General features: G+C 70.1%; 46 protein-coding genes and 1 pseudogene (1 of these 47 running past the window's edge). 21 read left to right on the forward strand and 26 right to left on the reverse strand.

Going from position 1 to position 57,671, the window contains the following annotated elements:
- Positions 1 to 319: 319 nt before the first annotated feature.
- The 4 genes from ACLF6P_RS17480 to ACLF6P_RS17495 form a co-directional block, all read right to left on the reverse strand.
- Positions 320 to 2,005: a ribonuclease J gene (locus tag ACLF6P_RS17480; RefSeq protein WP_415951337.1), complete on the reverse strand. Its 1,686-nt coding sequence runs from the start codon at positions 2,003 to 2,005 to the stop codon at positions 320 to 322.
- A 194-nt stretch (positions 2,006 to 2,199) separates the two neighbouring features.
- Positions 2,200 to 3,099: a 4-hydroxy-tetrahydrodipicolinate synthase gene (gene dapA / locus ACLF6P_RS17485; RefSeq protein ID WP_415951339.1), complete on the reverse strand. Its 900-nt coding sequence runs from the start codon at positions 3,097 to 3,099 to the stop codon at positions 2,200 to 2,202.
- Between the two features lie 255 nt (positions 3,100 to 3,354).
- Complete coding sequence (gene thyX, locus ACLF6P_RS17490) at positions 3,355 to 4,110, reverse strand: FAD-dependent thymidylate synthase (RefSeq protein WP_415951340.1); 756 nt, start codon at positions 4,108 to 4,110, stop codon at positions 3,355 to 3,357.
- A gap of 83 nt (positions 4,111 to 4,193) precedes the next feature.
- The gene (locus ACLF6P_RS17495) at positions 4,194 to 4,430 is read right to left on the reverse strand and encodes a hypothetical protein (RefSeq protein WP_415951342.1); all 237 of its coding nucleotides are present in this window, start codon (positions 4,428 to 4,430) and stop codon (positions 4,194 to 4,196) included.
- 215 nt (positions 4,431 to 4,645) lie between these two features.
- Between ACLF6P_RS17495 and ACLF6P_RS17500 the strand changes: the two genes are divergently transcribed.
- Positions 4,646 to 5,203 carry a hypothetical protein gene (locus tag ACLF6P_RS17500; RefSeq protein WP_415951343.1) on the forward strand — a complete coding sequence of 186 codons (558 nt, stop codon included), beginning with the start codon at positions 4,646 to 4,648 and terminating at the stop codon, positions 5,201 to 5,203.
- 61 nt (positions 5,204 to 5,264) lie between these two features.
- Here the strand turns inward: ACLF6P_RS17500 and ACLF6P_RS17505 are convergent, their stop codons facing one another.
- The 6 genes from ACLF6P_RS17505 to eccD form a co-directional block, all read right to left on the reverse strand.
- Positions 5,265 to 5,711: a hypothetical protein gene (locus ACLF6P_RS17505; protein WP_415951344.1), complete on the reverse strand. Its 447-nt coding sequence runs from the start codon at positions 5,709 to 5,711 to the stop codon at positions 5,265 to 5,267.
- A 7-nt stretch (positions 5,712 to 5,718) separates the two neighbouring features.
- Complete coding sequence (gene dapB, locus ACLF6P_RS17510; RefSeq protein WP_415951345.1) at positions 5,719 to 6,474, reverse strand: 4-hydroxy-tetrahydrodipicolinate reductase; 756 nt, start codon at positions 6,472 to 6,474, stop codon at positions 5,719 to 5,721.
- Between the two features lie 76 nt (positions 6,475 to 6,550).
- Positions 6,551 to 7,930 (reverse strand): M16 family metallopeptidase, encoded by a 1,380-nt coding sequence (locus tag ACLF6P_RS17515; RefSeq protein WP_415951346.1) that lies wholly within the window; start codon positions 7,928 to 7,930, stop codon positions 6,551 to 6,553.
- Positions 7,927 to 10,149, reverse strand: a complete 2,223-nt coding sequence (locus tag ACLF6P_RS17520; RefSeq protein ID WP_415951347.1) for a polyribonucleotide nucleotidyltransferase — start codon at positions 10,147 to 10,149, stop codon at positions 7,927 to 7,929. The genes ACLF6P_RS17515 and ACLF6P_RS17520 overlap by 4 nt, the downstream gene beginning before the upstream one ends.
- Positions 10,150 to 10,422: 273 nt before the next feature.
- Positions 10,423 to 10,713 (reverse strand): 30S ribosomal protein S15, encoded by a 291-nt coding sequence (rpsO, locus tag ACLF6P_RS17525; RefSeq protein ID WP_415951348.1) that lies wholly within the window; start codon positions 10,711 to 10,713, stop codon positions 10,423 to 10,425.
- 274 nt (positions 10,714 to 10,987) lie between these two features.
- A complete protein-coding gene (gene eccD / locus ACLF6P_RS17530) occupies positions 10,988 to 12,403 on the reverse strand; it encodes a type VII secretion integral membrane protein EccD (protein ID WP_415951544.1) in 1,416 nt (471 codons plus the stop codon).
- A 499-nt stretch (positions 12,404 to 12,902) separates the two neighbouring features.
- Here eccD and eccCa point away from each other — a divergent pair, with 499 nt between their 5' ends.
- The 4 genes from eccCa (at position 12,903) to ACLF6P_RS17550 (ending at position 20,305) form a co-directional block, all read left to right on the forward strand.
- Entirely contained in the window at positions 12,903 to 16,868 is a 3,966-nt protein-coding gene (gene eccCa / locus ACLF6P_RS17535) for a type VII secretion protein EccCa (RefSeq protein ID WP_415951349.1), read from the forward strand.
- A gap of 31 nt (positions 16,869 to 16,899) precedes the next feature.
- Positions 16,900 to 17,370, forward strand: a complete 471-nt coding sequence (locus ACLF6P_RS17540; protein WP_415951350.1) for a hypothetical protein — start codon at positions 16,900 to 16,902, stop codon at positions 17,368 to 17,370.
- Positions 17,370 to 19,724 (forward strand): DUF6571 family protein, encoded by a 2,355-nt coding sequence (locus ACLF6P_RS17545; protein ID WP_415951351.1) that lies wholly within the window; start codon positions 17,370 to 17,372, stop codon positions 19,722 to 19,724. The genes ACLF6P_RS17540 and ACLF6P_RS17545 overlap by 1 nt, the downstream gene beginning before the upstream one ends.
- 110 nt (positions 19,725 to 19,834) lie before the next feature.
- Positions 19,835 to 20,305 carry a hypothetical protein gene (locus ACLF6P_RS17550; RefSeq protein WP_415951353.1) on the forward strand — a complete coding sequence of 157 codons (471 nt, stop codon included), beginning with the start codon at positions 19,835 to 19,837 and terminating at the stop codon, positions 20,303 to 20,305.
- A 34-nt stretch (positions 20,306 to 20,339) separates the two neighbouring features.
- Here ACLF6P_RS17550 and ACLF6P_RS17555 read toward each other — a convergent pair whose 3' ends face one another.
- From ACLF6P_RS17555 to eccE, 6 genes and pseudogenes are all read right to left on the reverse strand, one after another.
- Complete coding sequence (locus ACLF6P_RS17555; RefSeq protein ID WP_415951354.1) at positions 20,340 to 20,441, reverse strand: DUF397 domain-containing protein; 102 nt, start codon at positions 20,439 to 20,441, stop codon at positions 20,340 to 20,342.
- An 8-nt stretch (positions 20,442 to 20,449) separates the two neighbouring features.
- A pseudogene (locus ACLF6P_RS17560) lies at positions 20,450 to 20,929 on the reverse strand (DUF5753 domain-containing protein); the annotation flags it as partial.
- A gap of 208 nt (positions 20,930 to 21,137) precedes the next feature.
- Positions 21,138 to 21,752 (reverse strand): YdcF family protein, encoded by a 615-nt coding sequence (locus ACLF6P_RS17565; RefSeq protein ID WP_415951545.1) that lies wholly within the window; start codon positions 21,750 to 21,752, stop codon positions 21,138 to 21,140.
- Between the two features lie 50 nt (positions 21,753 to 21,802).
- On the reverse strand, positions 21,803 to 22,036 hold the full coding sequence (locus tag ACLF6P_RS17570; protein ID WP_415951355.1) for a DUF397 domain-containing protein: 234 nt from the start codon (positions 22,034 to 22,036) through the stop codon (positions 21,803 to 21,805).
- A gap of 97 nt (positions 22,037 to 22,133) precedes the next feature.
- Positions 22,134 to 22,784, reverse strand: a complete 651-nt coding sequence (locus tag ACLF6P_RS17575) for a hypothetical protein (protein WP_415951546.1) — start codon at positions 22,782 to 22,784, stop codon at positions 22,134 to 22,136.
- Positions 22,785 to 22,984: 200 nt separating this feature from the next.
- Positions 22,985 to 24,349: a type VII secretion protein EccE gene (gene eccE / locus ACLF6P_RS17580; RefSeq protein ID WP_415951356.1), complete on the reverse strand. Its 1,365-nt coding sequence runs from the start codon at positions 24,347 to 24,349 to the stop codon at positions 22,985 to 22,987.
- Positions 24,350 to 24,524: 175 nt separating this feature from the next.
- On the opposite strand from eccE, the gene eccB reads away from it, so the two are divergent.
- The 7 genes from eccB to ACLF6P_RS17615 all read left to right on the forward strand — a co-directional run bounded on the left by eccB (position 24,525) and on the right by ACLF6P_RS17615 (position 31,826).
- Entirely contained in the window at positions 24,525 to 26,045 is a 1,521-nt protein-coding gene (gene eccB, locus ACLF6P_RS17585) for a type VII secretion protein EccB (RefSeq protein ID WP_415951357.1), read from the forward strand.
- 44 nt (positions 26,046 to 26,089) lie between these two features.
- Entirely contained in the window at positions 26,090 to 27,361 is a 1,272-nt protein-coding gene (gene mycP, locus ACLF6P_RS17590; protein ID WP_415951359.1) for a type VII secretion-associated serine protease mycosin, read from the forward strand.
- Between the two features lie 201 nt (positions 27,362 to 27,562).
- Complete coding sequence (locus ACLF6P_RS17595) at positions 27,563 to 28,051, forward strand: hypothetical protein (RefSeq protein ID WP_415951547.1); 489 nt, start codon at positions 27,563 to 27,565, stop codon at positions 28,049 to 28,051.
- Positions 28,048 to 29,805, forward strand: coding sequence for a hypothetical protein (locus ACLF6P_RS17600; RefSeq protein ID WP_415951360.1), 1,758 nt, complete (start codon positions 28,048 to 28,050; stop codon positions 29,803 to 29,805). Before ACLF6P_RS17595 ends, ACLF6P_RS17600 begins: the two co-directional genes overlap by 4 nt.
- A 43-nt stretch (positions 29,806 to 29,848) precedes the next feature.
- Positions 29,849 to 31,093, forward strand: coding sequence for a S8 family serine peptidase (locus ACLF6P_RS17605; protein WP_415951361.1), 1,245 nt, complete (start codon positions 29,849 to 29,851; stop codon positions 31,091 to 31,093).
- A gap of 54 nt (positions 31,094 to 31,147) precedes the next feature.
- On the forward strand, positions 31,148 to 31,489 hold the full coding sequence (locus ACLF6P_RS17610) for a WXG100 family type VII secretion target (protein ID WP_415951362.1): 342 nt from the start codon (positions 31,148 to 31,150) through the stop codon (positions 31,487 to 31,489).
- Between the two features lie 31 nt (positions 31,490 to 31,520).
- Positions 31,521 to 31,826, forward strand: coding sequence for a WXG100 family type VII secretion target (locus tag ACLF6P_RS17615; RefSeq protein WP_415951363.1), 306 nt, complete (start codon positions 31,521 to 31,523; stop codon positions 31,824 to 31,826).
- Positions 31,827 to 31,886: 60 nt separating this feature from the next.
- Here ACLF6P_RS17615 and ACLF6P_RS17620 read toward each other — a convergent pair whose 3' ends face one another.
- Positions 31,887 to 33,422: an outer membrane protein assembly factor BamB family protein gene (locus tag ACLF6P_RS17620; protein WP_415951364.1), complete on the reverse strand. Its 1,536-nt coding sequence runs from the start codon at positions 33,420 to 33,422 to the stop codon at positions 31,887 to 31,889.
- A gap of 432 nt (positions 33,423 to 33,854) precedes the next feature.
- On the opposite strand from ACLF6P_RS17620, the gene ACLF6P_RS17625 reads away from it, so the two are divergent.
- The 6 genes from ACLF6P_RS17625 to ACLF6P_RS17650 all read left to right on the forward strand — a co-directional run bounded on the left by ACLF6P_RS17625 (position 33,855) and on the right by ACLF6P_RS17650 (position 43,460).
- Positions 33,855 to 37,160 (forward strand): SCO5717 family growth-regulating ATPase, encoded by a 3,306-nt coding sequence (locus ACLF6P_RS17625; RefSeq protein ID WP_415951365.1) that lies wholly within the window; start codon positions 33,855 to 33,857, stop codon positions 37,158 to 37,160.
- A gap of 301 nt (positions 37,161 to 37,461) precedes the next feature.
- Entirely contained in the window at positions 37,462 to 39,375 is a 1,914-nt protein-coding gene (locus ACLF6P_RS17630) for an ABC transporter substrate-binding protein (protein ID WP_415951366.1), read from the forward strand.
- Between the two features lie 29 nt (positions 39,376 to 39,404).
- A complete protein-coding gene (locus tag ACLF6P_RS17635; protein ID WP_415951367.1) occupies positions 39,405 to 40,481 on the forward strand; it encodes an ABC transporter permease in 1,077 nt (358 codons plus the stop codon).
- Positions 40,478 to 41,458, forward strand: coding sequence for an ABC transporter permease (locus ACLF6P_RS17640; protein ID WP_415951368.1), 981 nt, complete (start codon positions 40,478 to 40,480; stop codon positions 41,456 to 41,458). Before ACLF6P_RS17635 ends, ACLF6P_RS17640 begins: the two co-directional genes overlap by 4 nt.
- On the forward strand, positions 41,455 to 42,483 hold the full coding sequence (locus ACLF6P_RS17645; protein ID WP_415951369.1) for an ABC transporter ATP-binding protein: 1,029 nt from the start codon (positions 41,455 to 41,457) through the stop codon (positions 42,481 to 42,483). The genes ACLF6P_RS17640 and ACLF6P_RS17645 overlap by 4 nt, the downstream gene beginning before the upstream one ends.
- A complete protein-coding gene (locus ACLF6P_RS17650) occupies positions 42,480 to 43,460 on the forward strand; it encodes an ABC transporter ATP-binding protein (protein WP_415951370.1) in 981 nt (326 codons plus the stop codon). Before ACLF6P_RS17645 ends, ACLF6P_RS17650 begins: the two co-directional genes overlap by 4 nt.
- A 118-nt stretch (positions 43,461 to 43,578) precedes the next feature.
- Here the strand turns inward: ACLF6P_RS17650 and ACLF6P_RS17655 are convergent, their stop codons facing one another.
- The 9 genes from ACLF6P_RS17655 to rimP all read right to left on the reverse strand — a co-directional run bounded on the left by ACLF6P_RS17655 (position 43,579) and on the right by rimP (position 56,176).
- Complete coding sequence (locus tag ACLF6P_RS17655; protein WP_415951372.1) at positions 43,579 to 44,517, reverse strand: bifunctional riboflavin kinase/FAD synthetase; 939 nt, start codon at positions 44,515 to 44,517, stop codon at positions 43,579 to 43,581.
- Between the two features lie 264 nt (positions 44,518 to 44,781).
- Positions 44,782 to 48,624, reverse strand: coding sequence for a trypsin-like peptidase domain-containing protein (locus ACLF6P_RS17660; protein ID WP_415951373.1), 3,843 nt, complete (start codon positions 48,622 to 48,624; stop codon positions 44,782 to 44,784).
- Positions 48,625 to 49,074: 450 nt separating this feature from the next.
- Complete coding sequence (gene truB / locus ACLF6P_RS17665; RefSeq protein WP_415951375.1) at positions 49,075 to 49,986, reverse strand: tRNA pseudouridine(55) synthase TruB; 912 nt, start codon at positions 49,984 to 49,986, stop codon at positions 49,075 to 49,077.
- Complete coding sequence (gene rbfA, locus ACLF6P_RS17670) at positions 49,983 to 50,435, reverse strand: 30S ribosome-binding factor RbfA (RefSeq protein WP_415951377.1); 453 nt, start codon at positions 50,433 to 50,435, stop codon at positions 49,983 to 49,985. Before rbfA ends, truB begins: the two co-directional genes overlap by 4 nt.
- Before the next feature lie 70 nt (positions 50,436 to 50,505).
- Positions 50,506 to 50,799 carry a DUF503 domain-containing protein gene (locus tag ACLF6P_RS17675; RefSeq protein WP_415951378.1) on the reverse strand — a complete coding sequence of 98 codons (294 nt, stop codon included), beginning with the start codon at positions 50,797 to 50,799 and terminating at the stop codon, positions 50,506 to 50,508.
- Between the two features lie 154 nt (positions 50,800 to 50,953).
- On the reverse strand, positions 50,954 to 54,007 hold the full coding sequence (infB, locus tag ACLF6P_RS17680) for a translation initiation factor IF-2 (RefSeq protein WP_415951380.1): 3,054 nt from the start codon (positions 54,005 to 54,007) through the stop codon (positions 50,954 to 50,956).
- 155 nt (positions 54,008 to 54,162) lie between these two features.
- Entirely contained in the window at positions 54,163 to 54,441 is a 279-nt protein-coding gene (locus tag ACLF6P_RS17685; RefSeq protein WP_415951381.1) for a YlxR family protein, read from the reverse strand.
- 191 nt (positions 54,442 to 54,632) lie between these two features.
- On the reverse strand, positions 54,633 to 55,634 hold the full coding sequence (nusA, locus tag ACLF6P_RS17690) for a transcription termination factor NusA (protein WP_415951382.1): 1,002 nt from the start codon (positions 55,632 to 55,634) through the stop codon (positions 54,633 to 54,635).
- A gap of 2 nt (positions 55,635 to 55,636) precedes the next feature.
- The gene (gene rimP, locus ACLF6P_RS17695) at positions 55,637 to 56,176 is read right to left on the reverse strand and encodes a ribosome maturation factor RimP (protein ID WP_415951384.1); all 540 of its coding nucleotides are present in this window, start codon (positions 56,174 to 56,176) and stop codon (positions 55,637 to 55,639) included.
- Between the two features lie 326 nt (positions 56,177 to 56,502).
- Here rimP and ACLF6P_RS17700 point away from each other — a divergent pair, with 326 nt between their 5' ends.
- The 3 genes from ACLF6P_RS17700 to ACLF6P_RS17710 form a co-directional block, all read left to right on the forward strand.
- Complete coding sequence (locus ACLF6P_RS17700; RefSeq protein WP_415951385.1) at positions 56,503 to 56,967, forward strand: hypothetical protein; 465 nt, start codon at positions 56,503 to 56,505, stop codon at positions 56,965 to 56,967.
- 95 nt (positions 56,968 to 57,062) lie between these two features.
- Positions 57,063 to 57,554 carry a ferritin-like domain-containing protein gene (locus tag ACLF6P_RS17705; protein ID WP_415951548.1) on the forward strand — a complete coding sequence of 164 codons (492 nt, stop codon included), beginning with the start codon at positions 57,063 to 57,065 and terminating at the stop codon, positions 57,552 to 57,554.
- 85 nt (positions 57,555 to 57,639) lie between these two features.
- Positions 57,640 to 57,671, forward strand: partial view of an aminoglycoside phosphotransferase family protein gene (locus ACLF6P_RS17710; protein ID WP_415951386.1) — the start only. It continues 871 nt past the right edge of the window; the window shows 32 of its 903 coding nt (coding positions 1-32); its start codon is at positions 57,640 to 57,642; the stop codon falls past the right edge of the window.

The following is a 57,671-nucleotide window of genomic DNA, read 5'->3' on the forward strand; positions in this document are numbered from 1 at the left end:
TCCTTTGTACTCACCCAGTCTCCTGGGCTTTCCTCCGGGCTTCCCTTCGGTGTTTCCGACTCTATCAGACTCTTTCGAGTTCCGATTTCCTCGGTGCTTTCCAGGTCCTCCGCTTTTCGGCGGTTTCCCTTTCCGGCGAGACCCGACTTTATCAGAGATTCTGAGTCGGATTTTCCACCCGGCCCGAGGTTCTCCGGGCGCGGCAGCGCCCGGTGTTTCCCGGCCTGGCGGAGCCGTAAACGTACTGGAGCGGGGCGCCCCGATGCAAATCGAGGCGCCCCGCTCCCAGTTGTGCTGCGTCTGCGCTGCTCAGACGGCGTCAGACCTCGACGACGACCGGCAGGATCATCGGGCGTCGCCGGTAGTTGTCGGAGACCCACTTGCCCAGAGTGCGGCGGACGAGCTGCTGCAGCTGGTGGGGTTCGACGACACCGTCCTGCGCCGACTTCTCCAGGACCTCGCTGATCTTCGGCATGACGCCGGTGAAGTCGGAGTCGCCGATGCCGGAGCCACGGGCGTGGATGTGCGGACCCCCCGTGATCTTGCCGGTGGTGGAGTCCACGACCACGAAGACCGAGATGATGCCCTCGTCGCCGAGGATGCGCCGGTCCTTCAGGGAGGACTCGGTGACGTCGCCGACCGAGAGGCCGTCCACGTACACGTACCCGGCCTGGACCTTGCCGACGATCTTGGCCTTGCCCTGGACGAGGTCGACGGCCACGCCGTCCTCGGCGATGACGATCCGGTCGTGCGGGACGCCGGTCATGGCGCCGAGCTCGGCGTTGGCGCGCAGGTGGCGCCATTCGCCGTGGACGGGCATCAGGTTGCGCGGCTTGCAGATGTTGTAGAAGTACAGGAGCTCGCCGGCCGAGGCGTGGCCGGAGACGTGCACCTTGGCGTTGCCCTTGTGGACGACGTTGGCGCCCCAGCGGGTCAGGCCGTTGATCACGCGGTAGACCGCGTTCTCGTTGCCGGGGATCAGGGACGAGGCCAGGATGACGGTGTCGCCCTGGACGATCCGGATCTGGTGGTCCCGGTTGGCCATCCGGGACAGTGCGGCCATCGGCTCGCCCTGGGATCCCGTACAGACGAGGACGACCTGGTCCTCGGGCAGGTCGTCCAGCGTCTTGACGTCCACGACGAGGCCGGCGGGGACGCGCAGGTAGCCCAGGTCACGGGCGATGCCCATGTTGCGGACCATGGAGCGGCCGACGAAGGCGACCTTCCTGCCGTATTCGTGGGCCGCGTCGAGGATCTGCTGGATGCGGTGCACGTGGCTGGCGAAGCTCGCGACGATGATGCGCTTGCGGGCTCCGGCGAAGACGGACCGTACGACATTGGAGATGTCGCGCTCCGGCGGGACGAAGCCCGGGACCTCGGCGTTCGTCGAGTCGGCGAGGAGGAGGTCGATGCCCTCCTCGCTGAGCCGTGCGAAGGAGTGCAGGTCGGTGAGCCTGCCGTCGAGCGGCAGCTGGTCCATCTTGAAGTCGCCGGTGTGCACGACCAGGCCCGCGGGGGTGCGGATGGCGACGGCAAGGGCGTCCGGGATGGAGTGGTTGACGGCGATGAACTCGCAGTCGAAGGCGCCGATGCGCTCGCGCTGTCCCTCCTTCACCTCGAGGGTGTACGGACGGATGCGGTGCTCCTGGAGCTTCGCCTCGATCAGGGCGAGCGTCAGCTTGGAGCCGATCAGCGGAATGTCCGGCTTCTCGCGCAGCAGGAAGGGGACGGCGCCGATGTGGTCCTCGTGCCCGTGGGTGAGCACGATGCCCTCGATGTCGTCGAGGCGGTCCCGGATGCTGGTGAAGTCCGGCAGGATCAGGTCGATGCCGGGCTGCTCCTCCTCGGGGAAGAGCACGCCGCAGTCGACGATGAGCAGGCGACCGTCATATTCGAAGACGGTCATGTTGCGGCCGATCTCGCCCAGGCCGCCGAGCGGGGTGACGCGCAGGCCACCCTCGGGAAGCTTCGGCGGGGCGCCGAGCTCGGGGTGCGGATGACTCAAAGGACTCTCCTACCCATGCGCGCCACGTCCTCGTCGAAGGCACATGGCGCGCATGATGTCGTGCGATGCAGTTGTCGCGTTCAGATCGTGCGTTCGTTCGTCGTGCGTGTGTCGTGCGTGTGTCCTGCGTCTTCAGTTGTGAAGTCGGTGCGCCGCCTCGGTTCCGGGCGGGTGCTCCGCTGTGAAATCCGTGCTCAGAGCTGTACGCCGCCCGCGGCGAGGTCGATCCTGAGCTGCTCGGTCTCCGGGGCGGAAAGCTCCACGAGCGGCAGGCGCAGGGGGCCGGCGGGCAGGCCCTGGAGGGCGAGTGCGGCCTTGGAGGTGATGACGCCCTGCGTGCGGAACATGCCGGTGAAGACGGGGAGCAACTGCTGGTGGATCTCGGTGGCCTTGCGGACATCGCCCGAGGTGTAGGCCTCGAGGAGTGCGCGCAGCTCCGGTGCGACGACGTGACCGACGACCGAGACGAAACCGCAGGCGCCGACCGAGAGGAGCGGCAGGTTGAGCATGTCGTCGCCGGAGTACCAGGCCAGGCCGGAGCGGGCGATGGCCCAGCTCGCGCGGCCGAGGTCGCCCTTGGCGTCCTTGTTGGCGACGATCCGCGGGTGCTCGGCGAGCCGGACGATCGTCTCGGTCGAGATCGGGACACCGCTGCGGCCCGGGATGTCGTAGAGCATCACCGGTAGCCCAGTGCTGTCGGCGATGGCCGTGAAGTGCCTCAGGAGGCCTTCCTGCGGCGGCTTGTTGTAGTACGGCGTGACGGTGAGCAAGCCGTGGGCGCCGGTCTTCTCGGCGGCGCGGGCCAGCTCGATGCTGTGCCGGGTGTCGTTGGTGCCGACGCCGGCGACGACATGGGCGCGGTCGCCGACCGCCTCCAGGACGGCTCGTACGAGCTCGGCTTTCTCCGCGTTGCTGGTGGTCGGGGACTCGCCGGTGGTGCCGTTGATGACCAGGCCGTCGTTGCCTGCGTCCACCAGATGGGCGGCGAGTCGCTGTGCGCCGTCGAGGTCGAGAGCGCCGTCCGCCGTGAAGGGCGTGACCATGGCGGTGAGGACCCGCCCGAAGGGGGTCTGCGGAGTCGAGATCGGAGCCATGGGTAACACGCTACTCGCTGCTCAGTGCGCGGTCGCCCCTCGGGGGCGGCGCGGGGGCCGCTCCTGGGGCGTGACAAGGCCTGAGAGGGTGCGGCAGACGGAGCCCGGCACTGCCTGCTCGGGGGTTCAAGCAGTGCCGGGTCCGTTTGATCAGGCTAGATGAACTTCGCGAAATGCCGCAATACGGACACTTCGCAAGGTGGTTCGAGACGGGGTGTTCGGGCCCGTCTCGAACGGTGGACAGGGCGGTCGTTCTCAGGGAGCGACCCGGCCGTTCTTGTTGAAGGCCGCGTACGTGAGCGGCATGAGCTTCGCCCACTCCGCCTCCATCCGCTCGCCCACCATCTCGATCTCCCGCTGCGGGAAGGACGGGACCTTGGCGAGCTCGTGCTGGGTGCGCAGGCCGAGGAAGTGCATCAGCGAGCGCGCATTGCACGTGGCGTACATCGAGGAGAAAAGTCCGACCGGCAGGACCGAGCGGGCGACCTCACGGGCGACGCCGGCGGCGAGCATCTCCTGGTACGCCTCGTAGGCCTGGCGGTAGGAGTCCTCCATCACCCGGCCGGTCAGCTCCTGCTGGGCCTGGGTGCCCTCGACGAAGACGTATTTGCCCGGGCGGCCCTCCTGGACCAGCTTGCGGGACTCGTCCGGCACGTAGAAGACGGGCTGGAGCTCCCGGTAGCGGCCCGATTCCTCGTTGTACGACCAGCCCACGCGATGCCGCATGAACTCGCGGAAGACGAAGATCGGGGCGCTGACGAAGAACGTCATCGAGTTGTGCTCGAAGGGGCTGCCGTGGCGGTCCCGCATCAGGTAGTTGATCAGGCCCTTGGAGCGCTCGGGGTCCTTGGTGAGCTCGTCGAGAGACTGCTCGCCGGCCGTCGAGACGCGCGCCGCCCACAGCACATCGCTGTCGGCCGCGCTGTGCTTGACCAGTTCGACGGTCACCTCGCTGCGGAAGCTGGGCTTCAGGTCTTCTTCGGCGGGGGTGTTCGCAGACGTCTCGCTCACCGGCGGGGTCCTTCCAGTTGCATCGCTCGGGCGGCGCCCACTCTACGGCTCACCGCGCACGACTCCGTCCATCGCGGGCGGGGTCAGCGCTCGGCGGCCTCCGAGTGCTGGGTCTTCGCCGGGGTGGTGTCCGGCGAGAGTGCGGGCGTGCCGAGCAGCAGGGCTCCCACCAGCGCGCCGACGACGGATATCCCGACCAGCGCGCGGCCGGCCAGCCGGCCCGCACTGGGGCGCTGCCTGGGCGGCGGGGTGACATTGCTGCGGAAGGTGTCGGCTTCGGCTATGAAGGCGAACGGGACGGGCTCTCGCCGACGGAACATGATGGGCGCTTCTCCTCGGCCACTCGTGGCTTGCGTTGTCTCGTACCTGTACAGACGCACAGAAGCGCACAAAGGTGCCCCGAAATCGGAAATTTCATCGAAGTAGCCTGAACGGTGCGGCGCGGCCGCGCTCGGACCCCCGGGACTGGTCGCTCATCGGATGCCTCGGTAGCCTCACCAGGCACACCTGAGTGGTTCTGAGTGAGGATGACGTCGTGCCCCTAGCCTTTCTGACGGCTGACCGCGCTTTCGACCAGGCGGACGACGTCGCGCTTCCGCACGACGACCGCGACCAGTGGCGCCGCCCCTACCGGCCCGGCCCCTGGCGGGTCGGCGCGGCCGCGCTGCTGCTTCTGCTTGCCTCGTACATGCTGCTCGCGGCGGTGATCATCGCTCTGGCCGACGCACCTTCCGCGGGCGCGGCCTGTGCGGGCGGCGCGCTGCTCATCATCGTGGCCGCGCTGCGGCTGCTGCGGATGGGTACATGGGTGAGCGCCCGTGGCGTGCGCCGGGTCGGCTTCTTCGCGACGCGGACCCTGAAGTGGGGCGAGGTGGCCTCCGTAAGGACCACGCAGCAGCCGGTGCGCTGGCTCGGCCTGCCACGGACCGTGCAGGGGCAGGCGGTGGTGCTCGTACCGGGCGGGCGTCGGCCGGCGCCCGGCGAGCCGTTGATGACCTCGCACGGCGCGGACTTCCTGGGGCGGCCCGAGGCCTTCGACCGGGCGGCGGACACGGTGGAGGCGTGGGCGTACGAGTACCAGCCGCGTCGCTGATCCCGGTAACGACAAGAACCCCGCCCGGCTCAGGCCCGGCGGGGTTCTCCTGTTTCTCTGCTCAGGCCGCTTCGTGACCGTGCAGGGCGATCGCCCGCTGCATCGCCTTGCGGGCACGCGGGGTGTCGCGTGCATCGTGGTAGGCGACCGCGAGACGGAACCAGCAACGCCAGTCGTCCGGCGCGTCCTCGGTCTCCGCGCGGCGGCGGGCGAAGACCTCGTCGGCCGAGTCACGGTCGATACGGCCGCTCGGCAGCCGCTTCAGTTCGTCCACCGGAAGCCCGCCCTCGGCTTCCAGCTCGGCGGCCAGCCTGCCCGCCTTGCGGGCGAACTGCGTGGTCTGCCACAGGAACCACACACCGATGAGCGGAAGCACGAGGACCGCCGCGCCGAACGTGACCGTGAGCGGTGTGCCCTGCTCGATGAGCAGGACGCCACGGCTGCCGACCAGGACGAAATAGGCGACCAGGGCGCCGGCGAGGGCGAAGTACGTGAGCTTTGCGCGCATCGGCTCGTCAGTTACCCAGGTCGAGGAAGTGTTCGAGCCCGAAGGTCAGGCCCGGCGTGTCCACCACGCGGCGCACACCGAGCAGAATGCCCGGCATGAACGACTTGTGGTGCAGCGAGTCGTGGCGAATCGTGAGCGTCTCGCCCTCGCCGCCGAGCAGCACCTCCTGGTGGGCGAGCAGCCCCCGCAGCCGAACCGAGTGCACCGGCACACCGTCGACGTCCGCGCCGCGGGCACCGTCGAGGGCCGTGGAAGTGGCGTCGGGCTGCGGTGCGCAGCCTGCCTTCTCCCGGGCCGCCGCGATCAGCTGGGCGGTGCGGTGGGCCGTGCCCGAGGGCGCGTCGGCCTTGTTCGGGTGGTGCAGCTCGATGACCTCGACCGATTCGAAGAAACGGGCCGCCTGCTGGGCGAACTGCATGGTGAGGACCGCGCCGATGGAGAAGTTCGGGGCGATCAGGATGCCCGTCGCCGGCGACTTCGCCAGCCAGTCGCGGACCTGCGCGAGACGCTCGTCGGTCCAGCCGGTGGTGCCGACGACGGCGTGGATGCCCTGCGCCGCGCAGTACTCGAGGTTGCCCATCACCGCATCGGGGTGGGTCAGGTCGACGGCGACCTGGGCGCCCGCGGCGGCGAGCGTCCCGAGGGCATCGTCGCGGTCGAGGGCCGCGACGAGCTCCATGTCCTCGGCGGCTTCCACGGCACGTACTGCCTCGGAGCCGATGCGGCCCTTCGCGCCGAGGACCGCCACACGCAGCTTGCTCATGTGCTTGATTCCTTACGGGAGTTGTCCGGGAAGTATCCCGTGCTCATGCGACGGTGCCGGGGCGGGCGCCCCGGGCTCACGCGACCACTTCGCCCAGGCGCGCCGCCTGGCGGCTCTTCAGCGGGCCGATCACCGACAGCGAGGGCCGCTGTCCCAGGATCTCGCGGGCCACATCCCGTACGTCGTCGGGGGTGACCGCGGCTATCCGGGCCAGCATGTCGTCCACCGACATATGCGTGCCCCAGCACAGTTCGCTCTTGCCGATCCGGTTCATGAGCGCGCCGGTGTCCTCGAGGCCGAGGACGGTGGAGCCGGAGAGCTGGCCGATGGCGCGGCCGATCTCCTCGTCGCTCAGGCCGTGCTGCGCGACCTGGTCCAGCTCGTCGCGGCAGATCTTCAGGACGTCGTGAACCTGGTTGGGGCGGCAGCCCGCGTACACGCCGAACAGGCCGCAGTCGGCGAAGCCCGAGGTGTACGAGTAGACCGTGTAGGCGAGTCCGCGCTTCTCCCGTACCTCCTGGAAGAGACGCGAGGACATTCCGCCGCCGAGCGCCGTGTTGAGCACGCTGAGCGCCCAGCGCCGCTCGTCGCTGCGGGCGAGGCCCGGCATGCCGAGCATCACATGGGCCTGCTCGGTGGCGCGTTCGACCAGGTCGACCTTGCCGGCCGCGCGCAGCCGGCGCAGTCCGTCGCGCGGGGCGATCGGGGTGGCGTCGGTGGCCTTCAGGGCGCCGGCCTTCTCGAAGGCGGCACGGACCTGGCGTACGACCTTGGCGTGGTCCACGTTTCCGGCGGCGGCGACCACCAGGTGGCGCGGATCGTAGTGCTTCTTGTAGAAGCGGCGGATCCGGCTCGCGTCCAGCGCGTTGACCGTGTCGACCGTGCCGAGGACCGGGCGGCCGAGCGGGGTGTCGCCGAGCATCGTGTGCGCGAACAGGTCGTGCACACAGTCGCCCGCGTCGTCCTCGGTCATCGCGATCTCTTCGAGGATCACATTGCGCTCGGCGTCCACATCGGCCTGCTCGATGAGCGAGCCGGTGAGCATGTCGCAGACGACGTCGATGGCGAGCGGCAGGTCCGTGTCGAGCACCCGCGCGTAGTAGCAGGTGTACTCCTTGGCCGTGAACGCGTTCATCTCGCCGCCGACCGCGTCGATCGCGGCGGAGATGTCGAGTGCGGTGCGGCGCTTGGTGCCCTTGAACAGGAGGTGTTCGAGGTAGTGCGTCGCGCCGTTCAGCGACGGAGTCTCGTCGCGGGAGCCGACGTGCGCCCAGATGCCGAAGGTCGCGGAGCGTACGGAGGGCAGCGTCTCGGTGACCACACGCAGACCGCCCGGCAGGACGGTGCGGCGGACGGTACCGATGCCGTTCTCACCCTTGAGAAGCGTTTGGGTACGGGCGACGGCCCGCACCTCCGAGGAGGTGCGGGCCGTCGCCGCGGTGCTACGGGACGTCACTTGTCGGCGTCGTCCTTCTTGTCGTCGGCGTTCTCGTCCTCGCCCTCGATCACGGGGATCAGGGAGAGCTTGCCGCGGGAGTCGATCTCGGCGATCTCGACCTGGACCTTCTGGCCCACACCGAGCACGTCCTCGACGTTCTCCACGCGCTTGCCGCCGGCGAGCTTGCGGATCTGCGAGATGTGCAGCAGACCGTCCTTGCCGGGCAGCAGCGAGACGAAGGCGCCGAAGGTCGTCGTCTTCACGACGGTGCCCAGGTAGCGCTCGCCGACCTCGGGCATCGTCGGGTTGGCGATGCCGTTGATCGTGGCGCGGGCGGCCTCGGCGGAGGGGCCGTCCACGGCACCGATGTAGATGGTGCCGTCGTCCTCGATCGTGATGTCGGCGCCGGTGTCCTCCTGGATCTGGTTGATCATCTTGCCCTTGGGGCCGATGACCTCACCGATCTTGTCCACCGGGATCTTGACGGTGATGATGCGCGGCGCGTTCGGGGACATCTCGTCCGGAACGTCGATCGCCTCCATCATCACGTCGAGGATGTGCAGCCGGGCGTCGCGGGCCTGCTTGAGGGCCGCGGCCAGGACGGAGGCCGGGATGCCGTCCAGCTTGGTGTCGAGCTGGAGGGCGGTCACGAACTCCTTCGTTCCGGCGACCTTGAAGTCCATGTCGCCGAAGGCGTCCTCGGTACCGAGGATGTCGGTGAGGGTGACGTAGTGCGTCTCGCCGTCGATCTCCTGGGAGATCAGGCCCATGGCGATACCGGCGACGGGGGCCTTCAGCGGCACACCGGCGTTCAGCAGCGACATGGTGGAGGCGCAGACCGAGCCCATGGACGTCGAACCGTTGGAGCCGAGGGCCTCGGACACCTGGCGGATCGCGTACGGGAACTCCTCGCGCGTCGGCAGCACCGGCACGATCGCGCGCTCGGCGAGCGCGCCGTGGCCGATCTCGCGGCGCTTCGGCGAGCCGACGCGGCCGGTCTCACCGGTGGAGTACGGCGGGAAGTTGTAGTTGTGCATGTAGCGCTTGCGGGTCACCGGGGAGAGGGTGTCCAGCTGCTGCTCCATGCGGAGCATGTTGAGGGTGGTGACGCCCAGGATCTGGGTCTCGCCACGCTCGAACAGGGCGGAGCCGTGCACGCGCGGGATGGCCTCGACCTCGGCGGCGAGCGTACGGATGTCCGTGACGCCGCGGCCGTCGATGCGGAGCTTCTCCTTGATGACGCGCTCACGGACCAGGGACTTGGTCAGCGAGCGGTACGCGGCGGAGATCTCCTTCTCGCGGCCCTCGAACTGCGGGAGCAGCTTCTCGCCGGCGATCACCTTGACGCGGTCCAGCTCGGCCTCGCGCTCCTGCTTGCCGGCGATGGTCAGCGCCTGGGCGAGCTCGGTGCGGACGGCGGCGGTGAGGGCCTCGAGGACGTCGTCCTCGTAGTCGAGGAAGATCGGGAACTCGCCGGTCGGCTTGGCGGCCTTGGCGGCGAGCTCGGACTGGGCCTTGCAGAGCACCTTGATGAAGGGCTTCGCGGCCTCCAGGCCGGCGGCGACGATCTCCTCGGTCGGCGCGGCGGCGCCGCCCTTGACGAGCTCGATGGTCTTCTCGGTGGCCTCGGCCTCGACCATCATGATCGCGACATCGCCGTCCTCCAGGACGCGGCCCGCGACGACCATGTCGAAGACGGCGTCCTCGAGCTCGGTGTGCGTCGGGAACGCGACCCACTGGCCCTTGATCAGGGCGACACGGGTGCCGCCGATCGGGCCGGAGAAGGGCAGGCCGGCCAGCTGCGTGGAGCAGGAGGCGGCGTTGATGGCGACCACGTCGTAGAGGTGGTCGGGGTTGAGCGCCATGACCGTCTCGACGACCTGGATCTCGTTGCGCAGGCCCTTCTTGAAGGACGGGCGCAGCGGGCGGTCGATCAGGCGGCAGGTGAGGATCGCGTCCTCGGAGGGGCGGCCCTCGCGGCGGAAGAAGGAGCCGGGGATCTTGCCGGCCGAGTACATCCGCTCCTCGACGTCCACCGTGAGCGGGAAGAAGTCGAGCTGGTCCTTGGGCTTCTTGGACGCGGTGGTGGCCGAGAGGACCATTGTGTCGTCGTCCAGGTAGGCCACGGCGGAGCCGGCGGCCTGACGGGCCAGACGGCCGGTCTCGAAGCGGATGGTGCGGGTGCCGAAGGTGCCGTTGTCGATGACGGCCTCGGCGTAGTGGGTCTCGTTCTCCACTATGGGTTTCTCCTACGTGTCGTCTTGTGTCCCCTGGCCCGTGTGGCCATGGAACGGCTACGTGAGGAGCGCGCCTTGTGTGCGGGCCGGTCTTCGATCGAAGCACCCGGGGTCATGATCCCGGGGGCCACTACCGAGGACCGGCGGCGGCTTGGCGGCGCTGCTCCTCGTATGTGCGTTGTGCGACCAGACTACAAAGCCCGGGTGACACTCCGCACGTACAGCAAAGGGAGCGGCCCCCTCGATGTGGGAACCGCTCCCTCGCTCAACGTCTTACTTGACGCCGCCGGCCGCACCGCGGCGGATGCCGAGGCGCTCGACCAGCGTACGGAAGCGCTGGATGTCCTTCTTGGCCAGGTACTGCAGCAGGCGGCGGCGCTGGCCGACCAGGATCAGCAGACCACGGCGGGAGTGGTGGTCGTGCTTGTGGGTCTTGAGGTGCTCGGTCAGGTCCGAGATGCGGCGCGAGAGCATGGCGACCTGAACCTCGGGGGAGCCGGTGTCACCCTCCTTGGTGGCGAACTCGGCCATGATCTGCTTCTTCGTGGCGGTGTCGAGGGACACGCGAACTCCTCTGAGTCTGTGGATGCCACCGAGTGCCCCTGGTCTGAGTCTCAGGGGAGCTTCCGTTACTCGGGAGGCGGGGATCCGCTGGGCGCGAACCCCAGATCCGGTGTGGTCCGGGGGTGCGTACACAAACGGCCGTCACACAGAGTACCAGGCGGGCGGTCCGGGCCCGGCCCCAGGTCGCGAGGCGGGCGCCGCTGCCGTGGTCGGGACGGGTCAGGACGTGAGGGCCCGGGCCGCAGGTCAGGACGCGAGTGGCCCGGGCCGCAGGTCAGGACGTGAGGGCCCGGATCGAGTGGTAGACGTCGAAGACCGCCAGGCACAGCGGGAGCAGGGTCAGGAGCACCATCGACTCGGCGATCTCCAGGAAGCGCCCCCAGAACGGGGTGACGCCCTTGCTGGGCACGATCAGCCCGATCGCCGTGATCAGCGCGGCGCACAGCGCGATCGCGGCCGTGAGCCAGATGATCCGCAGGTCGAGAGCCGAGCCGTCACCGCGCAGGGCGTCGCGCCACATGTCCAGGGGCGGGTTGAGGGCGAGGCCGAGGCCGAGCAGGACGAGCGCGGCGAGGCCCGCGGCGAGCGCGCAGCCGACCTGGGCGGTGTAGCGGAAGAGGTGGGCGCGCATCAGGAGCGCGATGCCGGTCGCGAGGGCGAGCAGCTGGCCCCAGAGGTTGTCGGAGAAGCCCAGCACACCGGCCGCGACGACGGCGACGAGGGCGCAGCCGCCGACCAGACCGACGAGCAGCTCGTGGCCGCGCCGGGCCTGCGCGGCGATGCGCTCGCCGTCCACGGGGCCCTGTGGAGTGCGGTCCTCGTCGTTGCCGTAGGCGCCGACCGTCGTACGGGGCGGTTCGAAGCCGATCGGGAGGCGGGCGAAGCGGGCCGAGAGGCCGGGCAGGAAGGCGAGGCCGCCGAGGGCGAGCGGGGAGCAGGCCGCGGCCGACTCGATGGGGGCGAGCCCGGTGAGGATGGCGACGAAGGTGACGAGCAGACCGATCGCGGAGGCGAGGACGAAGGCCACGAAGGGTCCGTCACCGTTCGGCGTGACGATCGTCAGAATCACGGCACAGAGCAGTACGGCCGCGCAGGCAAGCAGGAACTGCAGCCTGCCGATGCCCTGCCCCTCGGCGGTGGACAGCAGCCCCGAACCGGCGACCGCCGCATTGGCCAGCGCGCCCACGCCGAAGGCGAGGGCGGAGGAGCGGTCGTCGTACACCCGGGCCCGTACACCCGAAAGAGTGAGCAGGGCGACGGCCGCGACGGCCGCGAGGATGCCCGGCAGACCGTGCATGTCGTGCCCGATGCCGGAGGTCCACAGCACGAAGGCGAGCAGGACGAGGAGCACCGAGCCGCCGAGGAGGCCCGCACCGCGCATCAGGGCGTCGGACCACAGGGTGCGGTCCTCGGCGACGGCCGAGGCGACCGCGTCGGAGACGTCGTCGAAGACGGCCGGCGGCAGCGAGTCGGCGAAGGGGCGCAGCGAGAGGAGTTCCCCGTCGAGGATGCGCTGGGCCGACAGCGAGCCCGCGCCGTCGAGCACCGTGCCGTCGCGGCGCACCAGGTGGTAGCCGACGGGGGCGCCGGGTGCGGGGCTCTGGCCCGACAGGCGGAGAATCTCGGGGTGGAGATCGGCGACGGGGATGTCATCGGGCAGGGCGACGTCGACGCGGCTGTCGGGGGCCACGACCGTGACGCGGCAGAAACCGGTGCCGCCTGCGGTCGGTGCTGCGGAACCCCGACGGCCCGCGGGACCCGGCTGACCCGCGGCACCCGGCTGCCCCGGGGCGCCCGGCCGGCCCGCGGGGCCCGGGGACGGCGCCTGGACGGTCGTACTCACTGCTGCTCCCCCTTATATGCATGGTCCGCTGCGTGCGTATGCGTGGTTCGCCGTGCGCGGGGTCCGTCGTGCCCGTGGCCCGTCGTGCGCATGGCGGTACGCAGGCCGTCGGCCGCCCGGCAGGCAGGCCCGCGATCGACGTGCCTGCGGATTTGCGGCCGCCCGCATCTTCGCGGCTGCGTACTGCCGTTGGACCTGCGGTGCCACTCGGTTCATCCGTAACTTGCGACACCCTACCGCCCGTCCGCCCCGTGGTACGTAAGTAGGATCACCCCTCGCGGACGGGCCTTGCCGCCACGGGGGCGCCGATAGGAACATTTCCGTCCGGCAAGGGAATGGGTGTGCCGTGAGCCAGATCGTCGTCAAGCGTCCGCCGCGCGCTCTGCCCGCCGAAGTACCCGGTGAACCACTGCAGTTGCAGCCCCCGCCGGAGCTGCCGCGCGGTCAGCAGGAGGGCGCGCTGATGCAGCTCCTGCCGATGCTCGGCATGGGCGGATCCGTCGTCTTCTTCTTCATGACGCCGAATCCGATCATGCGGATCATGGGCATGGTGATGATCGCGTCCACGATCGCCATGGCGGTCGCGATGCTGGTCCGCTACCGCCGCGGCACCCAGGGACAACTCGCCGACATCCGCCGCGACTACCTCCGCTATCTCGCGCAGACCCGGCGCAGCGTGCAGCGCACGGCCCGGTTGCAGCGCGATGCGCAGTTCTATCTGCACCCCGCCCCCGAGCAGCTGTGGGCGCTCGTCGCCGAGGGCAGCCGGGTCTGGGAACGGCGCGTCGGCGACGGCGACTTCGCCCAGGTACGGATCGGGCTCGGCGCCCAGCAGCTCGCCACCCAGCTGGTCGCACCGGAGACGGCCCCCGTGGACCAGCTGGAACCGCTGGCGGCGGGCGCGATGCAGCAGTTCCTGCACACGCACAGCACGCTGGACGAGCTGCCGATGGCCGTTTCGCTGCGGGCCTTCTACCACGTGACGGTCAGCGGCGAGGCCGACGCGGTACGCGGCTCCGTACGCGCGATGCTCGGCTCGCTCGCCTCGCTGCACTCCCCCGACGACCTGCTGATCGCCATCGCCGCGCGCCGGGAGGCGGCCGCGCAGTGGGAGTGGACGAAGTGGCTGCCGCACGTGCAGGCCGGCGGCGCGCCGGACGGCGCGGGCAGCCGCCGCATGATCACCACGGACGCCGCCGAGCTGGAGGAACTGCTCGCGGGCAGGCTCGACGGCCGCCCCCGCTTCCAGGCGGGCGGCGCCCCGCTCCTCGACCAGCCGCACATCGTCGTCGTCCTCGACGGCGAGGGCCTGCCGCCGCTCTCCCCGCTGTCCTCACCCGAGGGTCTGCAGGGCGTCACGGTCATCGAGGTCGTGCCCGGCGAGAACCAGGGCGCGCGCGGCGGCCTGTCCGTCACCGTGGACCGCGAGCAGCTGCAGCTCGAATCCGGCCAGGGCCTCGTGTACGAGGGAAGGCCCGACACTCTCTCGTACGAGGCGGCCGAGGCGCTCGCGCGCCAGCTGGCCCCGCTGCGGGTGGCGGCGGGCGGCGACGAGGACGAACCGCTGCTCGCCAACCTGGAGTTCACCGACCTGCTGAACCTCGGCGACGCGGCCTCGGTCGACGTCACGCGCACCTGGCGGCCGCGGGCGCAGGCCGAGCGGATGCGGGTGCCGATCGGTGTGGGCGAGGACGGTGCGCCCGTCATGCTCGACCTCAAGGAGGCCGCGCAGGAGGGCATGGGCCCGCACGGACTGTGTGTCGGCGCCACCGGTTCCGGTAAGTCCGAGCTGCTGCGTACGCTCGTACTCGGCCTCGCGGTCACCCACTCCTCCGAGACCCTGAACTTCGTCCTCGCGGACTTCAAGGGCGGCGCGACCTTCGCCGGCATGTCCCAGATGCCGCACGTGGCGGCCGTGATCACCAACCTCGCCGACGACCTGACCCTCGTCGACCGGATGGGCGACTCGATCCGCGGCGAGCTCAACCGGCGCCAGGAGATGCTCCGCGATGCCGGCAACTACGCGAACATCCACGACTACGAGAAGGCGCGCGCTGCCGGTGCGCCGCTGCAGCCGATCCCTTCACTCGTCCTGGTGATCGACGAGTTCAGCGAGCTGCTGACGGCGAAGCCCGATTTCATCGAGATGTTCGTCCAGATCGGACGCATCGGGCGTTCGCTGGGCGTGCATCTGCTGCTCGCCTCGCAGCGCCTGGAGGAGGGCCGGCTGCGCGGCCTGGAGACCTACCTCTCGTACCGCGTGGGCCTGCGGACCTTCTCTGCCGCCGAGTCGCGGGCGGCGATCGGCGTGCCCGACGCGTACACGCTCCCGAACGTGCCCGGCTCCGGCTATCTCAAGTACGGCACGGACGAAATGGTGCGCTTCAAGGCGGCGTACGTCTCCGGAACGTACCGCACCGGTACGCAGCAGGCGGTCGCGGGCGGGCCGCTGCCGGTGGACCGGCGGCCCGTCGCGTTCACAGCGGCGCATGTGCCGGTGCAGTACCGGGCGCCTGATCCGGCGACGCACGTGCCCGATGCGCGGACGACGCCGGAGGACGACGCGCTCGCCGACACCGTGCTCGATGTGATCGTGCGGCGCCTCGAAGGGCGGGGCGTGGCCGCGCACCAGGTGTGGCTGCCGCCGCTCGACAACCCGCCGTCCCTCGACGAACTCCTTCCGGGGCTCACCTCCGTGGAGGGCCGCGGGCTCACCGTTCCCGGCTACGAGGGCGCGGGAAGGCTCGTCGTCCCGCTCGGCGTCGTCGACAAACCCTTCGAACAGCGCCGCGACACCCTCTACCGGGACTTCTCCGGCGCGGCCGGCCACATGCAGATCGTCGGCGGCCCGCAGTCCGGCAAGTCGACCTTCCTGCGCACCCTCGTCTCGGCCTTCGCTCTCACCCACACGCCGCATGAAGTGCAGTTCTACGGCCTCGACTTCGGCGGTGGCGGCATGTCCTCCGTCGCCGGACTGCCCCATGTCGGCGGCGTGGCCTCACGCCTCGACCCCGAGCGGGTGCGGCGCACGGTCGCCGAGGTCTACGGCATCCTCGCCCGCCGCGAGGAGTACTTCCGTACCGCCGGAATCGACTCCATCGCGACCTTCCGCCGCATGCGGGCCCGCGGCGACATCTCCTTGACCGACCAGCCGTGGGGCGACGTCTTCCTGGTCATCGACGGCTGGGGCAACTTCCGTACGGAATACGAGAACCTCGACCCGGTCGTCCTGGAGATCGCGGCCCGCGGCCTCGGCTACGGCATCCACGTGATCCTCACCGCGTCGCGCTCCATGGAGGTCCGCTCCAACCTCAAGGACCACCTGATGAACCGCCTCGAGCTACGGCTCGGCGACACCATGGACTCCGAACTCGACCGCAAGGTCGCGGCGAACGTGCCCTCCGGGGTGCCCGGCCGGGGCATGACCCCCGAGAAGCTGCACTTCATGGCGGCCGTACCGCGCATCGACGGCATCAACTCGGACAGCGACCTGTCCGAGGCGACCACCGCGATGAACCAGGAGACGGCCCGGCACTGGACCGCGCCGGGCGCCCCGGCCGTCCGCCTGCTCCCCCGCGCTCTCCCGGCGTCCTCGCTGCCGAGCGGCGCCGACCGCCCCGACCTGGGCCTGGCCTTCGCCCTCGACGAGAACAACCTCGAACCCGTCCACGTCGACTTCGACCGCGACCCGTTCTTCCTGGTCTTCGGCGAGAGCGAATCCGGCAAGTCGAATCTGCTGCGGCTCCTCATCAAGCAGATCACCGAACGCCACGACGGAAGCGTCGCGAAGTTCTTCGTCATCGACAACCGCCGCGCACTGCTGGACGTCACCCCCGCGAGCCATCTCGCGGAATACGTCCCGATGTCCAACTCGATGGACCACCACGTGGACGCGCTCGCGGGCCTGATGGAGCGCCGCGCCCCCTCGTCCGAGGTGACAGCGCAGCAGTTGCGTGACCGCAGCTGGTGGTCGGGCCCCGAGATCTTCGTCGTCGTCGACGACTACGACCTCGTCTCCACCTCCTCCGGCAACCCGCTGGCCAAGCTCACGGAACAACTCCCGTTCGCCCGCGACGTGGGCATCCGCTTCATCATCGCCCGCAGTACGGCGGGGGCCTCACGGGCGTCGTACGAACCGTTCATGCAGCGCATGATGGAACTCGGCGCCCAGGGAGTCGTCCTCTCCGGCGACCCGAACGAGGGCGACATCTTCGGCGGCGTCCGACCGCGTCCGATGCCGGCGGGACGGGGGATCTTCGTGTCCCGGCGGCGGGGGAATCCGTTGGTGCAGACGGGGTTGATGGCCGAGTGAGCTTCGTACGCGAGGTCAGGGAGGGGGCCTGATGGCTTGGGACGAGTGGGAGCAGTTGAAGGCTGCGGCTGCAGAGCGGTCGGCAACGCGGATGCAGCTGAACAGGGACCCCGACTCGGACCTGGCGTCGTCAGGCCCGCAGGGCGACCTGACCGTGAACCAACAGGATCTTGCGAAGATCGGCGACGAGGCCTTCAAACTCTTCGAAGGCCTCGGCGACCACGGCCGCGACGCGTGGTCCAGCAGCCAAGCGGCCGCCAAGGATCTCACCACCCAGGGCTTTGAGGTCGGCAGCGGGCTCGACCGGGTGCAGGAGCGCTGGGAGAAGCAGCTCCAGTCGCTCCTTGACGCCTGCGCGCACATCTCGAACCATATGGACTTCACCAAGAAGGCCCATCAGGGCGATGAGCACTACATCGCAAGCACGGTCAGCTCCATCTCCACCTTGGACAAAGGCTTTGGCGAGGAGGACAGGAAGTTCGAAGGCAAGGGTCAGAGCTGATGGACTTCGAGACGCTCCGCTTCGGGAACTTCTCCGCGCTGGGGAATGCGGTCGATGACTGGACCGGAATGATCAAGAGTCTGAAGACCCTTGAGGAACAGGCAGACAGAGGCCTCAAGGGGCGGGCCGACAAGGCGAACTGGACCGGCGTGAACGCAACGGTTTCGCGCGAGTTCATCAAAGAGACCGCCCGTGAATTCGCGGACGCCCACACGCAGGCGACCACGATTCGCAACATCCTGCGCGACACACGCGACGAGCTCATCAGGCATCGCGAAGATCTGAAGCAGGCCCTGGAGCGCGGTCTCAAGAAGAACCTCACCGTCACGAACACCAGCGGCGGCTTCACGGTCACGATGAACGTCCACCCCGACCGCGCGGCGAAGGGCACCGACGTACCCGAGCACTCCCCGCAGGACGCCATCGCCCTGCGTGACGAGGTGCAGGTCATTCTCGACGCCGCGACGGAGAGCGACACCACGGCTGCCCGCGTACTGCGCGAAATCGCCGACATGACGGAGAAGGGCTTCTCCAGCGCCTCGTACAAGGACCGCGATGCGGCGGTCGCGGACATGCGCAAGGCGGAAGCCGACTATGCGGCGAAGCTGGCAAAGGAAGTCACCGGCGAAGGCGGCACCGCCCGCAACTACGAGGCGCTCAAGAAGCTCGAGCATCTCATCGACATCAACTCCGAGGACCCCGGCTTCTCAGCCCGCTTCTACGACAAGCTCGGCCCCGAAGGTTCGCTCGAGTTCTATACGAAGATGTCGCTGGACTCCACCGGGCTCATGGGCCCGGAGGCCGCAAGCCGCACAAAGCTCGTCCACAACATCCAGAACGACATGGGCACGATGCTCGGCCTTGCCACATCCAGCCACTTCGACGTGAAGACAAGCGTCGGCACCGGAAAGGTCCCGAACCAACACTACCTCGGGGATAACTGGACAACTCAGCTGATGAAGGCCGGACGCGAAGAGATTGACGTGTCGATGGTCTCGGGGTTCGACACGAAGGCGTACGGATACCAGGCACTGGGCGCGCTCATCCGCGATGGCGAGTACGACAAGGATTTCCTCACGGCAGTCGGCCGGGACATGATCGCCATGGACAAGAAGGATCCTGGGATCTGGGAAGCCGGAACCCCTGTCGACCCGAATATCGCGTTCAATCTCGACAAGGACGGTGGGCGCGGGTTCAACCCCATCACGGGGCTGATGACCGCCCTCGGCAACAACCCCGAGGCTGCTACGGAACTCTTCCACGAAGGAATCCGCGAGGACAGCGACGGAGATGGCATCGTCACCGCCGCCGACAAGGCGGTCGAGGGCGATCACGGCAAGCCCCAGGGGATGGTCGACTATTTCCTGGACCGCGATCAAAATGCGGATTCCTACGACTGGAAGCTGCACGACAGCATCGAGAACAGGCCGGGACAGTCCGCCATCGGAAACGCTCTGGAAGCCGCGGTCACCCAACGCGTACCTGGGGATGCCGATGCACCACCCGTCAAACATTCCGAAAAGATGTCCGACATCATGGAGCGCGTGGTCGCTAAAATCGGCGACAACCCCGAACTGGTCGTTTCGAACGAAGGTGAGGACTTCGGCCCGGGGCGGTTGGGTCCGCTGTCCGAGAACTTCGGCAACATGGCAGCCGAGTACATGCCCAACCTGCAAGCGGCCGCGGAGAACGGTGCGGGCCAGATCAAACCGTTCGGTCACATGGCCGAATTCGACAAGGGGCAGATGGCCGGGTTCCTGGGAGTCGTCGCACAGGATCCACAGGCTTACGGCGCAATCACCAATGCCCAACAGGCGTACACCACCGCGCTTGTCCACGACGTGTTCCAGAACAAGGACCATTACCCGGACATGGGAGAAGCGATCGCGAATACTGTGCACCCTGGCGGCGAAATCGCAGGAATGATGACCGAAGCGCGGGCCCAGGCGGTTCACGACACTCATCGCCATGAGGATGGCGAGTTCAACGAGGCTGCGGCAGATCAAGCCAAGTGGGTCAATCGAACGATTTCTGCTGCGGGTGGAAAATACGTCGAGCTCGTCCCTTTCGCTGGCGACGTACTGGGCTGGGTGCAGGAGGACGTGACGGAAAGCGTACTCAAACACGGCGAGAAAGATTCTTCCAGCGAGTCCCGCAGGGAAGCTGCCACGGAATACAGCAGGGCAGAGACATCCGCCAAGGTGTCTGCGGCAGCCGCTGTCGAGACAGGCGCCAGAGGAACAGACGTCGATCCGAATTTGGTCACCACGTATGCCGGCACAGCATCACGCGAAACCGGACTGGCACACTCAACCGGGCGCGATCACGTTGCCAGCGCCTCCCCGAAGGGATGAAAGCAGGAATGGCCAAATTTCGAGCTGCCGCCGTTACTGCTCTGGTTGCAGTATCGGTCGGACTCGTCGGATGCACGAGCGAATCCCAGGGCAAGGAGACACTGCAAGGAATGCCAGAGACTGTCTGCTGGGGAGTCTTCAAACGTTCAGACGTCACGAGCCTGCTGCCAAGCGGTGGAAAGGTCACCCTGGACGAAGACCTGGAATTCGACATGCACGGCTCCACCGTTCGTTCTTCCACCTGCGTGCTGTATGTCGATGGAAACAATAAATTCCTGGCCTCAGTCAGTCGACATAGGTCCGCGGAAACAATCGACTGGAGCACCTGGTCCAAAAATGACCCAGACGAGTTGCGGGTCGGCACCAAAGCCATCATCTGGGGAAAAGGAGATGGCTTGCTCGCGGGAGCCGCATCTTACGTGACTTGCGGCTCCGAGGCACCAGAAAATGCACGGTACCTTGAATTGGACATCACAGCCTGGGCGATCCCCAAGGCAGATGAAGCGCGGGTCACCCTGGAGAAGCAAATCGAAGATTTCACGGAGTACGCGTCTACAGAACTCTCGTGCACGCCGCGCTGACGGCCGACGCACGCGTCTCGGGATCAGATCGAGATCATGCGCCCAACCGCCCGTCCTTGAGGGCTGTCAGGAATGACGTCCAGTCGGCAACTTGGAAGAAGAGCACAGACCCATCTGGGAATTTACTGTCGCGCACGGGAAGCAGGCCACGGTACGCCCGTCGTAGAGCCGTAGAAACTTCACGGCGGTGCTGACCAGGTTGTGCATCCGCTCCTGTGCGGCAGAGCGTGCAGAGTCACGTTCTGCCGCTCGGACATGTCCAGCAGGTACACCAACTGCTCACGCCGACCATCCGCATCCTGCATGGGGATGCGCGGCACCTCCTCCGAGAGGATCACCCGGAACGGTGGCGCGTCCTTCCCGTCCAGAAGCTCTCGTCGTCCCGTCCGAGCTTCCACCTGCTGAGTGAACTCGGGCTCCCGTAACCCGCCCACTGACAGCAACTCGCGCGCATACCCCGGCGTCTGCAACAGCCCGGGCAGCACACTCACAGCGAAGTGCCACAAGCTGACCCCCTCAGCCTGCAGCGTCCAGCGTCTCCCCCTTCTCCATTTTCCCGAGCAACGACCAGTCCCAGCCCAGCCGTTCGCCCAGCTGTCGCCGCAGGCTCTCGCCGCGCGCCATGCGCCGCGCGCGCAGTTCCTCGGCGAAGCGGCCTCGCGGCTCCTGGCTGCGGCCGCAGCTGCGTCCCCTCGGCGGCGGTCGGGAATGGGACGCCGACCCCGATCTCGTACGAGCGATGGATGCGCGGGCCCCTCTGCGGGCCCGCCTTGCCGAGGCCAACTCCCGCAGTCGCACGCCTCCACCAGGATGAGCCAGGCTGATCACTGGATCAGGAGCGCGCGCCGCGCGAGATCCTTCGCTCCTCGGCCTTGAGGACTCTGAGTGTCCGAAGTCCGTACACGGCCAGCAGCGGTTTCACAGCAATCCACTCACCGAGCCGACAGTCATCCGCGCCCACCAGCTTCTCTGCAAGATCGGGGCGCTGCCGACGCAGGTACGCACGTGCCTTGAGCGCATGAGCCGGCTGGGAGGCGATCTTGATGCGGTCCACGTCCTCAAGGAGTGGGATCACGTTCGTAATGTTCTCCCACGTCGTCGCGCTTCGGTCTTCGAGGAGTACCGTGCCGTCGAAGCCGAGCACCGACTTCGCGTAGTCGGCCATCAGTTGGGCCTCCGTGACGCCGCCACCGGGCGCGCCGCCACTGAAGATCACCCGGGTCCCTTGCGCACCGTCCGCTGTGATGGAGCGGATTCCAGCACGGACTCGCCATCGGTTGATCATGTTCGCCGTCGGCTGGGGATTCCGGAAGCCCAGCACCACCACGGCCGTGGAGACGCCCTCCTGCCTCCCCACGAGCGTTCGGGACCAGCGCCGGTTCAGCCATTCGCCCCAGGCCAGCCCTGCAGCAGCCCCGGCGATCGCCAGTACTGTCCTTCGTCGCATGCGGCGACACCACATCTCGCGTCGGGTCACGTCAGGTCGCGTACGGCTGGCTACGTCAGGTCGAACTCCCCGTCCCGGGCGCCCAGGACGAATGCTCGCCATTCCGCCTCCGTATAGCGGAGGACCGTGTCGGGATCGAGGGAGGAGCGCATCGCGACGGCTCCGCCCGGCAGGTAGGCGATTTCGACACGCTCTTCCGCGTCCTCCGTGCCCGGAGGGGAGAGCCACTCCACGTTCGAGATGTCGAGTGCGTAGAGTTCGTCCTTCTCCTGTTGGGTTCCCATGCCCGTCTCCCCTTCGGGTGAGTGTTCAGGTGGCGTGCTGGTGCCAAGGGTCATGCTGCCCCGGGCATCACGGCCGTATGAGCCGTTGCGGAAAAGTTCAGTCGATTCGGCGGGCCACGCCGAGCAGGCCGGTTTCCGCGTCCGTGCCCGTCGTCATGACCCACTGGCGGTCCGCGCCTGCGGTCCACAGGGTCACGCCGTCCGCCAGGGTGGGCAGGGCTTCGATCTCGGCGGCGCCGAGGCCCAGTATCTTCCCGATCTGTTCCGCCTCGCCGGGCGAGACGCGCTGGACGCCCACGAGGGCCGAGTTGCGCATCAGGCGCGGCGCGACCGGGCTCATGTAGGGCAGGAGGGTCAGGACGGACTGCCAGGGTGAGGCGACGACACGGCCGCGCGGGGGCCGCATGCCGCAGTCGCGGACGACGACGACCGGACTGCCGACGGTTGCGCCCATGGGCGGCACCCGGCCGACGCCGTGCAGCGTGATGCATTCGAGGCCCGCTCCGGCGGCCTGGGCGAGTGTCGTCCAGGCCTGGGCGCGGCCGGTTTCGACGGCTACGCGAGCGCCCGTGCCCGCCGCGCGCAGGGCCAGGACCTGGGCGGTCCAGAGGCCGCCGATGAGGAGCACCTCGTACGGGACGGGGCGGTGGAAGCCGATCATCTGGGGGCGGCCTTCGGCGTCGTCGCCGATCACCACGCCGTCGTCGCCGACGGGGAGGGTGAGGGCGCCGAGGTCGTCGAGCGGCATCGTGTGGCCGGGGTGGCGGGGGCCGCGCAGGCCGAGGAACCCGCGCCGCCGGCGGACGCCGCTCGGGCCGCCCGTCGTCCCGTTCGCGCCGCCCGGCACCCCGTTCCGGCCTCCGGGCGCCGTCGCAGGTGTCCCCCCGAGCACCGTCGCGGGTGTCGGCGCGGGTGTCGGCGCGGGTGTCGGCGTCGTCAGGGGCGACGTCATCGGGTCCCTCCCAGCGGCAGTGTGGCGAGTACGCCGGGGACTTGTTCGCGGTCGAGGCGGACCAGACCGATCCTGGCCGAGCGCGCCGCCGCCTCGAGCGAGCGCCGCACGTTCACCAGGTCGTTGTCCGAGCCGCCGGTGATGCGCAGGTGCCCGTTCACCGTCATGGCCCTGCGGTGGTCCCCGCGCCGGACCGTCAGACTGAAGGTCGTCGCGTACGCCGGGATCGAGGTCAGGAGCGAGACGAGTCCCGGCAGCGGTGTGGCTGCGGGGCCGAGTTCGGGCCAGCGGCCGATCGCGTACGTGGTGTGCCAGCGGTCGTCGCAGCGCCAGACGCGCGCCGTCTCGGCGGTGCGCCGCTGCGGTGCCGCGTCGGGGCGGGTGGCGCGGGCGGCGAGCATCGGGTTGGCGCAGGCGGAGGTGGCGAGTGTGGCGTTGAGTTCGTCCTGGTCGAGGACCGTGGCGGTGAAGCCCGCGCCGGTGATGCGGCTCGCGATGTGGTCGGCGGCGCGTACGAGGCAGCGCTGGGCGCCTGCCATGCCGCCTCCGCGCGCGGCCACGGCCTGTGCACACAGTTCCGGGTCGAGTTTGAGGGCCACCCAGGTCATCCGGAGGGCCGGCGCCCCGGTCTGCTGCTGCAGCGGCGCGTAGGAGAGGCGGGCCACGGACTGCTGGGGCAGGTGCGGGGCCGGGGCCGAGCGGACCTGCTGCACCAGCTGGGCGGATTCCAGGACGATGTCGTCGACTTCGAGGGCGTCGGCCAGCAGCGGCAGCGGCAGGGTGCGGGCCCCGAAAGCGGGGCGCAGGGCTTCGCCGCCCGCCTCCACCCGTACCACCGCCGTGAGGAACGTGCCGTCGCCGAGCATGCCGACCGTGCGCCGTTCGCGGTCGACGTACGTCTGCGGGGCGAGGCCCGGTACGCATTCGACGACGGGGGCGAGTTGCGGGTCCACGTCCGCGCCGGCCGGTTCGGCGGCGTGGCGGCGCCGTGCGCGGAAGGCGGCAACGGTGGAGGTCCAGTCCGGGATGGCGTGCCCCCGCCGGCGTATCACCGCGAGGAGAACGAGAACGGCGGCGACCACCGCCGCTACGACCAGCCGGAGTCCGCCGAGGACGGCGCCGACCGCGGCGATCGCGAGCGCCGCTTCGACAAGGACCAACTGGCGCAGCTGGAGGGGGCCGAGCCGGCCCGAGCGGGAACGCGGACGCAGCTGGGTCTTCGCCGCGGGGGCCGCTTGGGCGGCCGGGCGCGCGGGTGCGGGATTGCTCCGTTGCCTACGGGAACCGGCAGTGCGCCCACGGGAACCGGCGGGGCCGCCCGCGGTGCCGCGCCCGGTGCGGTCGCGCGTCGCAGTGGTCATCGCCGCCATGCCCCCTTTGTGTCCGTATCTGCCGCGGTTCGCTTGCCTGTTGGGACGGGCGCTCACCCTACCCGAGCCGCGGCACGGACCAGCCGTCCGGTACGACAGTAGGCTCCTGGGTCGCGTGTGGGACTCTGGTCGTCCTACGGGGAACGGGGAGAGGGGCACAGCGCACATGGCATCACGGCGGGACGAACTCAACGCCTACACCTTCGCGAAGCGGAGACTTGTGGCGCAGTTCCTGCAGCCCAACCCGTCAGGCACCGAGGAAGGCGCGCCGAAGCCGCTGCGTGCGGTGATGCCGGGGGCGATCGTCGCCGTCGTGGTCCTCGCGGTGTTCGGCGCGTGGGGCATGTTCAAGCCGGTGGCCCCCAAGGGGTGGGATACGCCCGGCGAGCATGTGATCGTCGCCGACAAGTCGACGACGCGCTATGTGGTTCTGAAGACCGGCAGCAAGGTCCAGTTGCATCCCGTCCTCAACATGGCCTCCGCCAAGCTTCTCCTGAACTCCGACAACGGCAAGGTCATCACGGTCAAGGAGGACCTGCTCGACAAGAGTGCGCTGCACCACGGCCCGACCATCGGCATCCCGTACGCCCCCGACCGTCTCCCCGATCCGAAGGACGCGGGCGCCGTCAAGCGCTGGGCGGTGTGCGAACGGCCCGGCCAGGGCGGGCGCACGCAGAAGGCCACCTTCGTCTTCGCCGAGCGCGAGGCGCGGGAGACCGAGGGACGTGAGCGGCTTCGCGGGGGTCAACTCCTGTACGTGGAGGGCCCCGCACCCGAGAAGATCCGTTACGTGGTCGACGCGGCGGGCCGCGCCTACGAGCTGCAGAAGGACGACGAGCTGCTGCTGCGCCAGGTCGTGGGCCACGGCCGGGTGCCGCAGAAGGTCTCCGCCGACTGGCTGGCGACCCTGCACAAGGGTGATCCGATCGAGTTCCCGCGCGTGCCGGGCACCGTGGGCGGCGCCTCCGAGGCGACCGACGACTACAAGGTCGGCACGATCCTGCAGGCCGCCGACGGTGACAGGGAGCAGAAGTACCTGGTGCTCGGCGACCGGATCGCCCCGGTCTCCGACTTCACGGCGAAGCTGCTGCTCAACAGCGAACAGCTCGCGGACGTGGGGCAGCGCGGCAATGCCGAGGAGGTCAGCGCCGCCGCGATCCCCAACCCGGGCGCAGCCTTCGGTGACGACCTGAAGTGGCCGCAGGCCGATCCGGGCGTCGTCAACGATCCGGCCACTTCGTCCGGCAGCCGCAACACGGTCTGCAGTGTGCTGCGCGGGGTCGACAAGGACAGCGGGCGTACCAGTCTCAGCACATGGGCCGGCAAGTCCTATCCGAAGGCACTGGCCAACGGCGGCAGCAGCGCGTATGTGACGCCCGGCTCCGGCCTGCTGTTCCGCCAGATCAAGGGGTCGGAGACGAAGTCGGGCTTCCTGTTCCTCGTCACGGACACCGGACTGCGCTATGCCATGCAGTCCAATGGCGATACGTCCACGGATGACGCCGGGATCGGCGAGTCCGGCTCGGCAGAGGAGCGCGAGGCCGCGCAGCGGGAGGCCGCGGCGGCGCAGGAGCGGCTCGGTTACAAGAGCGTCGACCCCGTCCCCGTACCCGCCGAGTGGTCGACGTTCCTGCCGACCGGACCGCGGCTGTCCACGGGTGCGGCGCGGCAGCCGCAGGGCTCGTAGAGGGGCGCCCGGTGACGTACAGCATGACGTCCAGCATCAGGCGTATGACCGGCATCAGGCGCATGGCGGCCTGCACGGCCTCGGCCGCCCTCGCGTGCATCGGCCTTCCGCTGACGACGGCCGCTCCGGCGGGCGCGACGGTCACCGAAGCTCCACCGTCCGATACGACGGGTCAGTGCACGTTCCCCAGCAAGCCCTACGAGGGCCGGCCGTGGGCTCTGCAGCGCGTACTGCTCGACGAGTTGTGGGAGCAGGCGACCGGCAAGGGCGTACGGGTCGCGGTGATCGACACGGGTGTCGACGTCAAGAACAAGCAGCTCAAACCGGCCGTGGATGTGCGCGCGGGCAGGAACTTCATCCCGAAGGACGCGAAGGACGACCAGGGCCGAGAGCTCAAGCAAGGCAACAAGAACGGCACTTCCGATGTCGTCGGGCACGGCACCAAGGTGGCCGGGATCATCGCCGCGCGCCCGGCGAAGGGCACGGGCTTCGTCGGGCTGGCGCCGGAGGCCACGATCATCCCGATCCAGCACAACGACGCATACGGCAACGGCAACGCGAAGACGCTCGCGGACGCCATCCGCTACGCGGTGGACGAGGCCGATGCCGACATTCTCAACATCTCTCAGGACACGGTGAATCCCATCGCCGGGGACTCCGTCCTGAAACGCGCCATCGACCACGCAATCGCCGAGGAAGTGGTCGTGGTGGCCTCGGCGGGCAACGACGGGCTCGACGGCAACGTCAAGCAGACCTACCCGGCCGCCTTCCCCGGCGTGCTCGCGGTGGCCTCCTCCGACCGCAACAACGAGCGTGCGGCCTTCTCCCAGTCCGGCGAGTTCGTGGGCGTCGCGGCACCGGGCGTCGACATGGTCTCCACCGTCCCCGGCGGCGGGCACTGCGCGGACAACGGTACGAGTTTCTCCGCCCCGTACGTGACGGCGGTCGCGGCCCTGATCAAGCAGAAGCACGAGGACTGGACGCCCCGGCAGATCGTGGCCCAGATCGAGCAGACCGCGGAACGCTCCATCGCCGGGCACGACCGGCTCGTCGGCTGGGGCGTGGTCGACCCCGTGCGTGCTCTTACGGAGGACGAGCGGCCGCTGGCATCGCCCGTCACCCATGAGGGTGTGGCCGCCGGTGAGGCGCCGGAACCCGCCGAACTGGCCATCGGCGAGACCCCTGACGAACGCAACGCGCGCATGGCGACGTACGTCCTCATCGGCGGGGGGGTACTGGTGGCCGCGGTCGCGGGCGGGGCGGTCGCTTACCGGGACTCGCGGCGACGGGCGGCGCGCTCGGCCGGCGGGGGCTGAAACGGAAATCGCGGGGCCTGAAAGGGAAGTTACGTGACGGGGAAGACAGTTGGAGCTGTCGTAGGCAGTGGATAGAGTGGCCATCGTGCGATAAGTGATGTTCGCGAGTTCGCGTTACTGCGATCGCAATGACTTACCAGCGGTGCAAACGGGGAGAGTGGCAGCGTGCTGGAAGCTGTGGGGGGCGGGGTTGCCTCACAGATGGTCGGGGCCGGTTCCGGAACCGCCGATCTGGAGAAGGGTGTCGGGGCGCTCAAGCGCTTCCGGTCCAAGGTGGACGCGCTGCTAACGGAGTTCGAGAACAGCGCGGCGGGCAGTACGAAGGTCGCCGACCAGACCGTCACGCGTGCCGCGTTCAGCGGATCCAATCTGCCGTTCGCCGAGGCGGACGGATTCTTCAAGCAGTACCACCGCGTGCACAGCTCCCTGGTGAACCTCTCGCGTTCGCTGGGCGACCAGATAGAGATGCTGCAGATCGCGGTGCACGCGTCCGAGGTGGGTTACGACAACCTCGAGGACGACCTTCGGCGGCGGTTCTACGAGATCCAGACGCGAGTCGAGGCGGAGCGGGAGCGCACGGCCGCCGGCTCGCAGGGCAGCGGCTCGGCTGCCGAGGGCTCACAGCCTGCAGAGCAGCCGCGCAACAGCGGTGATTCGTACGGCTCGACGGACTTGGGGGGATCGGAGTGAGCGAGGAGAACCGATCTGACGCGGCGGCCGGGACCGAGGGCTCGACGGAGGCGAGGGGCTCGACCGCTGCCGGGCCGCAGCAGGAGCTCACGCCTGAGCAGTACGGCAGGCAGCACGAGACGGAGCAGGCCGAGCAAGCGTCCGACATCCGTGGTGTGTACAGCGCGAGCGACGCGTATGGGCGGATGCAGGGGCTCCTGGACGGCCTGCCGTTCGGCGGCGCCCCGAGCCCTGGCGGCCTCTTCGGCCGGACCGACTTCGACAACCCCGCATACCGGCTCAACGACATGCTGGCCCTGATCCAGCATGCGAAGCCGAACGACCTGGAGAACGCCGGCGACGCGCTGCTCAAGGCCAAGGACAAGCTCAACGAGGCGGCCGAGGAGCTCGACCAGTACGTCACGAGGGTCGACTGGAAGGGCCAGGGCGCGGAGGAGTTCCGCCGCTTCGGCCGCGCGCTGGCCCAGCACGCCTGGTCGGTCGGCACGTTCGCGAACTCGGCCGGCACGCAGATGAAGACGGCGAGCACGGGGCTCGCCTCCGTCCGCGGCGCCATGCCGCCGCGCGACGGCCGCCTGGACCAGCGGACGCCCGAGGACTTCCCGATCATCGCGCAGGTTCCGGACAACCAGGAGTACCAGGCTGCGGTGAAGGTGGAGCGTGACCGCCAGGAGGCGATCACGCAGATGAACCGGCTGGCTTCGTTTTATGCGGTGTCGGAAGAGATGCTGGCTGGGCAGGAGGAGCCGCGGTTTCCGGAGGGGTTGAAGGCGGCGGTGCCTCGGCCCTCAAGCGACCGGACCCCGTCGGGGTCGGTTCCGGCTCGGGGCACCACCTCCGCCTTGTCGGCATCCAGCGATCCCGGTGCCTCCGAAGTGTCAGGCAGCGCAACTTCGCCAGGCGGCACTGCGGCACCCGCTCCCCCGCGGAACATCTCGATGGGCATCGACAGCGTTGCGGCGCCTCCAGCGCCGCCCACAACTACCGGTCCCACGCTTCCGACCACGGCCCCCTCTCCCGGACCAACGAACGGACCCGTACCGCCGTTCACAAGCGGACCTGTGCATCAAATCCAGACGGGGAAGCGGGGCAGCCCGACGCCGTCCAAGGCAACGCCCCCTCGTAGCACCGGACCCGTCGGTCGCCCTGGCAATGCGAGTACGACCACCCCGGTGACAGGCCGCTCACCTGGGATCACGGGGCGCCCAACAGCGGTCGGGACAGAGCAGACCAGCCCTGGGCGCTCAAGCTCTGTCGGACGACCGGGAATTGTCGGTGGCACTCCGTCACCCAGGCCGGTAGCAGCCTCAGGGCAGAATGGGCCGGTCGGCCGTGCCGGGAGCGGCATCATGGGAGGTTCGCCGCAACGTGCGGGTACAGGCTCGCCCTCGTCGCGAATGCCACGTGGCACGGTCGTCGGCGCGGAGGGGCCCGCTGCCGGGCGCAACACGCCAGCGCGGCCCGGCCAGTCCGGCGTCATCGGGTCGAACGCAGACGGCGCTCCTCGCCCTGCCGGACGCGTCACTCCCGGAACGAACGGAATCGTGGGTGCGCCTCGCGGCAGCACTCCAGGGCGCCGGACTGCAAGCGGACCATTCACAGCAGGTGGCACGGGCCTGGCCGGCGGACGGGCTGGCCAGCGGCGATGCAACGAGGACGAGCAGGATGGATCTGACAGGCCTGACTACCTCACAGAAGACGAAGAGACTTGGGCGGCTCGGCGGCGGGGTGCCGTTCCGCCGGTGATCGACTAGGTACGAGAGAGGTTCGGAAGTCGGGATGACGCACGGTTTGGGCATGGCCTTGAGCGCGAAGCGGCACTTCGCACGGCGGTCGCTGCTGGGTGGCGCCCTGGCCACAGCAATGGCCGCGGCACTCGTCGTTGGCGAGACGTCCGTGCCTGCGGCAGCAGCGGACGTCCAGTCCCGACAGTGGTACCTCGAGGCCATGCGCGCGGACGAGATGTGGAAGACCTCCACAGGCACGGGGATCAAGGTCGTCGTCATCGATACCGGTGTCAACTCGTCATCCCCATCACTCAAGGGACAAGTACTCAAAGGGTTCGACGCTTCCGAGATGGACGGCGGAGCGACCGACGACTACAACGGTCACGGAACCACGATGGCGGAGTTGATCGCCGGCACCGGAGCAGGCGGTGGGCTCAAGGGACTGGCCCCCGAGGCCAAGATCATTCCTATGCGCGTGAGCAACACGGAGCAGCAGAACGAGAACAAGGTGAACGCATTCGATGTACAGGATGCGATTCGAGCTGCCGCTGACAGCGACGCCCAGATCATCAGCATGTCGTTCGGTAGCGATTACCTGCAGGTTGGGGAACGAGAGGCAGTCCAGTACGCGCAGAGCAAGGGCAAGTTGTTCTTCGCCGCAGCGGGAAACAACGCCAAGAAGGGCAACAAGAAGCAGTACCCCGCCGCATACCCCGAGGTCGTCGGCGTAGCAGCAATCGACCGAACCGGAAAGGTCGCCGACTACTCCCAGCACGGCGACGTGGTCGACCTCGCCGCCCCGGGCAACGACATTCCCACGTGGTGCGACAACACCTTCAAACGCTACTGCGACGGCGACGGCGGAACCAGTGCCGCCACCGCCCTCGCCTCCGCCTCCGCCGCCCTCATCTGGTCCGCCCACCCCGACTGGACCTCCAACCAGGTCCTCCGCGTCATGATCGAGAGCGCGGGCCGGGCCAAGGGCACGAAGGCCGGGTCGGTCAGTGAGTATCTCGGGCACGGGGTCATCCGCCCCAACACCCACCTGACGCACGGCGTCGGCAAGCCGGGTGATCCCGACATCAACCCGCTGACCAACGAGCGGACCCTCCACACCAAGACCTCCCCCACCCCTTCTGCACCGTCCTCGTCGCAGGATCCGCAGGCAAAGCCCGACGACAAGGCCGAGGTGGCGGGGTTGGGCAAGCAAACCGAGGACAGCAATCAGACCGGTTTGCTGATCGGCGGTGCCGCGGCAGTCGTCATCGCTGCGGCAGCTGGATTCGCCGTGGTCCGGAGAAAGCGCGCCGCATGACCGGCGCTCAGCACGACGTTCCGACATCAGCAGCAACAGAAGAAGGAGAAGGATATGGCCGGCGGCCGGAAGCTATCCGATAAGCGGCTCAAGGAACTTGAGCACGAAATCATCCTCGAGCACGGCAACCTCAACAAGGCGGTCCGCAGACTGCACCAGATGCTCGACACGATGCAGGGCCAGTGGATGGGTGCCGCTGCGGCGAAGTTCGACGGCAAGCAGCGCGAGATCAACCTGCGCATCAACAGCATCAACGGAACGCTCAACAAGTACCTTGACGCTGCTCAGATGATGCGGAAGGACAAGGACAACCTCGAGATCGACCTTGACGCGCAGCTGAGCAAGGTCGACCCGGAGATGGGCGCGACGAAGTCCGCCTTCAACTCCTACTCCTAGTCACCCCTGACCAAGAGATTGGGATTCCAGCATGGCAATCAACAACCCTGACGAGCTGCTCGTAAAGTATGGGACGCTCGACGAAATGACGACTGGGGTCGGCGGCGCCGCCAAGCAGGTCGAGCAGAGCCTGCAAGCGCTCCAGCGGGCAGTGAAGGAGGTCGCTGCGGGCTGGGAAGGCACGGCCAAGGACACCTTCGATGGCGAGATGAAGCGCTGGGACGCCGACGCACAGGCAATTCACAACGCACTCAAGGAACTCGGCGGGATCATCGGCCGCGCCGGTGGTGACTACATGGCCGGCGACAAGAAGGCGGCCAGCTACTTCCAGAACTGAAGCAGCGGCGTAACGGATGGGGTGGGCGCGCACGGGAGGTGCCCACCCCGCTTCCTTTTCCTAACCCTTGGCTTCGAAGGCCACGCCGTACCAGGTGAACTTCGGGCCGTCCTTCTCCGGCGCGTACACAGTCGGCAGGACGAAGTAGACCCTCCCGCCTTCGATCAGGATGTCGCTGTCCACGTTGATCAGGAGCTCCGAATCCTTGGTGTACGGCAGCACCATGTAGGGGCTTGTCTTCGCGGTATCGAGGTTCAGACTCTCGATGGAGTTCACGGAAGTGCCGATGTTGTGCAGCCGCAGCGGACCCATCCCCGCGTTGTACACCATCAGGTCGTCACCGTTGCGGCGCAGGGGATAGAACGGCCTGCCCGGCTTCGAATCGTACTTGCGCTTCATGCCACCCGTCGGCAGGTCGAATTCGATGACGGAATTCTCATGCGTATCTTCGTCGGGCATGGTCGGCAGGTAGAGGCGGCCGTCGATCACCGGCGCGGTGCGGCACGGCTGCATGAGCCCGATTCCTTCGCAGCCGAGGTCATAGCGGTCAGTCGGCAGGGTGATGGATGACTTCTTGTTTCCCTGACCGTCAATCGTGATGACATTGGTCGGGTCAACCGCACCCTCACCTGCCGACACGGCGATAGCAGGGGGGTCCACGGACAGCACCCAGGCGAGATTGATGTCCCGGGCGAGTCCGTAACTCCACTCCCGCTTCCCCGAGTGCGGATCGATGGCCTGGATGTACGTCGACGTGTTCTCGTACGAGCCGCAGTACACGAGGGCCAGGATCGTTTCCCCGCCCGCGTACGCCCAGTCGCTGCATCCGTCTGTGGCCGAGTTCGCCCAGACCTTCTTGCCGCTGTGGATGTCGTACGCGATCGATCCCCTGCCCCATGGGACGGCGACTACGCCATCACTGACGGCAACCGGAAGATTTTCGGAGTAACGGAGATTCTTCGCGGTCTCGGCAGCCGAGTCGAACTCCGCATCCCAGACAGGCTTACCGGTGTCGATATCGAAAACACCGATGTTGTTGCAGGGAGGAGTGTCCAGCTTCCAGTCGGGTCCGGGGTCGTTGTCGCGATACAGGATCACCCCGAGGCCGTCCGCGGTCAGATCGCGGGATGCCCCGCAAATATCCTTGCGGGTCTTGATCTGCCACACGGGGTCGGGACTCGTCCCTTGGTACCCGTCGATACCCCGAGGCGTCGTCTTGGCGAAGGTCTTCCCCTTCGCCCATGCGCCGGGGAGCTCCATCAAGGGCGACTCATCCGGCAGTTCGGGCGTGTACATGGGGTACGCCACACTGCCCTCGACGCCTTGCGGCTGCGCCACCGTGGCCGGCCGGTAGAGGCCTCCAGGGTTCCCGGCCGCCTTCGGGGGCTGCCCACTTTCCGAGGTGGGCCACAGGAGCCAAGCCGTTGCGGCGAGCCCTGCCACCAGGGCCAGGGCGAGGCCGGCCGACAGCACCGTACGGCGTCTACGCCGCCCGGCGGCCTCCGAGGCCAGTTGGGACTGGGTATAGGCCGAGGGCACGGGATGCTCGTGGGCCCGTGGCGCGGGCGGGGTCTGGGGACCGTGCGGGGAGGTCATTCAGCTTCCTGTTCGGAACCGGAAAGAGCTTGGCCTGTGCGGCCGTTGCGTATGTCGACCAAACGATCGATCGGCTCCTACTATGCCGTGCCCGAAGTGGGGGAACAGGGCCGGGTGAGGCCTCCCGAGTGCGGTGCGGACCGGCTCGGCCTCAGCCGTCGCCTTGTGCGTCCGGGGTCACTCGTCCGGGTCCAGGGCGTACGGGGCGGGGGCGAGGGGTGGACGTGATGGACGGGACAGTGGGCGGAGGGGTGTGCGGGCTGACGTACTGACGGTCTTGATAGTTAGGCTGGGGGTCCGGACGGATCAGAACCTGTGCGCGGGTCGGGTGCGTCTCCAGGGGGAAGGCCGGGATCGGATGATGGCGGCTGTATCGGCGATACGAGTCGGCCCACCACGGCACGCAGGGCGCAGACCACACCAGGAGGCATTGTGAACAGCGATCGGGACGGGATCCACGGGGGCTGGAATCCACCCGTCGATGATCAGTCCGACGCGGAGTCCGTCGAGATGACGGGCGAGTTCACCATCGACTACACGCCCCCTGCCTGGTATACGCAGAATGCTGCGGGTTCCGGCGGTACGGGCGATTCCGGTGGGTACACGCCTCCTCCGCCGCCACCCGCCGGGCATCCCGTGGCGGTGCCCGGGCTTCCTGAGGGCGGCGGGTTCCAGCCCGCGCAGGCGCCGGCGTCTGCGCCTGCGCCTGCGCCTGCGCCTGCGCCTGCTGCGAGTGTGGGTTCGCCCGAGGGCGGGGCCGGGTCCGAAGCGGAGGGCAATGGTGACCTGGAGAGCGGGGCCACCATGAAGTTCACCGCTGCTTCGCTGAAGCGGGAGATCCAGGATCGAGCCGCCGCGACCCAGGCGGCTGTTGATTCGATCGGCTCGGTTCAGGGGGCAGCGGACTCCGGGGATCAGAGGTCGGCTGGTTCCGGCGACGAGTCTGCGGCTGGGGATGCCGTGTCCGCTCAGGATGGCGCGTCCCCCGCGGATGGCGCGGCCGCCGAGGCGGGCGAAGGTGCCGAGGTGTCGGCGGCGGCTGCGGCCGCCGGCGGCGAGGGGGGATCCCGTGAGGGGGAGGGCTTCGGGCTCGGCGTCCCCGGGGAGCGCCTCGGTCTGGAGGCGGAGGACGACGGTGCGTCGGGCGACTCCGGCGACGGAGACGCGGGAGACGAGGGCGAGGGCAAAGGCGAGGGCGCTCAGGCGGCTTCGGCGCGTGCACGGGGCGAGGAATCGCACAACGAGGGCGGCGCGGGTGCGTCGGTGGACGATGACGTGCAGGACAGCGTGCCTGCCGATGCCGTTCCCGCGGCCGGTGTCGTTGCCGAGTCCGGTCTCGGTGGCGGTGCCGATGACCGTATAGGTGGCGACGCCGATGCCGGTGCCGGTTCGGGGTCTGGTTCCGGGGCAGCGGGCGGCGAAGGTGCCGCGGCCGCCGAGGGCGAGTCCGTGCAGGATGCCGTGCCCGCTCAGGTCCCCGAGTCCCAGCCGGAGGCTCAGGGCCGGCCGGCCGCTCCGGCCGGTGGGCTTCCGCCGTTGCCGCCTGCGTATCAGCCCGCCGCTGCCGACGGGCAGCCGCAGGCGCCGGCCGCCGCGCCGCAGTGGCCCACGCAGACGCCCGCCGGGCAGGAGGCTCCGCCCGCGTGGCCCGCTCACCCGGCCCCCGGGGCTCCGGTCACTCCGCAGCAGTCGCCTGCGCCCGGCCCGAGGTCCGAGGTTCCGTCGCCTTCCGGTGCGCAGCAGCCCACCAGTTACGCGCTTCCGCCCGCCGTGCCGGGCACGCCTGAGCAGTCCACGGCCCCGGGTGCGCCGGGTGTGCCGGGCGCACCGGGAACGCCCACGGCTCCTGGACAGGCCCCCGGGGGGGCCGGCGCGGCCGTCCCGCCCGGACCCGGTGCCGCAGTCCCGCCCGGCAGCCCCGGCACTCCGGGTGCTCCCGGCACGCAAGGAGCCCCGGGCACTCCCCCGGCACCCAACTCCCCCGGCCCGCAGTCCGGTTACGGCTTCCCGCAGCCCGGCGCCCCGGGCCAGCCCCCGGCCCCCGCGGGCGCCTTCGGCGCCCCGCCTCAGGGTGCGCCCCCCGCCCCCGTACCGCAGCAGCAGCCTGGCGGCCAGGGCGGCTACGGCTTCCCGCATCCCGGCGCCGCCACGCCGCCCGCCGCAGGCACCAACCCGGCGGCCCCCGGAGCCAATCCGCCCGCATCCGGCGTACCCCAGCCGTCGGCTGCGCAGGGCGGCTACGGCTTCCCGCAGCCGGGCGGCTCCACTCCGCCGGTCGCAGGCGCCGGCCCCGAGGCCAACCCGCCCGCCCCCGGTGCCCCGCACCAGCCCGGCCAGGCCCAGCCGTACCCGGGCGCCCAGGGGCAGCCGTACCCCGGGCAGCCCTACCCGGGCCAGCCCGCCGAAGGCCAGGCCCATCCCGGTCAGCCCCACCCCGGTCAGCAGCTGCCCCCGAACGACCCCCGTGCGGGCGGCGCCTGGCCGCAGCCCATGACGCATGATCAGCGGGAGCCGCAGGTCACCGGGGGTGCGCCGCTCGGGTACACGGCCGCCGTGGAGCTGTCCTCGGACCGGCTCATCAACAAGAAGCAGAAGAGCAAGAGCAGCCGGCAGCCGAATGCCGCGAGCCGTTTCAAGCTCGGGGCGAAGAAGGAGGAGGCCGAGCGGCAGCGGAAGCTGGATCTGATCCGGACGCCGGTGCTCTCCTGCTACCGGATCGCCGTCATCTCGCTCAAGGGCGGTGTCGGCAAGACGACCACGACCACCGCGCTGGGTGCCACGCTCGCGACCGAGCGGCAGGACAAGATCCTCGCGATCGACGCCAACCCGGACGCCGGTACGCTCGGCCGCCGCGTACGCAGGGAGACCGGGGCGACCATCCGGGACCTGGTGCAGGCGATTCCGTATCTCAACTCGTATATGGACATCCGCCGGTTCACCTCGCAGGCACCCTCCGGCCTCGAGATCATCGCCAACGACGTGGACCCGGCGGTCTCGACGACCTTCAACGACGAGGACTACCGGCGCGCGATCGACGTGCTCGGCAAGCAGTACCCGATCATCCTGACGGACTCGGGTACGGGGCTGCTGTACAGCGCGATGCGTGGTGTGCTCGATCTGGCCGATCAGCTGATCATCATCTCGACGCCTTCGGTGGACGGGGCGAGCAGCGCCTCGACGACCCTCGACTGGCTGTCCGCGCACGGGTACGCGGAGCTCGTCTCACGGTCGATCACCGTGATCTCCGGGGTGCGGGAGACTGGAAAGATGATCAAAGTCGACGACATCGTGCAGCACTTCGAGACCCGGTGCCGCGGTGTGGTCGTCGTACCGTTCGACGAACACCTTTCCGCCGGTGCCGAGGTGGACCTCGACATGATGCGGCCGCGGACGCGGGAGGCGTACTTCACGCTGTCCGCGATGGTGGCGGAGGACTTCGCCCGGGCGCAGCAGCAGCAAGGACTGTGGACGCAGAACGGCCCCGGCAACATGCCGCCGCACATGGCCCCGCCGCTGCCCGGCCAGCAGGGCCCCGGCCAGCCCGCTCCGGGACAGCCGATGCCCGGACAGCAGCCACCGGGGCAGCCGATGCCCGGACAGCAGGCGCCGGGGCAGCAGGCCCCGGGACAGCCCATGCCCGGACAGCAGGTTCCCCCGCAGCAGGGCCAGCCCTACCCCCAGCAGCCGCAGGGGTGGCAGCAGCAGCCGCCCGGCGGAGTGCCGCCGCAGGCTCCCTGAGGTCGCGAGCAGAAGCGGCCCTGCAATCGGTGTTCCGGTTGCAGGGCCGCTTTTTCGCGTTTCCCGAGGGGGCGCACGAAGGCATTCACGCGCCCCCGACAGGCGCTTTCAGGTGACTAGACCAATGAGGCTTCGGGCAGCCTCAACTGACGATCTGCACAAGGAAGTTCTCGCAGGCCAAGCCCCTCGTGGGGCCCGTTGACATGTTTAGACCACCGCTGATAGACACACAGACCACTCAGGCCCTTCGGCGCTTGTTCCTGCCGTTTCCATGCGAGCGATGACGCGAGGTCACCGAGCCATGAACGTAAGAGACCAGTTCGCCCCCAAGCCCGATTCCCCACCACCCGCCCGGCGCAGGCGCCGGTATCTGCTCGCCTCCGGTGCCGCCGCCTTCGCCCTGACGGCTACCCTCGCCGCAGCGCCCGCAGCGCCCGCCGCCCCCGAAGCACGGAACGCCCCCGCGGCCGCGGCCGAACCGAAGACCCTCACCGTCGCGGTCTCGCAGAGCATCGACTCGCTGAGCCCCTTCCTCGCGCAGCGTCTGCTCAGTACGAGCATCCACCGGCTGATGTACGAGTTCCTGACGAACTACGACGCCAAGGACAACAAGACCATCCCGGGCTTCGCCACCGAGTGGGAGGCCTCGGCGGACAAGCTGACGTGGACGTACACGATCCGCGAGGACTCGAAGTGGTCGGACGGGAAGCCGGCGACCGCGAAGGACGCGGCGTTCACGTTCAACAAGATGATGACGGACGACAACGCCGCGCAGGCCAACGGCAGTTTCGTCACCAACTTCAAGAAGGTCACCGCCCCGAGCCCCACCGAGCTGGTGATCGAGCTCAAGAAGCCGCAGGCGACGATGACCGCGCTCGACGTCCCGATCGTGCCCGAGCACATCTGGAAGGACGTCGAGGACTTCGGCGAGTTCAACAACGACGAGACCTTCCCGATCGTGGGCAACGGGCCGTTCACGCTGACGGAGTACAAGACCGACCAGTACGTGAAGCTCAAGGCCAACAAGGAGTTCTGGCGCGGCGCGCCGAAGTTCGACGAGCTGGTTTTCCGTACGTACAAGGACCAGGACGCCGCAGTCGCCGCCCTGAAGAAGGGCGAGGTCTCCTTCGTCTCCGGTTCGCCCGCGCTGACGCCCGCGCAGGCCGCGAGCCTTGAGAGCGATCCGGACATCAAGGTCAACGAGGGACCCGGCCGGCGCTTCTTCGCCATCGCCACCAACCCGGGGGCAAGGACGAAGGGCGGCGAGACCTTCGGCGACGGTCACCCGGCGCTGCTCGATCAGCAGGTGCGCCGGGCCCTGTTCCTCGCCGTGGACCGCAAGACCATCGTCGACAAGGTCTTCCAGGGGCACGCCGTCGAGGGCGCGGGCTACATTCCACCGCGCTACGGGGCGTACTTCTGGGAGCCGGAGGCGGGCCAGGAGCTCGCCTACGACCCGGCGAAGGCGGCCGACCTGCTCGACGAGGCCGGTTATCCGAAGAAGGACGGAAAGCGCGTCGGCAAGGACGGAAAGCCGCTCGACTTCCGGATCCTGTGCCATGCCACCAATCCCAATGACAAGGCCATCGGGAAGTACCTGAAGGAGTGGTGGGGCGAGCTCGGCATCGGGCTCGAGGTGCAGTGCCTCGACGATGTCTCGGTGCCTTGGTACGCCGGTGAGTACGATCTCGCTTTCGACGGCTGGTCGGTGAATCCGGACCCGGACTTCGTGCTCGGCATCCACACCTGCGCGGCGCTTCCGGAGAAGGCCAAGGAGAGCGCGGCCACCGACAACTTCATCTGCGACAGGAAGTACGACGAGCTGTACCAGAAGCAGCTCGCCGAATACGATCCGGCCAAGCGCGCGGACATCGTCAAGGAAATGCAGTCCTGGCTGTACGACTCGGGGTACATGAACATCATCGGGTACCCGAACGCGGTCGAGGCGTACCGCACGGACCAGATCAGGTCCATCACGACGATGCCCGAGGCCTCCGGCAACATCTACGGCCAGGACGGCTACTGGAGCTGGTGGTCGGCGGTCCCGGCGGACTCGGGCAGTGGCGGCTCGGGCGGCGCCGCGGGCGGCGGGGGCGGTGACGACTCCGGTTCCACCGGGATCGTCGTCGGCGTCGTGGTCGGTGTGCTCGTGCTCGGCGGCGTCGGCTTCCTGTTCTCGCGGCGGCGCGCCGCCACGGCCGACGACCGCGAGTGACGGAGCCCCATGACCAGTGACGGAGCCCCATGACCGCCGAGAGCACCGAGGCGCTCGAAAAGGGCGCGGTAGCCGACGGTCCGGCAGCAGTCGGGCCGTCGGCCGGCCCCGCACCGCGCACGCGCGACATCAAGGCCTATCTGAGGTACGCGGCGGGCAGGATCGTGGGAGCCGCGATCTCCCTGTTCGCCGTCCTCGTCACGAGTTTCTTCCTCTTCCGGCTCATTCCGAGCGATCCCGTCAAACACATGACGGGCGGCCGCCCGGTCTCCAGTGAGCAGCTGGAGAACCTACGGCGGGAATTCGGTCTGGACCAGCCCATGTGGCAGCAGTTCCTCGACTACATCGGGAATGCGCTGACGGGCGACTTCGGCATGTCGTTCCAGTTCCATACGCCGGTGATGGAGAAGATCACGGCGGCGCTTCCCGCCACTCTGCTGCTCACCGGCACCGCGTACATCCTCTTCAGCGCGCTCGGCCTCTGGCTCGGTACGCGTTCGGCCTGGCGGCGCGGCGGAAAGGGCGACCGTTTCCACAGCGCGCTCGCCCTGACCTTGTATTCGGTGCCGTCGTTCTGGCTCGGGCTGCTGCTCATCATCGTGTTCTCGGTCGGTATAGGGCCGATTCCGGGGATGTTCCCGACCGGGGGCCTCGAATCCGGCGGCGAGAGCGGACTCGCGTATGTCGTCGATGTCGCGCACCACATGATCCTGCCGGTGATCACCCTGGTCGCGGTCGGTTACGCGCAGACGCTGCTCGTGATGCGTTCCTCGCTGCTCGACGAGATGGGCAGCGACTATCTGACGACCGCGCGCGCCAAGGGGCTGCGCGATGACGTCGTACGGCGCCGGCATGCCGTACCGAACGCGCTGCTGCCGACGTTCACGCTGATGTTCGTGAACCTCGGGCATGTGGTCGCCGGGCAGATCCTGGTCGAGACGGTGTTCTCGTGGCCGGGGCTCGGCGGGCTCTTCTACGAGGCGCTCGCCGCGCCCGATCTGCCGCTGGTGCAGGCCCTGTTCTTCGTCTTCGCGGCCGCGGTGATCCTTGCGAACACGCTGGCCGATGTGCTGTATCCGCTGCTCGATCCCCGGGTGGGCCGATGACCGCAGAACCGCCGACGACGGCGGGCCAGCCGCCGACGAGGGAGCAGCCCGTGACGGCCGACCCCCTGCCCTCGAACGCCACCGCCAGGAGTCCCCGCGCGATCAGGGCCGCGCGGACGCGCCGGTCCCTCGCCCGTTTCTGGAGGGAGTACCGCGGTCACGGCAGCGGTCTGTGGGGCCTGGCCGCCCTGCTGCTCATCGCGCTGATCGCGATCGGGGCGCCGCTGCTCGTGGGCGCCGACTCCCAGTCCGTGACGCGGGCGCCGGGGCAGGCCCTGGAGGATCCCAGCGGCGAGTTCCCCCTCGGCACCGACCAGTTCGGCCGCAGTGTCCTGGCGCTCCTGGTCTGGGGTGCGCGGGTCTCGCTGACGGTCGGACTGCTGGCCGCGTTCCTGTGCGTGGCGATCGGAACGGTCGTGGGGATCGTGGCCGGGCATTTCCGCGGCTGGTTCGCGACGGTCCTCATGCGGATCACGGACTGGTTCCTGGTCATGCCGACCCTGGTGCTCGCCATCGCACTCGCGACCGTGATGGACCGCTCCATGTGGACGGTGATCATCGCGATCGGCGTCACCACCTGGCCGACCACGGCCCGTCTCGTACGGGCGCAGACGCTCGCCGTGGAGTCCCGCCCGTACATCGAGCGGGCGCGGGCGCTCGGTGGCGGGCACGGGCACATCATGCTGCGGCACGTCCTGCCGAACGTGATGCCCCTGGTGCTCGCGCAGACCACGCTGGTCATCTCCGGCGCGATCCTCACCGAGTCGACCCTGGCCTTCCTCGGGCTCAGCGATCCCACGGTCACGTCGTGGGGCGGCATGCTGCAGGACGCGCGGGAGGCGGGCGCCGTGAGCGCCGGACACTGGTGGTATCTCGCACCGCCCGGACTCGCCATCGCACTGGTGGCGCTGTCGTTCACGCTGTGCGGGCGTGCGGTCGAATCGGTTCTCCATCCCAGGCTGGGGGTGGCCCGTTGAGTCTCCTGGAGGTACGCGACCTCACCGTCACGTACGCGAACGGCGCCCGGGCCGTACGGGGCGTCGACCTGGACCTGGCGGCCGGGCAGAAGCTCGGCATCGCCGGCGAATCCGGCTGCGGCAAGTCGACGCTCGCGCTCGCACTGCTGCGGCTGCTGCCCGCCGGCACAAAGGTGACCGGGCGGATCCTGCTCGACGGGGAGGACGTCCTCGGCATGAAGTGGGGGCGGCTGCGGGCCGTCCGCTGGGCGCGCGCGTCGATCGTCTTCCAGGGCGCGATGCACTCGCTCAACGCGGTGCACCGCGTCGGCGACCAGATCGCCGAGCCGATCCGCCTGCACCGCACCACACCCCCGAACCGGGTCGGGGCCAGGGTCGCGGAGCTCCTCGAACACGTCGGGCTGCCCGCCGCCCGCGCCAGGGCCTACCCGCACGAACTCTCCGGCGGGCAGCGGCAGCGCGTGATGATCGCGATGGCGCTCGCCTGCGCCCCCGATCTGATCATCGCGGACGAGCCGACGACCGCGCTCGACGTGATGATCCAGGCGCAGATCCTGCGGCTGATCGAGAAGCTGGTGGCCGAGCAGAACGTCGGCCTCATCATGATCAGCCACGATCTCGCGGTCCTCGCGGACACCTGCGACCGCCTCACGGTCATGTACGCGGGCCGCGTGGTCGAGGAGGGTCCGGCCCGCATGGTGTACGACGGCGCCCGGCACCCCTACGGGAAGGCCCTGTCGGCGGCCTTCCCCCGCATCGGCGACCCGGCCTCGCGCTTCGCGCCCGCCGGGCTGCCCGGCGATCCGCCGGACCCCTCGGACCTGCCGCCCGGCTGCACCTTCCATCCTCGGTGCCCGGTGGCGCTCGACTCCTGCGCGCGGGAGGACCAGGAACTGGTCGAGGCCGGGGAGTTGTGGCTGGCGGCCTGTGTGCATGTACGGGGTGAGGGGGCGCCGGTGTCGTCAGCGGCGTCGGGAACGTCGCGAACGTCGGGGGCGGACAAGAGCATGGGGAGCGATTCATGACCGCGCTGCTGAGCGCCGCCGGACTCCAGGTTGCCTTCCCCGGCCGGCGCGGTGCGCCCGAGGCGCGGGCCGTGGACGGCGTGGACCTGGACATCCGGCGCGGCGAGATCGTGGCGCTTGTCGGCGAATCCGGCTGCGGCAAGACGACCCTTGCGCGCTCCCTGCTCGGCCTGGTCCCGCCGACGGCCGGCCAGGTGCGCTTCGACGGCGCCCCGCTGACGTACCGCGGCAAGGCCCTGAAGGCCTACCGCAAGCGCGCCCAGCTCGTCCTGCAGGATCCGAGCGGCTCGCTCAACCCGCGGCACACCGTCTACGACGCGGTCGCGGAGGGGCTGCGCATCCACGGTTACGGGGGTGACGAACGCGAAGCCGTCGCCTCGGCGCTGTCCCGGGCGGGGCTGCGGCCGCCCGAGCGCTTCTTCCTGCGCTATCCGCACGAGCTGTCGGGCGGGCAGCGCCAGCGTGTCGTCATCGCGGGCGCGCTGGTCCTCGACCCCGAACTGATCGTCGCCGACGAGCCGGTGGCGTCCCTGGACGCCTCCGTACGCGGCGAGATCCTGGCGCTGCTGCTCTCGCTGCGGGCCGACCTCGGGCTCTCGGCGCTTGTCGTCACGCACGACCTGGGGCTCGCGTGGAACATCGCGGACCGGGTGGCAGTGATGTACCTGGGCCGGATCGTGGAGACGGGCACGGTGGAGGACGTCCTGACCTCGCCTCAGCACCCTTACACCCAGGCGCTGTTGTCCGTGCTCCCCGAGGCACCGGGCGACCCGGTGGTCCTCACAGGCGAACCGCCGGACCCCTCCCGCATCCCGGGCGGCTGCCGCTTCCACGCCCGGTGCCAGGTGCTGGCCTCGGGCGAGGCGGAGCGAGCGGGCATCGCCGCGGACTGCCGCACGAAGCCGCTGCCGGTGCTGTCCGGGGGCGGGGAGCGGCAGGTGGCCTGCCACTGGGCGGCCGGGACGGCCGGGACGTAACGGCGGGGCCACCGGAGCGGCGCCGTGCCGGCAGGGCCGTGGACGCGGACGCGGACGCGGCACCGTCACAGCCAGGCCCTAACAGCGCGGCCGTGGAAGCGGCGGCTGCCGCAGCTCGCTACGCGAGCAGTTCCTTCGAGCGCCGTACGTCCTCCGCGATCGCCTCGACAAGCTGCTCCAGCGAGTCGAACTTGGCCATCCCGCGGACGTACGCCACGAAGTCCACGGCCACGTGCAGGCCGTACAGATCCAGGCCCACGCGGTCGATCGCGTACGCCTCGACGGTGCGTTCCACGGCGTCGAACTGCGGGTTCGTGCCGACCGAGATCGCGGCCGGCATGGCCTCGCCCTCGACGTGGAGGTAGCCCGCGTAGACGCCGTCGGCGGGGATCGCGGTGTGCGGCAGGGTCTCGACGTTGGCCGTCGGGAAGCCCAGTTCGCGGCCGCGCTGCGCGCCGCGGACCACGACGCCCTCGACGCGGTGCGGGCGGCCCAGGATCTCCGCGGCGCCCGTGACATCGCCCTCGGCGACGAGGCGGCGGGTCAGCGTGGAGGAGAAGGGTTCGCCGCCGCCCGCCTCACCGCGTACGACCAGGTCGAAGACCTCGACCTCGTAGTCGTAGGTACCGCCCTGCTCGGCGAGGAAGTCGACGTCGCCGGACGCCTTGTGGCCGAAGCGGAAGTTGGGGCCCTCGACGACCACGCGGGCGTGCAGCTTGTCGACCAGGACCTTCGCCACGAAGTCAGCGGGCGAGAGCTTCGAGAACTCGGTGGTGAAGGGGAGGATCAGCACGGCGTCCACGCCCAGCTCCGCCATCAGCTCGGCGCGCCGGTGGTGCGGGGCGAGCAGCGGCGGGTGGCTGCCGGGACGGACGACCTCGCTGGGGTGCGGGTCGAAGGTGACGACCACGGTGGGAAGGCCCAGCTCCCTGGCACGCTGCACCGCCTTGCCGATGATCAGCTGGTGACCGCGGTGCACACCGTCGTAGGAGCCGATGGTGACGACGCTGCGCCCCCAGTCCTGGGGGATGTCCTCCAAGCCACGCCAGCGCTGCACTGTTTTTGCTCCTCGCCGAACCTGTGTACGTCCTGATGTTTGCGCAGCACTAAGAGTGCCATGACTTCGGCGGGCGCCCTGCCCCCGGGGGTCCGGCCAGGCGTGACGGAGGGCGTGACGGGCGAGGAGGCGGCAGGGCGAGGAGGAGGCGGGGTGCGGAGGAGGCGGGGTGCGGAGGAGGCGGGGTGCGGAGGAGGCGGCGCCAGGAGCAGGCGAGCGAGGAGGTGAAGTGACGGGCGAGGAGGTGACAGCGAAGGAGGCGGCTCAGGCGCCGGTGGGGCTGAGGTCCCCGGCGATCATCCGGCGGGCGCTCGGCCCGACCAGGGCCGTCCACAGGCCGGGCTCCGCTTCCAGGCGGTCCGCGAGGCCGCGCGCGAAGCCGGGGTGGGTGTGGGCGAGGTCGACCAGGCGGCGGTCGAAGGTCGCCGCGCCCTCGGGGGTGCGCACCAGGAGCAGGCCGCAGCGGCGCACCAGGCCGGCGGATGCCTCCCAGTCGCCTCCTCCGGTGCGTACGGCCGTCGTCATCGCCTCGTCGAGGACCAGCGGGTCGGCCTCCCGGGTGAGCAGGAGGTCGAGAAGTTCGGCGCGCAGTTCGGGCGCGGTGTGCTGGTCGCGCGCGGCGTGCCGGTCGCGCGCGGCCAATACCCGTGCGAGTTCCCGCCGCGCCTCGGCCGGGGCGCGGCGCAGCAGGTCCGTGACCAGGGGCAGGAGAGTCGTCCGGGCGCCCTCGGCCCCGTGTTGGTCCAGGCACCTGTCGACGTACCCCGCCGTGTGGGCCGCGGTGTGCGGGCCGAGGGCGGCGAAGTCGCGTACGAGGGAGGCGACGCGGTGGGCGGTCGCGCCGGTGGAGGCCGCCGCCAGGGCGGCGAGGACCTCCGCGGCCCCCGGGCCCGGCGCGTGCAGCCGGGCTCCGAAGGCGGCGAGCACCGGCTCGGTGTGGGTGGCGAGCGCCGGGGTCAGGGCCGTCGAGGGCAGGTGCGGGTCGCCCGCCGCGTACAGCTCCAGCGCGTGCGGCAGGTGCCGGGCGCGGGTGACCGGATCCCGTACGAGCAGGGTGAGGGCCGGGCCGTGCAGGGTGTGCTCGGCGGCGAGGAGGACGAGCGCGGCGTAGCGCAGGAGGCCGCGGTCGGGCTCGCCGGTGGCGTGCGCGGCCGTACGCAGCCCGTACGTGGCCGCCGCCGCCCGCCGTGCCGGGCGCGCGTCGTGGGCCCAGCGGTCGACGGCGCGGCAGAGCGCGGAGGGTTCCTCCTCGGCGAGGGTGGCGAGGAGTTCGTCACCGCGGGGGTGTGCGCAGTCGACGAGCGCCTCGGTGAGTTCGTCGAGGGCGCCGTGGCGGTGGGTGTGCAGAAGCGCCTGCGCGGCGTCGGCGACGGTGGCCTCGGGGGCAGAGGCCAGCTGCCGGTAGTCGGTGAACCACAGGGTCAGGAGTGGTTGCACGGAGGCGGGCCGGTCCTTGAGGAGGTCCGCGACGGCATCCAAGTGGCGGGTGCCGTCGGGCGCGGGGTCCGTGGGCACGAGGCGCCGCAGCAGGTCGAGGCGGTCCTCGGTCGGCAGCGGCAGGGCGCGCCAGAACCACGGCCCGAACCCGTCGTAGACCCCGCGGACCGGCCCGCGCGCCTCGATCCGGTCGGCGAGCAGGCGCAGGACCGGAAGGTACGGGCGGGCGTCCGGCACGCGCAGCAGCGTCCCGGTGAGCAGGTGGACCGCCCACCAGGCCGCGTCCGCGGGCTTGCGCGGGCCGCCGGCCGCCCAGCCGGGGGCGGGGCGCGGTCCGTGCTCGGCGAAGTCGTCGGCGGCGAGCGCGAGTTCGTCGAGGCGGCGGCGCAGCCGGTCGGGGCCGCCGTGGCGTTCCAGGCGCAGCAGGGCCTGGAGCACGGGCCCGATGCGGTGGCGTGGCACGGGGAGCATGCCGTCGGGCGCGGCCTCGGCGGCGGCCTCGGCGGCGGCCTTGCGGGTGCGGCGGCGGATGCGCTGGGCGCGGGCCGGCCGCCCGGCGGGGGCCGGTACGGCGTCCGGCGCGGCATCTGGCGCGACGCCCGGTGCGGCAACTGGCGGGGCGTCCAGTGCGTCCGGTGGCTCGCGTCGGCGGTGGACGAGGGCGAACAGGGCCGGGTCCAGGTCTAGATGAGCGCCCTGGATCCAGTCGGCGAGCTCCTCGTGGGCGAAGCGGTAACCGGTTCCGGCGGGCACCAGGGCGCCCTCGGCGAGTACGGCGGAGGCCCAGCCCGTGGCCCACGGAAAGACCTCCTCGAAGGCCGTACGGTCCAGCTCGCCCTGCCCGGGGCCCAGACACCGCCGTGCGGCCTCGTGCAGCCGCCCGGAGACCCTGGCCGCGAGCCGCCGTACGTCCGTGCCGTGCAGCCGCTCCACGGCGGCGAGGCGTACGGCGATCCGCAGGCAGAGGAGGTCCAGGTACGCGTCGAAGATCTCGGAGCGGTCGGGGGGACTGTCGGGGGTGAGGTCGGGGCGGCCGTCGGCCGGTTCGCCCTGGGCGGTGCGGACCTCGCCCAGGAGGCGGGCCGCCAGGGGGTGTTCGGCGTCCCGTTCGCCCAGCGCGCCGTCCGGTACGCCGTACAGGGCGCGTACCCAGGCCGCCTGCCGTTCCCCCAACGACCCGATCGGCACACATGCGGGCAGCCTGCCGCCCTGCGTCGAGCCGTACAGGGCGGACTCGGGGAAGTGGACACCTGCCTGCTCCCAGTACTCCGGTCTGCAGGCGACCACGAGCTGCGCCCCCGTCCCGCGCAGCCAGCGCGCGGTGCCGGTGCTCCACTGTGCGAGGCGGTGCGCGAGCTGGGGCGGCATCTCCTCGGGCCCGTCGAGGAGGACGAGGAGCGGGCGGCCGGCGTCGCGTACGAGGCGGGCGATGCGGTCGGGGCCGATGTCGCCCAGGGGGCCGGGGACGTCCTGGGCGCCTGGGGTTCCGGGCTGCTCCTCCGCTGCGGGGCGATGGTCCCGTGTCACGGGCCATTCCCGGGTGGCGCGCCCGTCGGCCGCGGGCCGGTCCCGGGTGACGCGCCGGCTGGGTACGGGTTCGTCCGGAATGGCGCTGCGGTGACGGACGGGCCTGCCCCGGGTGCCACGCCGGACGGACGCGGCCCCGTCCTGCTCGGCCCGCCGGTCGGAGGTGAGCACGCCTTCCGATGCCACGAGGATCCGGCCGGCCTGGGCGAGCGCGCGGCCGACCGCGTCGGCCAGCGAGGCGTCCTCGGCGTGCAGGGAGGCGCCGCGCAGCCACACCGTCGGTGCCGGTGACGTGCCGCGTGCGCGGCGGCGGGCGAGGGCGGCGAGTTCGGTGGTGCGGCCGCTGCCGGGGTCTCCGACGAGGCCCAGGACGTACGGGGTGGAGTCCGCTTCGACGAAGGCGGCGAACCGGCGTGCCGTCTCCTCCCTCTCCACCGGCTCGCGCTCCTGACTCGGCAGGTCGGAGCCGACCGAGATGGCGCTGAGCTGCAGGGCGCCGGCGAGATTGAGGTCGCGACCGTACGCGGGGATGCCGGCGGCGTTGCGTTCGAGGAGCGCGGCGAGAGCGCCGGTCCGGTCGGCCCGCGCGGCCGCGTGCAGGGACACCGCGTAGCCGGGGGCTCTGTGTCCGGCGTCGAGGGCCGTGCCCAGGACGCCGAGCACCGCGCCCGTCACGGCGTCGAGGACCGGGCCGCCCGCAGCTCCCCCGCCGAGCTGGAGCGCGTCGCTGGCGTCGGTTCCGACGGCCAGCTCCAGTACGCCGTCGAGGAGGTGGAAACCGTCGGTCGCGGTGTACGTCACCTGGGCGGCGGCGTCGAGCACACGGGCCTCGCGCCAGCCGCGGGCCGCGATGCGTACGTACGCGCCGGGCTGCACCGCCTCTCGCACGGCCAGGGGCATCGGGCGCAGGCCCAGGCCCTGCGTGCGGACGAGGGCGAGGTCGGCCTCCGGGAAGGCGGTCACGTCGTCGGGGGTGGCCACGCAGGTGTGGCCGCCGGGGGCGTGCAGGACGATTCTCGCCAGACCGTCGACGGCCTCGTGGCTGGTGAGGATGGTGCCGTGTTCATCGGCGGCGAAGCCGGTGCCGCGGGGGCGGCCGGCGAGATCGCAGATCCTGACCAGTTGTTCGCGACCCCCGGTCATGGTGCTGCCCTCCCCGCGGTGCGGTTCCCTTCGACCGTAGGGAGGGCTGTTCCGGGACACGCCCCGATAACCGGATGCGCCCCATTCGAGCCGGTCCGATGCTTCGTGCGCCTCCCCGAACGGGTGAGAGTTCCTCCACCCCGCCCCTTCCCGAACCGGGGGCTTGCGCCCCCGGACCCCTGGGGCACCCACGGGGTGGGTGGGGGCCCAGCTGTGCGGAGCACCCCCGGGTGGGTGGGCCACCCGGGGGCTTCGCCCCTGGCCCCCCTCCGGGGCTACGCCCCTTGCCCCCGATCGCGCTGAACGCGCTCGTCCTCAAACGCCGGACAGGCTGAGTCTGCTGGACCGAGCTCGTCCCGGAACCAAAACGGGCTGGAGTTACTGAACCCGCCCTTCCCGGAACCCCCGACGAGCCGGCACTTGCCCCAGGGGCTGAAAGCCGACCGCCCCTCAGGCGAATACCGCCAGGCTCTTCGCCTTGCCCCGCTGGTTTTCCACCAGGGCCACGAAGCGGCCCGAGGGGTCGAAGACCGCGACCGTCGTGGCCGGGCCGTACTCGTCCGGCATCTCGATGCGGACGCCGTTCAGGAGCAGGCGGGCGCGCTTCTCGTCGACGTCCCAGCGCGGGAAGGCCGCCGCGGCGGCCTCGGCGATCGGCATCACCGTGAGGGATTCCTGGTGGGCGTCCAGCGTGTGGGCCGCGTCGAGGCCGTAGGGGCCGACCCGGGTGCGGCGCAGGGCCGTGAGGTGGCCGCCGACTCCGAGGCCGGCGCCCAGGTCCCGGGCGAGTGCCCTGATGTAGGTGCCGGAGGAGCAGACCACCGAAACCACGAGGTCGAGGACCGGCGTGCCGTCCTCGGCGACGGCGTCGCGCACGTCGTACACCTGGAAGGAGGAGATCGTCACCGGCCGCGCCGGGATGTCGAAGTCCTCGCCGTCGCGCGCCCGCTTGTACGAGCGCACACCCTTGATCTTGATGGCGCTGACCTTGGACGGCACCTGCATGATCTCGCCGCTCAGCTTGGCGATCCCGGCGTCGATCGCCTCGCGGGTGACCCGCGAGGCGTCCGTGGACGAGGTGATCTCGCCCTCGGCGTCGTCCGTCAGGGAGTTCTGGCCGAGACGGATCGTGCCCAGGTACTCCTTCTCCGTGAGGGCGAGATGCCCGAGGAGTTTGGTGGCGCGCTCGACGCCGAGGACGAGCACACCGGTCGCCATCGGGTCGAGCGTGCCGGCGTGGCCGACCCGCCGCGTCTTGGCGATGCCGCGCATCTTGGCGACCACGTCATGGGAAGTGAAGCCGGACGGCTTGTCGACGATGACCAAACCGTCCGGCGTCTGCTGTTGTTGCTGCTTGCTCATGCGGAAGCGGAGCCCTCGTCCTCGTCCTCGCCCGGCTTCTTGTACGGGTCGGCCTCACCGGCGTACGCGGCGCCCGAGGACGCCTCACGCACCGCCGCGTCGGAGGCCCGGGCCCGGTCGAGGAGGTCCTCGATGGTCCGCGCGTTCTCCGGCAGGGCATCGGCCACGAAGCTCAGAGTGGGTGTGAATTTCACACCGGCGGCGGCGCCCACCGCGGAGCGCAGCACCCCCTTGGCGCTCTCCAGGCCGCGGGCCGCGTTCTCGCGGTCCTCGTCGTCGCCGTAGACCGTGTAGAAGACGGTCGCCTCCCGCAGATCGCCGGTGACCCTCGTGTCGGTGATGGTCACGTGCGAGCCGAGGCGCGGGTCCTTGATTCCGCGCTGCAGCTTCTGTGCGACCACTTCCCGGATGAGGTCCGCCAGCTTCTTCGCCCGCGCGTTGTCGGCCACTGGTCCGTCTCCCTCTGTGTTTCCTGCGTACGTACGCCTCGTACGCACTCCCGTACGCGTCCTGCGTACGTCAATCATCGTCCCCGTGCAGCCGTCGGCGCACCGAGAGCAGCTCGATCTCGGGGCGGGCGGCGACCAGCCGCTCGCACCGGTCGAGCACGTCGGACAGGTGCCCCGTGTCCCCGGAGACCATCGCCACGCCGATCTCGGCGCGCCGGTGGAGGTTCTGGTCGCCGACCTCCGCCACGCTGACCGCGAATTTGCGGTGCAGCTCGGCGACGATCGGGCGGATCACGGAGCGCTTCTCCTTCAGCGACCGTACGTCGCCGAGGAGCAGGTCGAAGGACAGAGTCCCTACGTACATATGGGTCCGGATGTCCCGCCGGTACGGGGTCGTGTGTACAGCACCAAGATCCCTTGTCAGGGGCCTGCAAACCGTACCCGCAACGGCCGGGGCCGATCGACGGGTTTTCCCGTCGACCGGCCCCGGATCACGCTGTGCGGATCACTGCGTGGCGTCAGCCTCGCGGCTTCTCGCGCATCTCGTACGTCGCGATGACGTCGTCGATCTTGATGTCGTTGAAGTTTCCGAGGTTGATACCACCCTCGAAGCCCTCGCGGATCTCGGTGACGTCGTCCTTGAAGCGGCGCAGACCGGTGATGGTGAGGTTCTCCGCGATGACCTTGCCGTCGCGAAGGAGGCGCGCCTTGGTGTTGCGCTTGACCTCGCCGGAGCGGATGAGCACACCGGCGATGTTGCCCAACTTGGACGAGCGGAAGATCTCGCGGACCTCCGCCGTGCCGAGCTCGACCTCTTCGTACTCCGGCTTGAGCATGCCCTTGAGGGCCGCCTCGACCTCTTCGATCGCCTGGTAGATGACCGAGTAGTAACGGACGTCCACACCCTCGCGCTCGGCCATCTGCGTGGCACGCCCGGCGGCGCGCACGTTGAAGCCGATCACGATGGCGTCGGAGCCCATCGCCAGGTCGATGTCGGACTCCGTGACCGCACCGACGCCGCGGTGCAGGACGCGGATGTCGACCTCTTCGCCGACGTCCAGCTGGAGCAGGGAGGACTCGAGAGCCTCGACGGATCCGGAAGCGTCACCCTTGATGATGAGGTTGAGCTGCTGGACCTCGCCGGCCTTGAGCACCTTGTCCAGGTCCTCGAGCGAGACACGGCGCGTGCGCTTGGCGAACGCGGCGTTGCGCTCGCGGGCGGCGCGCTTCTCGGCGATCTGACGGGCCGTACGGTCCTCGTCGACCACAAGAAGGTTGTCGCCCGCACCCGGGACGTTGGTGAGACCGAGCACCAGGACGGGAGTCGACGGGGCCGCCTCCTCGACGTTGTTGCCCTTGTCGTCGAGCATCGCCCGGACGCGGCCGTACGCGTCGCCGACCACCACGGTGTCGCCGATGCGCAGCGTTCCGCGCTGGACCAGGACGGTGGAGACCGCACCGCGGCCCTTGTCCAGGTGGGACTCGATCGCGATGCCCTGCGCGTCCTGGTCGGGGTTGGCCCGCAGGTCGAGCGAGGCGTCCGCGGTCAGGATCACGGCCTCGAGCAGCGAGTCGATGTGCAGACCCTGCTTGGCGGAGATGTCGACGAACATCGTGTCGCCGCCGTACTCCTCGGCCACCAGGCCGTACTCGGTCAGCTGACCGCGCACCTTGGTCGGGTCGGCGCCCTCGACGTCGATCTTGTTGACCGCGACCACGATCGGCACCTCGGCCGCCTTGGCGTGGTTCAGGGCCTCGATCGTCTGCGGCATCACACCGTCGTTGGCCGCCACCACGAGGATCGCGATGTCGGTCGACTTGGCACCACGGGCACGCATGGCGGTGAACGCCTCGTGACCCGGGGTGTCGATGAAGGTGATGCGACGCTCTTCGTCGTTGACCTCGGTGGAGGCCTGGTAGGCACCGATGTGCTGGGTGATGCCGCCGGCCTCGCCCGCGATGACGTTCGTCTTGCGGATCGCGTCGAGGAGTCGGGTCTTACCGTGGTCGACGTGACCCATGACGGTCACGACCGGCGGACGGGACACGAGCAGCTCTTCGCCGCCCTCGTCCTCGCCGAACTCGATGTCGAAGGACTCGAGCAGCTCACGGTCCTCCTCCTCGGGGGAGACGATCTGAACCGTGTAGTTCATCTCGTCGCCGAGGAGCTGCAGCGTCTCGTCGGAGACGGACTGCGTGGCCGTGACCATCTCGCCGAGGTTCATCATGACCGCGACGAGCGACGCCGGGTTGGCGTTGATCTTCTCCGCGAAGTCGGTGAGCGAGGCACCGCGCGACAGGCGAACGGTCTCGCCGTTGCCGCGAGGCAGCATCACGCCGCCGACCGACGGGGCCTGCATGGCCTCGTACTCCTGGCGCCTCTGCCGCTTCGACTTGCGGCCGCGACGCGCGGGACCGCCGGGACGGCCGAAGGCGCCCTGCGTGCCACCGCGGCCACCCGGACCACCGGGACGGCCACCGAAGCCGGGACGACCGCCGAAGCCGCCGCCACCACCGGGACGGCCACCGCCGCCACCGGGACCGCCGGGACGGCCGGCGAAGCCGCCGCCACCGCCGCCGGGACGGCCGGCGAAGCCGGGACGACCGCCGCCGCCACCGCCGGGACGACCGCCGCCACCGGGACCACGGCCACCGGGGCCGCCGCCGGGACGCGGGCCCGCGGCGGGACGCTGCGGCATCATGCCCGGGTTCGGACGGTTGCCGCCGCCGGGACGCGGGCCGCCGGAACCGGCACCCTGACCCTGCGGACGCGGCATGTTGCCCGGCGAGGGACGCGCGCCGCCCTGCGGACGGGGACCGCCCTGGCCGCCGCCCTGCGGACGCGGGCCGCCCGGGGCACCCTGGCCACCGGGACGCGGGGCACCGCCGGGACGGGGCGCCTGCGGGCGGCCCATGCCGGTGGAGCCGCCGGACGTGAACGGATTGTTGCCCGGACGCGGGCCCGAGGGACGGGCGCCGCCGGGACGCGGGGCTCCCTGGCCGCCGTGGCCCCCGGCCGGTCGGGGCGCACCACCGGGACGCGGGGCACCGCCCTGGCCGCCCTGACCACCCTGGCCGGGCGCCGGACGGGCGCCGCCGGGCTTGGGGGCACCGGGACGTGCGGCCGGACGCTCACCGGCTGGCTTCGGCGCCGCGGGGGCGGCCGGAGGCGCGGTGAATTCCGGTGCGGCCGGCGCGGGCTTGGGTGCCGCGGCCGGCTTGGGCGCTGCGGGGGCGGGGCGCGGACCCGGCGTGGGGGCCGCGGGCTTCTTCTCCGCCGCAGGCTTGGGGGTGACCGGCGCGGGCTTCGGCGCCGCCGGCTTGGCAGCGGCCGGAGAGGCCGGCTTCGCGGCAGCCTTCTTGGGCGCCGCGGGCTTGGCAGGGGAGGCCTTCTTGGCGGCGCCGCCGCCACCGGGACCCTGCAGTGCGTTAGTCAGTTTGCGTACTACCGGCGCCTCGATCGTCGAGGACGCCGAACGTACGAATTCACCGAGTTCCTGGAGCTTGGCCATGACGACCTTGCTCTCAACTCCGAACTCCTTGGCGAGCTCGTATACCCGGACCTTAGCCACTTCGCTCCTTTTAGGTCCGGGTTGACGCCGGACCGTCGCTACTTCATGGGCGTACTCATCGCGTGCTCATCGAGTGCTCATCGCAATCTCGACCTACTTCCAACTCGCGGGGGTACCTGGTCCGCACAGGGCTCTGTGCGGCACGTCTTCTTCTCTTACGGTTGCGCCTGCTCGACATACCGGCGCAGGGCCGCTGTGTCGAGCGGACCCTCGGCGCGCAGCGCCCTCGGGAACGCCCGGCGGCGGGCCGCCGTGTCGATACAGACCAGGGCGAGGTGTACATATGCACCCCGGCCGGGCAGCGTACCGCGCGGATCGGGGACGCATGCGCCCTCTTTCCGCACGATCCGCAGCAGATCGCTCTTGGCCGCTCGCTCCCGGCATCCCACACAGGTTCGCTCAGGGCAGGCTCGGGTTGGCGTCCGGCCAGACACGATGAAGTCTACCTCCCCGCACGGACCTCACCCCAATGGGGCAAGAATCGAATGGTTGCACGTATCACATACGGCGTGATCTTTGCGCTCGGGTGCGCCGGTTGACGCACCGGCCCCCGGTCTGCTGCCGGTCCGGATCACAGGCAGCCGCCGGTCCGGAGCACGGCCTGCTGCCGGTCCGGGTACCTCGGCTACTCCGCCGCCGCCTGCTCCGCCGCCACCTCGGTGTCCGGCCGGATGTCGATCCGCCAGCCGGTGAGCCGGGCTGCGAGGCGGGCGTTCTGGCCCTCCTTGCCGATGGCGAGGGAGAGCTGGTAGTCGGGCACCGTGACCCGGGCCGAGCGGGCCGCGAGGTCCACGATCTCGACCTTGGAGACACGGGCCGGCGAGAGCGCGTTGGCGACCATCTCGGCCGGGTCCTCGGACCAGTCCACGATGTCGATCTTCTCGCCGCCGAGCTCGGCCATGACATTGCGCACCCGGCCGCCCATCGGGCCGATGCAGGCGCCCTTGGCGTTCAGCCCGGAGCGGGTCGAGCGGACCGCGATCTTGGTGCGGTGGCCGGCCTCTCGGGCGATCGCGGAGACCTCCACGGAACCGTCCGCGATCTCCGGCACCTCGAGCGCGAAGAGCTTCTTCACCAGGTTCGGGTGCGTACGCGAAAGAGTCACGGACGGGCCGCGCACGCCCTTGACGACCCGTACGACATACGAGCGGATTCGCTGGCCGTGCGGGTAGACCTCGCCGGGGACCTGCTCCTGCACCGGCAGGATGGCCTCCAGCTTGCCGATGTCGACCAGGACGTTCTTCGGGTCACGGCCCTGCTGGACGACACCGGTGACGATGTCGCCCTCGCGGCCCGCGTACTCGCCGAGCGTCGCATCGTCCTCGGCATCCCGCAGCCGCTGCAGGATGACCTGCTTGGCGGTCGTGGCGGCGATCCGGCCGAAGTCCGAGGGCGTGTCGTCGAACTCGCGGGCCTCCTGGCCCTCCTCGAGGTCCTCCGCGTCCTCCTTGGCCCATACCGTCACGTGGCCGGAGTGCTTGTCCAGCTCCACGCGTGCGCGACGGCGGCTGCCCTCGGTGCGGTGGTAGGCGATCAGGAGGGCCGATTCGATCGCTTCGACCAGGGTGTCGAAGGAGATTTCCTTCTCCCGGACCAGACCCCGCAGGGCACTCATGTCGATGTCCACGGCTACGCCTCCTTCTCAGCGTCGTCAGCTGCAGCTTCAGCTGCGTCTTCGTTCCTGCTCTTGCGGTTGAACTCGATCTCCACGCGCGCCTTGGCGACGGAGTCGAAGGCGACCCGCCGCGAGGTGGGCTTGCGGCCCTTCACGCCCGGCACTTCGAGGTCGAGGCCCTCGTCGTCGACGCCGAGGATGCGGGCGATCAGCTCGCCGCCCTCGCGCAGCTGGAACTTCACCAGGCGGCCGGTGGCGCGCACGAAATGGCGGTGCTCGGTGAGGGGACGGTCGGCGCCCGGGGAGGTGACCTCCAGGACGTACTCGCCGTCGCCCATGACAGCACTGTTGGCGGGCTCGTCCAGCTTCTGGGAGAGCTCCCGGCTCAGCTCGGCGCAGGTGTCGAGCTGTACGCCTTCGTCGGAGTCGACCACGACACGCAGCACACGACGCTTTCCGGCAGGAGTCACGGTGATCTCTTCGAGATCCAGGTCCTTGGCGCCGACGAGCGGTTCAAGCAGACCGCGCAGCCTCTCGCTCTGGGTGGTGCTCATCCGGGTGACTCCTCGGCCGCGTGTGCTGTTGTGGGTTTCTCGCGTGTCAGGCAAAGCGTATCCGGTCGCGAGGGGTGTTGCCGCCCACCCTTCGACCGCCGCCGGGCGCCCGACGGCGGCTGCTGCCCCGCGTGGGGGCATACGCGGCGGCATGGGCGTCCCGCTCATGGGAAGGGGGCAGGTCCGCGCGTAGGGTGATCTCTGCCCCGCCCGCTTGACCGCCCCCGAGGACGTCTGCCGTGCCGTTTGACGAATCGTTCCCCCGGCCGGGGGGCGCTGCGAGACAGCCCCTGGCCCCGCGTCGCAGAAGCCTGCTCACCGGCGCCGTGACGGCCGCCGGTGCCGCGCTGCTCGCCGCCTGCTCGGCCGACACCCCGGGCTCCGGCCCGTCCGGCGCCGCGGCGCCCCGCAAGTCGGCCAAATCGCCCGAGCAGCTGCGGGCGGCCGTCGCCTCGGAGAGTTCCGCGCTGCTCTCCCGGTACGAGACCGCGCTCGAGGCGCACCCCGGGCTCGTGGACCGGATCGGGCCGTTGCGCGAGAACGTCCGCGCGCACATCAAGGCGCTCGGTGGCACCCGTACGGCGCCGCCGAGCCCGGTGCAGAGCGCGCCGGTACAGACGGCGGTCGACGCGAAGACGACCCTGAAGGAGCTCGCCGAGGCCGAGCGGGCCCTCGCCGACCGCCGACGCGAGGCGCTGGCCGGGCTGCCGGCGGAGGATGCCCGCCTTGTGGCCTCGATCGCGGCCGCCGGTGACGTGCACGCGTATCTGCTGAGCGAGGCGGTCCGATGAGCGAGGGACGCGGGAGCGGCGCAGTGCACGCGAGTGGCGAAGTGAGCGGGAACGACGGCGTGCGCGGGAACGGCGAAGTGCGTCGGCACAGTGCAGTGCGCGGGAGCCGTAGGCGCGGTGACGACGGCCGGGGCACTGAGATCGTCGCGCAGCAGGCGGCGCTGCGGGCCGAGCACGCGGCGGTCTACGGCTACGGGGTCGTCGGCGGGCGGATCCGCGAGGGACGCCGGGACGAGGCGCGGGCCGCGTACGAGTCGCACCGGGCCCGCCGCGACGAGCTGCGGCGCAGGCTGCGGGACCTCGACGCGGTGCCGGAGCCTGCGGCCGCCGCCTACGCGCTGCCGTTCCCGGTGCCGGACTCGGCGGCCGCGGCGCGGCTCGCGGCCGATCTGGAGGACAGGATCGCGGGTGTGTACGCGGATGTCGTACGGGCCACGGAAGGCGAGCGCAGGCGGGCCGCGGCGGACGCGCTGCGGGAGGCCGCGGTGCGGGCTGCGCGCTGGCGGGGCGGCAGCGTAGCCTTCCCGGGGCTCGCGGAGCGGGTGGCCGCACCGGCGCCTGCCACCTCGATCACGCCGTCCGCGTAGGGAGTGCCCGGCGGCCTCCACTTGTTCCGAGCCGGCCTCACATGCTTCGACCGGCCTCAAGTTCTTCGAAGGGAATGACTCGCGCATGGCGATCGAACCGCCGCAGCGCCTGGTGAC

Source organism: Streptomyces lothianensis, assembly GCF_047779955.1.
Classification (GTDB): Bacteria; Actinomycetota; Actinomycetes; order Streptomycetales; family Streptomycetaceae; genus Streptomyces.

Excerpts from the sequence above, each read along its gene's own strand:
- dapA (WP_415951339.1), bottom strand. The coding sequence starts at position 3,099 with ATGGCTCCGATCTCGACTCCGCAGACCCCCTTCGGGCGGGTCCTCACC.
- ACLF6P_RS17495 (WP_415951342.1), bottom strand. The coding sequence starts at position 4,430 with ATGTTCCGTCGGCGAGAGCCCGTCCCGTTCGCCTTCATAGCCGAAGCC.
- ACLF6P_RS17505 (WP_415951344.1), bottom strand. The coding sequence starts at position 5,711 with ATGCGCGCAAAGCTCACGTACTTCGCCCTCGCCGGCGCCCTGGTCGCC.
- dapB (WP_415951345.1), bottom strand. The coding sequence starts at position 6,474 with ATGAGCAAGCTGCGTGTGGCGGTCCTCGGCGCGAAGGGCCGCATCGGC.
- ACLF6P_RS17540 (WP_415951350.1), top strand. The coding sequence starts at position 16,900 with ATGGCTTGGGACGAGTGGGAGCAGTTGAAGGCTGCGGCTGCAGAGCGG.
- ACLF6P_RS17545 (WP_415951351.1), top strand. The coding sequence starts at position 17,370 with ATGGACTTCGAGACGCTCCGCTTCGGGAACTTCTCCGCGCTGGGGAAT.
- ACLF6P_RS17550 (WP_415951353.1), top strand. The coding sequence starts at position 19,835 with ATGCCAGAGACTGTCTGCTGGGGAGTCTTCAAACGTTCAGACGTCACG.
- ACLF6P_RS17565 (WP_415951545.1), bottom strand. The coding sequence starts at position 21,752 with ATGCGACGAAGGACAGTACTGGCGATCGCCGGGGCTGCTGCAGGGCTG.
- ACLF6P_RS17570 (WP_415951355.1), bottom strand. The coding sequence starts at position 22,036 with ATGGGAACCCAACAGGAGAAGGACGAACTCTACGCACTCGACATCTCG.
- ACLF6P_RS17575 (WP_415951546.1), bottom strand. The coding sequence starts at position 22,784 with ATGCCGCTCGACGACCTCGGCGCCCTCACCCTCCCCGTCGGCGACGAC.
- eccE (WP_415951356.1), bottom strand. The coding sequence starts at position 24,349 with ATGACCACTGCGACGCGCGACCGCACCGGGCGCGGCACCGCGGGCGGC.
- eccB (WP_415951357.1), top strand. The coding sequence starts at position 24,525 with ATGGCATCACGGCGGGACGAACTCAACGCCTACACCTTCGCGAAGCGG.
- mycP (WP_415951359.1), top strand. The coding sequence starts at position 26,090 with ATGACCGGCATCAGGCGCATGGCGGCCTGCACGGCCTCGGCCGCCCTC.
- ACLF6P_RS17595 (WP_415951547.1), top strand. The coding sequence starts at position 27,563 with ATGGTCGGGGCCGGTTCCGGAACCGCCGATCTGGAGAAGGGTGTCGGG.
- ACLF6P_RS17605 (WP_415951361.1), top strand. The coding sequence starts at position 29,849 with ATGGCCTTGAGCGCGAAGCGGCACTTCGCACGGCGGTCGCTGCTGGGT.
- ACLF6P_RS17610 (WP_415951362.1), top strand. The coding sequence starts at position 31,148 with ATGGCCGGCGGCCGGAAGCTATCCGATAAGCGGCTCAAGGAACTTGAG.
- ACLF6P_RS17615 (WP_415951363.1), top strand. The coding sequence starts at position 31,521 with ATGGCAATCAACAACCCTGACGAGCTGCTCGTAAAGTATGGGACGCTC.
- ACLF6P_RS17620 (WP_415951364.1), bottom strand. The coding sequence starts at position 33,422 with ATGACCTCCCCGCACGGTCCCCAGACCCCGCCCGCGCCACGGGCCCAC.
- ACLF6P_RS17630 (WP_415951366.1), top strand. The coding sequence starts at position 37,462 with ATGAACGTAAGAGACCAGTTCGCCCCCAAGCCCGATTCCCCACCACCC.
- ACLF6P_RS17635 (WP_415951367.1), top strand. The coding sequence starts at position 39,405 with ATGACCGCCGAGAGCACCGAGGCGCTCGAAAAGGGCGCGGTAGCCGAC.
- ACLF6P_RS17640 (WP_415951368.1), top strand. The coding sequence starts at position 40,478 with ATGACCGCAGAACCGCCGACGACGGCGGGCCAGCCGCCGACGAGGGAG.
- ACLF6P_RS17650 (WP_415951370.1), top strand. The coding sequence starts at position 42,480 with ATGACCGCGCTGCTGAGCGCCGCCGGACTCCAGGTTGCCTTCCCCGGC.
- ACLF6P_RS17660 (WP_415951373.1), bottom strand. The coding sequence starts at position 48,624 with ATGACCGGGGGTCGCGAACAACTGGTCAGGATCTGCGATCTCGCCGGC.
- truB (WP_415951375.1), bottom strand. The coding sequence starts at position 49,986 with ATGAGCAAGCAGCAACAACAGCAGACGCCGGACGGTTTGGTCATCGTC.
- ACLF6P_RS17675 (WP_415951378.1), bottom strand. The coding sequence starts at position 50,799 with ATGTACGTAGGGACTCTGTCCTTCGACCTGCTCCTCGGCGACGTACGG.
- rimP (WP_415951384.1), bottom strand. The coding sequence starts at position 56,176 with ATGAGCACCACCCAGAGCGAGAGGCTGCGCGGTCTGCTTGAACCGCTC.